The sequence below is a fragment of the Aminivibrio pyruvatiphilus genome, from assembly GCF_004366815.1.
Classification (GTDB): domain Bacteria; phylum Synergistota; class Synergistia; order Synergistales; family Aminobacteriaceae; genus Aminivibrio; species Aminivibrio pyruvatiphilus.
On the sequence record NZ_SORI01000017.1, the window covers coordinates 1 to 53,732 of the forward strand.

The window sequence follows — 53,732 nt, forward strand, 5'->3', positions numbered from 1 at the left end:
TCGTGCCCATCGCCATGGATCCGGGTCTTCGTTTTGCGGTGCGCGAGGGCGGCCATACGGTCGGCGCCGGCGTCGTCACCGAGATTCTTGAATAATTAAACTTCGAGGAGGCAACCATTTATGGCGGATATCGTCGGCCTCTCCTGCACCGAGTGCAAGAGGCGGAACTACACCACGACTGTAAATAAGAAGAAGCAGTCGAAGAAACTGGAGCTCAATAAATTCTGCAAGTGGTGCGGTAAGCACACCTTGCACAAAGAAGGCAAGTAGTGTAAAATACACTCTGCTCGCAGGTCCGTAGCTCAATTGGCAGAGCACTGGTCTCCAAAACCGGGGGTTGCAGGTTCGAGTCCTGCCGGGCCTGCCATTTTTTATTGTCAATGAAAAAAGATAGGAGGCCGAGGTTGTGGAAAATATCCTCACCTTCGTAAGAGAAGCCCGAGCCGAACTGAAAAAGGTAACATGGCCAGGAAAAAAGCAGGTGTGGTATTCCACGCTGGTGGTAATCGCTTTCACCCTTTTTGTTTCCGCCTACCTTGGACTCGTGGACATGCTTTTAACGGGAGTTTTATCGCGTCTTATCAGATAATGTACGCTGCCGGTCCAGGCAGTTGCGTTCCAGGATCACTTCAGAGATCGGCAGGGAGGTGAGGGGGCCGCGAGACCCCCTTCATGTATGGATAGCATCGAAGAACGCCGCTGGTATATAGTACAGACATACGCAGGATACGAGAACCGCGTAAAGGCGAATCTCGAGCAGAGAATTGCCACCATGGGCATGGAGGACAGGATTTTCTCCGTTCTTGTGCCTGTGGAAGAGCGTGTATCCGTTAAAGACGGAAAAAGCAAAAAGGTTACCCGCAAGCTTTTTCCCAGCTATGTTCTCGTGGAAATGCGCCTTAATGACCAGTCATGGTACGTGGTGCGCCATACACCCGGTGTCACGGGTTTCGTCGGTTCCGGAAACCACCCTATTCCTCTCACTGAGAAGGAAGTCCGGGAGATTATGGGCAAGGTGGGTAAGGAGCAGGCAAAGCCCAAAATCGAACTGAACCTTCGCATCGGCGACGTCATCAAGGTCAAGAGCGGTCCCTTCGAGGGGCAGGTCGGGCCTGTGGTCGAGGTGCTTCCCGAAAAGGGCAAGGTGAAGTTCGCCGTCACTGTCTTCGGACGGGAGACGGCCGTGGAAACGGACTATACGGAGCTTGAGAAGCTCTAGCTATATATTCAACGCGAAAGAGGCGCTTGACTGGGAGGCAAGAGAGTTCTTGGCTCCTCTTTTTCCCTGTTCGGATGCCGCTTTCAGTAACGAGAGGAGATCTTGAGGAATGGCGAAAAAAGTAATTGGGCAGATCAAGCTGCAGTTGCCTGCAGGAAAGGCTACACCGGCTCCTCCTGTGGGACCTGCACTTGGTCAGCACGGAGTGAATATTATGGAGTTCGTGAAGCAGTTCAACGCTAAGACCGCTGATCAGGCAGGCCTTATTATTCCTGCAGTCATCACGGTTTATGCGGACAGAAGCTTCACCTTCATATTGAAGACTCCCCCGGCGAGCGTGCTTCTGAAGAAGGCAGCCGGACTCGAGGCTGCATCTGGTGAACCGAACAAGAAGAAGGTGGCGACACTCAACCGGGCCAAGGTCCGGGAGATAGCCGAGCTCAAGAAAGAGGACCTCAACTCCTACGACGTGGAAGCAGCGATGCGCATGGTCGAAGGAACCGCACGGTCCATGGGAATCGACATCGTCGATTAGTTACGAAGAAATTCGTGGGAGGCCTTCGGGCCGTCTGACCACCGGGAGGGAAACGAAATGGCAAAGATTAGCAAGAGGATGAAAACAGCGGCGGAAAAGATCGAGAAGGGCAAGCTTTATTCCATGAAGGAAGCCATCGCTCTTTTCAAGGAAACCGCAACGGCGAAGTTTGACGAATCCATCGAGGTTCACATCCGCCTCGGAGTCGACCCCAGGCATGCGGACCAGCAGGTCCGGAGTACTGTCGTTCTCCCCCACGGCACGGGCATTACCAAGAGAGTGCTCGTTCTTGCCCAGGGTGAGAAGGTGAAAGAAGCAGAAGAGGCCGGTGCAGATTTCGTCGGCGGCGAAGACCTCGTTGCAAAGATTTCAGGCGGCTGGCTCGAATTTGACGCTGTCATCGCCACCCCTGACATGATGAAATCCGTGGGCCGCCTCGGAAAACTCCTCGGGCCCAGGGGCCTTATGCCCAGCGCCAAGACCGGCACGGTAACCTTCGAGCTCGGCGATGCGGTCAAGGAAATCAAGGCCGGGCGGGTTGAGTTCAGGGTCGACAAGTTCGGAATCGTCCACAACGGCGCAGGCAAGAAGAGCTTTACGGAAGAGCAGCTTTATGATAACGTCAAGACTATCTTCCAGGCGGTTTTGAAGGCTCGTCCCGCTTCCGTCAAGGGAACCTACGTCAAGAGCTTTTCAATAGCATCTTCCATGGGACCCGGAATCAAGATCGATCCCGCGGCTGCCCAGAAGGAAATGGCCGGCGAGTAGAGTTCGTTCCCGGCACCTGACAACAGAAATACCACGTGAACTGCAGACAGCGGGTCCCCTTCGGGGACAATGGATCCGTTCCGCCCGCCGAGGTTCCGGCTGAAATGCGGCTGTAAAGCTGTTTTTTATCCCGGGCCCGGTGTGCCCGGGATTTTTTTAATGCTATGAGGCAAGGAGGTGAGTACATGCCGGCACAAGTAAAATTTGAACAGGTAGAAGAACTTCGCGAAAGGCTGTCAAAGACCCAGGCGGTCTTTGTGGCCGAATACCGCGGAATGACAGTCGCACAGATCACTGCCCTGCGGGCCCAGGTCCGCGCAGCTGGCGGCGAAATGAAGGTGGCCAAGAACACCCTCATGAAGATCGCCATGGAGCAGGAAGGGCTTACCGCCTTCCCCGATGAGATGGCCTACGGTCCCAACGTTTTCGCCCTTGCCTACGGTGACCCCGTAGCGGTGGCCAAGGCACTCCGCGATTTTTCCAGGGAAAAGACCAACAAGGCCTTCCTTCTCAAGGGAGGTGCCCTGGGCCATTCCATTCTCGGCGTCGACCAGGTTAGCGCTCTTGCCGATCTTCCCAGCAAGGACGTCCTTATTGGACAGGTTGTCCGTACCATTGCAGCACCGATCTCCGGGTTCCTTTCCGTGCTCAACGGGCCCATCCGGGGACTGGCGACCTGCCTCAACCAGATCAAGGAAAAGAAAGAACAGGCTGCATAGCAGCGTAAGGCCGCGCTCAGGCGTACACAAATTGCTGATACATATCCAAGGAGGATAAATAGAATGACCCGTGATGAAATGATCCAGGCTATTGAAACCATGACTGTTCTCGAGCTTTCCGAGCTCGTGAAAGCCCTTGAGGACAAGTTTGGCGTGTCTGCTTCCGCTCCTGCAATGGCTATGCCCATGATGGCCATGGCCGGTGCTCCCGCAGCCGCAGCCGAAGAAGAGAAGACCGAGTTCGACGTGGTCTACAAGGCTCCCGGCGCCAACAAGATCAACGTGATCAAGGTTGTCCGCGAACTTACCGGCCTTGGTCTGAAGGAAGCCAAGGAACTCGTCGACAATCCCCCCAAGGCCGTCAAGGAAGGCGTCACCAAGGAAGAGGCCGAAGAAGTCAAGAAGAAGCTCGTCGAGGCCGGCGCCGAAGTCGAAGTCAAGTAGTTTCACTTTTCCTGTTTTCAGCTATACTGAAGGCGGCGCGTTCCAGGCGCCGTCTTCTTTTTTACCCATTTGACGGAGGTATGCCATGATCGTCGACTGCCATGTCCATGTGTACCCGCCCGAAGTCATCCGGGACGCGGAAAAAATAGCCCGGACGGAAGAACATTTTGCACTGCTCATCGGCGGGAAAGTCCATAAATGGGCTGCGGCCGAAGATCTGGTGGAGCAGATGGAAAGGGACGGGGTAGATGTTTCATGGATTTTCGGTTTTGCCTTCAAGGATCCGGGGCTGTGTGCACTGTGCAATGACTATGTCATCGACGCGGTACGCAGGTTCCCAGGCCGTTTCCGGGGCCTCGCGGTGGTTCCGCCCATGGCGAGGGGAAGTGACCGCGAGATCCTCCGGTGCAGGGAAGCCGGTCTTGTGGGCATAGGGGAGATTTTTCCCCAGGGACAAAACCTCGACATTGCGGACATAAGGCAAACCTGGCGGCTCGCGGGAGCAGCCCATGAGCTTGATATGTTCCTTTTGTTCCATTCTGCGGAGCCGGTAGGCCATGACTATGCCGGCAAAGGCAATGTCGGCCCCAGGGAGGCTGCGGAATTCTGTATCCACCATCCCGAGACCCGGGTGATCTTTGCCCATTTCGGCGGCGGGTTATGGATGTACGAGCTCATGCCCGAGATGAAGCTCTATCTCTCCAACGCCCGGTATGATTCCGCCGCGTGGCCCTGGCTCTACGAGCCGGCAGTTTTTTCCGCCATGGCTGCCGCCGGGGTGGGGGATAAGATTCTCTACGGTTCCGACTTTCCCATTCTCTCCTTTCCCCGATACAAAAAACTCCTTGATGCTTCCGGCGCCTCCGATGAGGCCGGAGCTCAATTTCTTTCCGGAAACGCCCTTTCTTTTCTCAGAGAAGACCACCCCCTTTCATAGGCTGATTCATGCCCTCATGCTTCTGCTGAATAGAAGACAGCTGCTCTGATCTCTTGTCCGGGCGGAGGAGGGCTATTTACGAAAATAAAGATGGATACTATACTGCAAATAATGAATATAGAATAAGGTGGGTCATTAGGGTTGTATCCAGAGAGTATTGTGAGCAGAGAGGGTGGGTAAAATGGCAACCAGAAAGGCATCAGGCGCTTTCCTGTCCCTTTTTATTCTCCTGGGCTTCCTTGTCCTTTCGCTTTTTTCACGGCACGCAGAAGGGGCGATCTTCCGTGTAACCCAGAACGGGGCCGGGCTGCGCGACGGCTCGTCGTGGACAAATGCATGTGACGCAGGGAGATTCCCGCAGCTTCTCTCAGGCGCAACCCCGGGAACGGAGATATGGATAGCCGAAGGGAGATACAGGCCGGGCAGTCCGAACCGCCCCTATTCAGCGTTCATACTTCCTCCGGGTGTATCCTTGTACGGAGGTTTTGCAGGAAATGAAGTTTCGGTGGAGCAGAGGGATCCCCTTGCTCACGTCTCAGTTCTTACCGGGGATCTGAGCCTTGATGACACTGTCAATTCCCATGGGGTGACGGAAAGGGTCGAAGATATAGTAGGTCAGAACAGCTATACGGTAATACGATGCGAGGGCGAACCGAGGGAAGGGGATGTTTCCATACCGGCTCCCGAAAGACCCCAGTCGGTCATCGACGGACTGGTTATTACCGGCGGGAATTCGGAGGTGATATGTTACGCATCCCTCCACGGAGAGTCCCCGATAAAAGCAGAGGATCCGGTAATCCAGACCGGGGGCCTTCACATAGAGAACGCACGGGTAGAAGTCCGGCAAACCTCCTTTACCGGGAACCAGGGGTTTAGGGGAGGAGCGGTATGGAACGCGTCAGGCGTAACCCGTATCCAGAAATGCACTTTTTCCGCGAACAGGGCCATTATGAGCGGTGGCAGCATCTATAACTGGACAAACGTCGGGGGAACTGGTGTTGCAGCTGAAAGTGAAATGACCATCACAGAAAGCCTTTTCTCTTCCAACAATGCCAGGGATGACGGAGGCGCCATTGACAACCATTTCAGTGAAGTTTCCGTCAGGAGGTGTACCTTTTCCGAAAATACCGCCGGAAACGGAGGCGGCATTCGTAATTACCAGGGAAAAATGACTGTAGAAGCCTGTACTTTCTCAGGCAATGCGGCAGTGGGCGACTTTTACAGAAGCGACATTCGCGGCGGAGGAATTTACAATCAGGGCTCCAATACAGACGCAGTGATTGTTAACTGCACATTCTATGGAAACAGCGCAGATTTCGGCGGAGGGGCGGCGAATTGGGGGAAGATGCTGCTGATAAACTCCACGCTTTCCGAAAACTCAGCAGCTCACGGAGAGGAACTGGCCGACGGAAAGGATTATCTCACGGAGGTTGTGAACTGCATCTTGTGGCACGGATATCCGGGAGATGAAATTTATACGGATCAATCATATCCCGTCGATGTGAGGTATTCCATTATTAAAGGAGGATACCCCGGAGAAGGCAACCTCGATGTATCCCCCCTTCTGGGAACACCTTCCTGGAACGGAGGCCCCACGAGGACCTGCGCACTTCTGCCCGGCAGCCCGGCCATCGACAGCGGAACATCTTCAGGAGCCCCGGTCACTGACCAGAGAGGTATCCAGCGTCCCCAGAAAAGCGGGTTCGACCGCGGAGCCTACGAGGTTTCGGTCCGGAAATTTCTCGTGATGAGAGCCCCCTTTCCCGGTGTGTTCAGATTCAGTACAGCCACCGAGCAATTCGAGAGCGGAGAGGGTACGGCATGGGGATTCCCGGAAGGGATTCCTGTCACGGTAACTTTCCTCCCCCAAGCGGGAAAAAGACTGAAGGATGTTCTGGTGGACAGGCGTTCAGTCGGAGCTGTTTCTTCCTATACATTTCCGAACCTGGACCGGGACCATGAGATTGAAACCGTGTTTATGGAAACCCTGTCCTCCTCCGGTGGGGGCGGGTGTTCCGCCGGCAGCGGATTCTTCTCTTTTCTGCTGCTGATTCCCCTGCTGCTCATCGGCAGGAGAAGGTGAACCGGGGGGCCTGTCCCGTCACCCTTTCATGACTGCAAGAGGCCGGAGACGGGCCACTTTCCGGGCGAGGCCCGCACCGTGGACAACTTCCACCACCGCGGAAACGTCCTTGTAGGCTTCCGGGGCTTCTTCTCCCAGTGTTCCGGCCTTTTCGGCCATGACGGATATGCCTTTGGCGGAGAGTTCCTTCGGTATATTCCTTCCTGAGGTTCTCCGTATGGCTTCGTTCCTCCCGAGCACCCTTCCTGCGCCGTGGCACGCCGACCCGAAGGTTTCCCTTTCCGCCCCCGGTGTCCCTTCCAGGACATAGCTTGCCGTGCCCATGCTTCCGGGGATCAGCACGGGAAGCCCGTTGAATGCCCTGGTGGCCCCTTTCCTGTGAACGCAGAGCTGTCTCTTTTTTCCTTCCCAGACATGGTTTTCCATGGATGCAAGGTTGTGGCTCACATCGTAGACGGTGGTGAGTTTTTCCCCTGGAAAGAACCCGGCAAAGACGTCCCGTACGGCTTCAGCAATAGCCTGGCGGTTGGCCGCGGCGAAATTCGCCGCGGCTTTCATGGCCCCGAGATATTGCCGCCCTTCCTGTGAGTCCACGGGGGCGCAGCAAAGCTGCCGGTCAGGCACGGCGATCCCGTACTTCGTCATGGCTCCCCGCATGACCTTCAGGTAATCATCGCATACCTGGTGCCCAAGCCCCCGGCTTCCGCAGTGGATCATCACGGCGATGCATCCTTTGGAAAGCCCCATGGAGGCTGCTTTTTCGGGGAGGAACAGTTCCTCCGTTTCCTGAACCTCGATAAAGTGATTGCCTGAACCCAGGGTGCCGAGCTGCCCTTTGCCCCGTTCCTTTGCCCGCGGAGAAACGGCGCCCGGCTCGGCCCCCACGAGGCATCCCCCTTCCTCCGTCCGCCGGATGTCGCCTTCCGTTCCCCTGCCGGAGCGGACGACTCTGACAGCTCCTTCCTCAAGGATCCTGTCCAGTTCCTTCACGCCGAGGGAATCCTTCACGGATCCGACGCCGCATGGGACGGCGGAGAAGAGGGCGGCCAGCACCCGATCAGCATTGGGACGGAATTCTTCCGCCGGAATTTTTGAGGCGAGGAGCCTGACGCCGCAGGAAATGTCGTACCCCACTCCTCCGGGGGATATGATCCCGCCGGAGACGTCGAAGGCCGCCACTCCGCCGATGGGGAAGCCATACCCCTGGTGGATGTCCGGCATGGCCATGCTGTACCCCACAATACCGGGCAGGCAGGCCACATTGGCCACCTGGGAGAGCACGTCTTCTCCCTTGAGAATGGATTCTATGTAGTCATCGGCGAAAATGAGCCCCGGAACGGCCATTCCCGGCACGGCGCCGGGGTCGAGAACAAGACGCCACTGGTCGATACGCCTGAGAAAACTGTTCAATTTGTTCACCTCGCTGTCAGAGATCGAGGATCATCCTCAGAAAAGGACGGGGAGAAGTACGGAGTACGAGCCCTCCGTACGTGGCGGCCTTGACGGAGAGAACCCGGCCGTTGAGGGGGACGGTTCTTCCCGAGGCAGCAATGGCTGGGGGGGAGAGGGACACAGTGACCTTCACGGGGAGAAAAAATACCGACCGCGTCTCCGCCAGGAAGAGCAGTTCGTTGAGCCAGGAGACTGCCAGTTCTTCTCCGTCTGGTGAGGAAAGAAAGAGTTCGCTTTTTTCCCCTGATCCGGGGAAATCCCCGGGTGTCAGTCCAGCGGCAAGGAAAAGGAACGCTTCGGCGGCGTCGAGGAAAACCTCGGCCAGGGTGTCAGCCTCCGCCTCGAATCCGGCATCCGCGGTATGTTCCAGCAGTCTCCAGGCCATGGCCTCCCCAGCCTCCTTTTCTACGGATATCCTTTGATCCTTAATGTTACCACGGAGAGGAACAGAGGACTTGACAAAGGTTAGATGTCGAACTATTATTATGTCCATGGAAAAAACACAACAGATTATCCGCCGCATAGGCGGAATTCACGATTCAATACACCGTTTTATCTCCGGATATATTGAGCAATGCGAGAAGGAATGCCTTGTTCCCTCCCACGGAGAACTTCTCACAGCCCTTTTTTCAGGGAGGGAATTCACCATGGGCGACCTCGCCCGGGAGATCCGGAAAACAAAGCCCACGGTGACGGTGCTTGTCGAGAAGCTTGTCCGCTGCGGGTACGTTATCAGGGAACGGGATGCCCGGGACGGGCGAATTTCCTATATCCGGCTCACCGAAAAAGGCTGGGGGCTGAAACCTGTTCTTGAGGATACTTTGAGTTCCCTTGAAATGAGACTTTTTTCAGGTTTTACTGTGCAGGAAAAAAACAATCTGGAGGAAATGCTGTTCCGGATTGAAGAAAATTCGAAGGAGGAGAAGAGAATATGAAGGATTTTTTTGCGGCGGTGAAGGACCGGAGGACCTACTACGGCATTTCCAAGGCGAGCCCCGTTTCTGACGACAGGATAAAGGAGATAGTTCATTTCGCGGTGAAGCATGTTCCCTCGGCGTTCAATTCCCAGAGCGGGAGAGCGGTGCTTCTCCTCGGAAAATCCAGCGACGATTTCTGGTCCATGGTGAAGGAGTCCCTCAGGAAGATCGTGCCTGCGGACAAGTTCGCCCCCACTGAGGAAAAGATCGACGGGTTCGGAAGCGGCTACGGTACAGTGCTCTTCTTCGAGGACTCACGGCCCGTAAAAAATCTCCAGGAGCAGTTCCCAGCCTATGCCGCTCATTTCCCCGTGTGGTCCGATCATTCGTCGGGAATGCTTCAGTATATTGTCTGGGCCGGGCTGGAGTCAGAGGGATTCGGTGCCTCGCTCCAGCATTACGCTCCAGTGGTGGAAGATGATGTCAGGAAGAAATGGGACATCCCCGCCCAGTGGAGGCTGATAGCCCAGATGCCCTTCGGCGTTCCCGTCGCCGGCCCCGGTGAAAAGGAGTTCCTCCCCCTGGAAGACCGGGTCTGGATCCGGGAGTGAAGGGACCGGAAATTTGAAAAGCCCCGCGTCTTCAAAGACGCGGGGCTTTCGCCATTCAGGCCCGGAAGACTTCTCCCAGGGCGGACTGAAGGGCTTCCCGCACATTTTTCTCGTTGCCCCTGAGGCTGAAGGTGAGCTTCTCTCCGGTGTGCTCCACTGCAAGGCTGCATTCGAACACATCCATCTCCTGATTTTTGTCATATACGAGTTTTTTGATTATCCGGACGGAGCGGAGCCGGCCGAGAGGTATGGCAATGCTCTCCTTTCCCCTGGCGGCTATTTCTTCCACCGGCATGTCCCAATAATTCCTGACATAGTCGTACCCCGAAGAAAGAACAGCTCCCCAGCGGCCGAAGAATCCCTTCCCTTCGGCTTTTGCCTTTGCCGCCGCTTCTTTCGCGAAGGCCGAGGCTTCCTTCGGGTCTTCGTGGACGAAGAGCATTCTTTCATCCGTAACGACGAGGGTGTAGGCGGTGTGGCTGAACCAGCCCGTTTTTCTGCTCAGCGACGGTATAACTGCCCGCACGTTCTCTTCGCTCATGGAGATCCCTCCCGGAAAAAATATTCTTTTACCTTACCCTAAAGTGCCTGAAACCGCCAGGGAATTCTTGACTTGGCGGCCGAAAGGCTCATAATGACGGGAAATCGTTGACGGCTGAGTTCGGGGCAGAGGAGGATGGGCATGGAACGGAACGGAGAAGCGAGAAGAATCACATTTCTGGGGCTTGTAATCAATGTTTTTCTGACAACCGCAAAATATCTCGCAGGAATTTTCGGCCGGAGCGCCGCCATGATCGCCGACGCAACCCACTCGCTGTCCGACCTGCTGACCGATCTCGTGGTGTTCTTCGGGCTCTCGGCGGCGGGAAAACCTGCCGATTCCCGCCATCCCTACGGCCACGGCAAGATTGAGGCCGTCCTTTCGGCCGTGTGCGGCATTTCCCTTCTCCTTGCGGCGGGAGGAATCTTCTTCTCGGGAGCGGCCCGGATATGGTCCCTCCTGTTCAGGGGCGCGGAAACAGCCGGTCCCGGCATAATCGCCCTGGCAGCCGCTGGAGTATCCGTGCTGCTGAAAGAATGGCTTTTTCGCTACACCATCGAGGGAGGGCGGCGTCTCCAGAGCAGTGCCCTGATCGCCAAGGCATGGGACCACCGCTCCGATGCCCTCTCTTCGGTGGGCACCCTTGCGGGAATTGCCGGGGCCTTTTTCGGCGGGGAACGGTGGCAAATTCTCGACCCCCTGGCTGCCCTGGTGGTGAGCGTCTTCATCGTGACTGCGGCCCTTCCCATCCTGAGGGACAGCCTTGACGAGCTCATCGAGGCTGCCCTTCCCGGGGAGCTGGAAAAAAAACTCCAGTCGGTCATCGTTTCCGTTCCGGGGGTTCGTTCTTTCCACAAGCTGAAGACCCGGAGGATTGGAAGCTCCATCGCCGTGGACGTACATATACAGATGAACGGGTCCCTGTCCCTGGACGAAGCCCATGAAATTTCCCGGAAGGTTGAGCGGGAGATCTGGGAGCTTTTCGGTCGCGACGCCCATATTTCCCTCCACATGGAACCCGTCTCGCCGGCGGCTGCCCGGTGAGTTTTACAATTCGCCTTCTCCGTGCAAAAATAGAACGGATCAACAGGTGTTCATTCCAATTACCGCCAAGCAAAGGAGCGTTTTGAATTGATGGAAAGCCAGTCCGCGAAAGGGCCTCATTTTATTGAACAGATTATCCTGGACGACCTGAAAAACGGTGTGGTGAAGGAAATCCGCACCCGTTTTCCTCCGGAGCCGAACGGATACCTCCACATCGGTCACGCCAAGTCCATCTGCCTGAACTTCGGCCTCGCGGAGCAGTTCGGGGGAACGTGCAATCTCCGCTTCGACGACACGAACCCGGCCAAGGAAGAGACGGAATACGTGGAGTCCATCATGCGTGACGTCCAGTGGCTCGGTTTCCGGTGGCACAGGCTGTGCTTCGCCTCCGATTACTTCCACCGGTTCTACGAGTGGGCCCTCGAGCTGATTCATGCCGGGAAGGCCTACGTGGACCACCAGTCCGCCGACGATATTCGTGAGACCCGGGGAACCCTCACGGCCCCCGGCAAAGAGTCTCCCTACAGGAACCGCACTGCGGACGAAAACCTCGCCCTTTTCGAAAGCATGAAAAGAGGAGAACTCGAGGACGGTACCTGCGTCCTCAGGGCGAAGATCGACATGGGGCACCCCAACCTCAACATGAGGGACCCGGTGCTGTACCGGATTCTTCACAGGCACCACTTCCGGTCCGGTGACGAGTGGTGCATCTACCCCATGTATGACTTTGCCCACGGCTACGAGGATGCCATCGAGGGCGTAACCCATTCCATCTGCACCCTCGAGTTCGAGGATCACAGGCCCCTTTACGAGTGGCTGCTGGACAATGTTTCCGTTCCATGCAAGCCGAGGCAGTTCGAGTTCGCCCGGCTGAACCTCACCTATACGGTGATGAGCAAGCGCCTCCTGCTCACCCTGGTCAACGAGAAGATAGTCTCCGGCTGGGATGATCCGAGGATGCCCACCATCAGCGGAATTCGCAGGAGAGGATACACTCCCTCGGCTCTCCGCAGGTTCTGCCAGGAAATCGGCGTTTCAAAGTCCAACAGCATGGTGGATATCGAGTTTCTTCAGTACATCATCCGGGAGGAGCTGAACCTGGAGGCCCGGCGGGCCATGGCGGTCCTCGATCCCCTGAAGGTGGTCATAGAAAACTACCCTGAAGGACAGACCGAGATGCTCGACGCGGAGAACAACCCGGAAAGGCCGGAGGACGGAACACGGCAGATTCCCTTCTCCCGGGAGATTTACATTGAACGGGACGATTTCATGGAAAACCCGCCGAAGAAATTTTTCCGTCTTTCTCCGGGCATGGAAGTGCGGCTGAAGCATGCCTACCTGATCACCTGCACCGAAGTTGTCAGGAACGGGGATGGAGAGATCACAGAACTTCGCTGCACCTACGATCCTTTGAGCCGCGGAGGGGAGGCTCCCGACGGAAGGCGGGTTAAAGGCACCCTTCACTGGGTTTCGGTTCCTCACGCCGTGAAGGCCGAAGTGCGCCTGTACGACAACCTGTTCACCCTGCGGGATATGTCCGCCATGGAGGAGGGCAAGACCTTCAGGGATTACCTGAATCCCGGTTCCCTGAAAGTGCTGGAGAACTGCTTCGTCGAGCCCGGGCTCGCGGAGACGGGACCGCTGGAGAAGTTTCAGTTTCTGCGGCAGGGATATTTTTGTGCTGACCCGGATTCCACCCCGGAAAGGCCCGTGTTCAACCGGACCGTCGCCCTGAAGGATTCCTGGGCGAAGGAAGTCCGGAAGGAACAGGCAAACTGACCGCGGGGAGGGGAGAACCCCCTCCCTTTTTTCTTTCCCGCCGTTTCCCTGCACTGTTCCGCTCCAATTCCCTTTTTCCTGGTTCTTCTTCATTACTTTATTTGTCCCGGGGAATATTCCCTTTTCTTTGTCCTTTTTTACCGAGAAGTGCTGAGAAGTTGAAGGAAGGGAAGTGCTACAATAAAAAAAGGTTTTCTATGCGGTTCCCTATGGGAAATCTTCGGAAATGCGCAGAGGAGGTTCGCCCGATATGGTTGATTACGACGAAAAGGGTTTTTCCCCCAGCGGAGGGAATAATGGAAGAAAATGCCCCGAGTGCGGCGAAGAGGTGAGCGGAAGGTTTCGCTTTTGCCCGGCCTGCGGAACGGCGATCCCTGAGGTGCCTGCCAATGTTCCCCTTCGCCCCCGGGCGGCAGTGTCCCGGCAGGAGCCGGTTTCCAGGGAACAGTTCGTCCCGAGGCATGGCGGTGCCAGGTTCGCGGAGAATGGAAGCGAACCGGAGCAGGGGAGACGGTTCCGGACTAATGCCGACAAGACGGAGGCAAGCTTCCGGGAGTTCAACGCCGTGGCCAGTTCGAGGCGCAGGAAGGACGACCGGAAGAGTGCCCTCCCCCTTATCATGATCCTTCTTGTCTTTTTGGTTTCCATCGGCGGTGGGGTGTACTGGTTCCTGCGGCAGGCGGAGGATTTGCCCTGGGACAGTGCCGTAGTGCAGAAGCCGGAGAAAACTCCCCCCGCGTCAGGCCCGGCCCCGGAGCAGCTTTCACCTGCCGGCGCTCCCACGGCTGAAAATCCCGGGGGCACTGCCGCGGTCCCGGGAGAGGCAGCGCAGCCGGCTGTCCCGGCAACTTCCACTCCTGTGCCTGTCGCATCTGCCGTTCCCGGTGAAATTCCCGAGGTCACCGGGCCTACCCGGGGAATTGTCATCGGCTCCAGCGTCAATCTCCGCGGTTCCCACACCATCGAAAGCCCTGTGGTGGGGAGGGTTTCCGCCGGAAACCGGCTGGAGGTTGCCGAATCCTGGACTCCTGACGACAGTGCCGAAGCGGTAACTCTCGCGGACGTGGAGTTGACCGCACCGGACGGAAAGAAAGTCAAGGTTGCACGGGGGAAAGGCGTTACAGTGACCGGTCTTCCCGACGCTTCAGGGATGGTGAACGTCATCCTGCCCGAGGACAGGAACAAGGTGGTCTACAGTGTATCCTCCAAGTCATTGAGCGATCCCCAGGCTTGGCCCTGGTACAGGGTGAAGCCCCAGGGAGGCGGAAAGGAAGGCTGGATTTTCGGCAAATTCCTGACCGTGCTGGATACCCGGGAAGAATCGCTGTCCGTGCTGTACCTTGACAGCGCCCTCACCTCCTATGGCACCACGAAGGAGCAGGTCCAGGAGGTACTGGGAAAACCCCAGAAAACTTCATCCCGCAAGGTAAAGGCTTCCGGGGGCGAGGGCACCGAAACAACCCTCACCTTCAGCGGGGGAACCTTTGTGGTCTACGAAGGCCCGGGCGGTCCCGAAGTGAAGAAGATCACCCTTACCTCGGCGAAGCATCCCCTTGACGGGGGCCTTGCTGTGGGAATGGAGAGGCGGCAGGTCCTCTCGCTCCTGGGCCACCCCAACGATCTCGAAAAGGGAGAAGAAATCTACAGGGCAAACAAGACCGCCGGCATAAGGATCAAGTACGAAAACTACAGGGTGAAATCTGTGACCGCCGGGGTGCTCAATTGACAGACCTTTCGACAATGTCGGTCCCGCCCGTTCCCGGAACTTCCTTCTTTCCCGTGAGCAGGGAAGAAATGGAGGCAAGAGGATGGGCGGGGCTTGATTTCCTTCTGATCAGCGGAGATGCTTACGTGGACCACCCGAGCTTCGGCCCGGCTGTCATCGCCAGGGTTCTCGAGAGCAGGGGATTCAGGGTGGGCATTCTCCCCCAGCCTGACTGGAGAAGCAGGGATTCCTTCCTCGCCATGGGCAGGCCCCGGCTTGCCGCCCTGGTAACCGCCGGAAACCTGGATTCCATGCTCAACAGGTTTACCGCTTCGAAAAAAAGCCGGAGCAGCGACAGCTATTCCCCGGGAGGGAAGGCCGGGCTGCGTCCCGACAGGGCCACCATTGTCTACGGCAGCCGGGTGCGGGAATGCTGGAAGGATCTCCCCCTGATCATCGGCGGAGTGGAAGCGAGCCTCCGACGGTTTGCCCATTACGATTACTGGTCCGATGAAGTCCGCCGCTCCATACTGGTGGACAGCGGGGCGGACCTCCTGGTCTATGGAATGGGCGAGAAGCAGATCGCTGAGATAGCCGCCCTGCTGGAACGGGGAGTACCTGTGGAAAAGATCCGCTCCGTCCGGGGAACCATGTACCGGACCGCCGCGCTTCCCGAAGATGGGAGGACGGTGGAGGTGCCTTCATGGGAGGATGTCTCCGCTGACAAAAGGAAATTCGCCGAGGCCTTCAGGCTCCAGTATCCTGAGCAGGATCCCTTCCACGGGAGAGCGGTCGCCCAGCGCTTCGGGACCGTCTGGACCATCCAGAACCCTCCTCCCCGTCCTCTGACAATGGATGAAATGGACGGGATTTACGGCTATCCCTATACCAGGACCTACCATCCCATGTACGAGAAGGACGGAGGCGTGCCCGCCATCGAGGAAGTCCGCTTCAGTCTCACCAGCCACAGGGGGTGTTTCGGGAGCTGTTCGTTCTGCGCCATCCACTACCACCAGGGAAGAATCATCCAGGCCAGAAGCCACGGTTCCCTGGTGGAAGAAGCCCGGCTCCTCACCACGCTGCCCGATTTCAAGGGGTATATTCATGACGTGGGAGGCCCCACGGCAAACTTCCGGATTCCTTCCTGCGACGACCAGCTTGTCCGGGGCACCTGCAGGGGTCGCCAGTGCCTGTTCCCCACTCCTTGCCCGAAACTCCGGGCGGATCACAGCGACTACCTTGAACTGCTCGGAAAGCTCAGGGCCCTCCCGGGAGTGAAGAAGGTCTTCATCAGGTCGGGAATCCGCTTTGACTACCTCATGGCGGACAAAAAAACGCCGTTCCTGGAAGAGCTCTGCGCCCATCACGTGAGCGGACAGCTCAAGGTGGCGCCGGAGCACGTGTCGCCGGGCGTCCTGTCCGTCATGGGAAAGCCCGGATGCGAAGTGTACGGGAAGTTCATGGAGGCGTACGCCGAGGTGAACAGGAAGCTGGGGAAGAAGCAGTATCTTGTCCCCTACTTCATTTCTTCCCACCCGGGAGCGGATCTGAAGGATGCTGTGCAACTCGCGGAGTTTCTGCGGGACATCAGGTTCCAGCCCGAACAGGTCCAGGATTTCATTCCCACGCCCGGAAGCCTGTCCACATGCATTTATTACACGGGAATCGACCCGTTTTCAGGGAAGAAGGTCCACGTACCGAAGGACAGAAATGAACGCAAAATGCAGCGGGCTCTCCTGCAGTACCGGGAGCCGAAAAACAGGGAGACCGTCATCAGTGCCCTGAAGGCTGCCGGGAGGCCGGACCTCGTCGGTGAAGGGCCCCGCTGCCTTGTTCGGGAGCAGCATAAAGAAACCCGCCGGGGAAGGGAATCCTCTCCGGCGGACAGCTCTGGAAAAAGGAAACGGGGGGGAAAGTCTACGGCTTCTCCCCGGCAGGGAGGCGGCCGGAAAGAGCCCTCGCGAGGGCCGGGCCGGTCTCCGTCAGAAGGACGGCGGCCAGGATAAGGGCGCAGCCCGCAGCCATCCTCGAGGTGAATATCTCTCCCATGAAATAGATTCCCGCAAAGGCGCCGAAGACCGACTCCAGGCTCAGTATTATCGCCGTGTGGGTTGAGGGTGTGAATTTCTGGGCCACGTTCTGTACGGCGAAGGCGAAAACGGTGCAGAAGAGCACTGTGAAGGCGATGCTCCACAGGCCGGACCCGCCGTTGAAGCCGGGCCATGTCTCGAAGGCCAGGGCGAAGGGAAGGCTGAGGAGCCCCACCATGAAGATCTGGATAATGGCCAGGATTACGGGGTCGGTCTTTGCGGCGAAGTGTTCAATTGCCAGTATGTGGCAGGCGAAGAAGACAGCGCAGACCAGCGTAAGGGTGTCTCCGGCGCCGACGGCAAGTCCCTCCTGAAGGGTGAGCATTGCCATGCCCGAAAGGCAGACGGCCGACGCGACGAAGGAGAGCAGACCGGGAAACCGCTTCCTGAAGACCCATGAGAGCAGTGGAACGATGACCACGTAGGTGGCTGTGAGAAAGGCCTGCTTTCCCGGCGTTGTGTAGTTGAGGCCGAGAGTCTGGGTGGAAAACCCGAGAAAGAGAAAGACCCCGATGAGCACTCCCGCCTTGATGTCCGCGGTGGATACTCCGGCGAGCCTCTTCCGGAACAGTGCAGCCATGAGGGCCGCCCCGGAACCGAAGCGGAGCACGAGCAGCCAGAAGGTCGGGTAGCTTTCGAGAGCATCCTTCATAGCCACGAAGCCGAGCCCCCAGAAGAGGGCGACGAGCATCAGGGAAAAATCCGCGAGAAACGTTTTCAAACCTGCAGAAAAAACCATGTTTTTCACTCCCGTTGGAAATAGCTCGGGAGAGTATACCACTTTCCGGGCCTGTTTATAAGGAAGTTTTTCAATTCGTTTACATTTTGTGAGGATATTAACTTTCATTTACAATGGATCGAACCGTAGTATAATGTATCCGATGTTTTTTCACTCTCCGGATTTCCGGAATTCCATTCGGAATGTTCAAAATTCAAGGCGGGAGGTGGAGTATGTGTTCATTTTCGTAGTCTCCTTTCTGATGTACCTTCTCCTTGTCTGGTCGGGAGGGGCCATACCCATGATCGAAGTGCTTATCGCACTGATCCTGGCGTCTGTCATCACTGTGGCCTTCCGTTCCTGGCACAAGGGAAGGAAAATCAGCATGAGGGGACTGGACCCAAAAAGGTGGTTCGGATTTTTCCACTACCTGTTCGGGCCCTTTGCGGTCGGGTTGGCCAAGGCCAACATCGACGTGGCGAAAAGGGTCATAACGGGGGATATCCGGCCCGGAATCGTCAAGGTGAACCCCGGCCTGACGACCGATGTCGCCAGGACCATGCTGGCGGATTCCATAACCCTTACCCCGGGAACACTCACCGTGGACGTTGACGAGGAGGGAGCTTTCTACATCCACTGGATCTATGTGGAGGATGAAAATCCCACCGAAGAGCAGCTCTACGGAACATTTGGCCATTGGGCGAGGAGGTTGGCGGAGTGACAAACCTGATCTTTATGTTCGCTGCGGCGTTCAGCGGCCTTCTGGCCGTAGCGGTGCTGGGGCGTCTCGTAGCCGGTCCCACCGTTGCCGACAGGGCAGTGGCCCTGGATACCATGAACACCCTGGTGGTCGGGCTGATGATGATCCTCGCGGCGGTCTACGATTCGGTAGTAATGGTTGACGTGGCCATAGTCTATGCCGGGCTTTCCTTTGTCGGGACCATGTTCATCGCCCGGTTCATCGAAGGGGAGGTGTGAGGGGATGTTTCTTATCGTTGGAATCCTCATCCTCATCGGCCTTGGCTTCAATGCGCTGGGAGCTTTTTCCCTCTACAGGTTCCCCGATGTCTACACGAGACTTCACGGCGCCACGAAGTGTACCACCTTCGGGACGCTTTTCACCATGTTCGCGGTGGTTGCGTACTCTCTCGGCAAGCTTGTCTCCACGGGGGAGGCCCGTTTCGGAGTCTTTATCATTCACGGCGCCGTGGCAGCCCTTGTCCTTCTTATTACCAATGCCACCGGTGCCCACGCTATAGCCCGCGCCGCCCACAGGAGCGGTATTTTCCCTGCCCTTGCAGTGGTTGACCGCCTGGAAGAAAAAGAAGAAGCGAAAGGAGGCTCGTCCAGATGAACAACATGCTGCACCTGCTGGTACTGACTCTCCTGGTGCTGTCCGCCTTCTTTGCCCTCTGGTTCAAGGACCTCATTTCATCGGTGATTGCCCTTGCTGTGTTCAGCGTTATGACCGCCCTGGAATTCTATATCCTCCAGGCTCCTGACGTAGCCATTGCCGAGGCCGCCATCGGAGCCGGCCTGAGCACCGCCATCTTCATCATCGCCATCAGGGCCTGCGGAAAGGTCAAGAAGAGCGACGGAGGTGACGGAAGATGAAGAAGATCATTTTCATCGTCTCGGCGATTATCCTCGGAGCCCTGGTGGTGGGAGCGGTGGACAACATACGCCCCTTCGGGGAGCCCGGCGCGGCGCCCATGGACGACCATTTCATCGCCAGGGCACTTACGGAAAGATCATCGGAAAACGTGGTGACCTCCATCGTTTTCGACTACAGGGGTTTTGACACCATAGGAGAAGCGGCGGTTCTCTTCACGGCCCTTTGCGCCATTACCGCCCTCTTCCGTGAAGGGAGGAAAAAGCAGTGAGGCCGCTTTCTGTCGTCGTCAGAACCGGCTGCGACCTTTTCGCCTGGTTCCTGATCGTCTTCGGCGCGAGCGTTATCATCCACGGTGACGTCACCCCCGGGGGAGGATTCCAGGGAGGAGCCGTGGCAGCCACCTTTATCACCCTGCTCCTTGTCGCCTACGGCGGAAAGAAGGTTTTTTCGTGGGTCAGGATGGGGATCTTCAACGGCATGCTCCTTTTCGGCCTCATGGCCTTTTTCCTTCTCGGCCTCATGGGGTTCCCCAATGCCTTCCTCTACAACTTCCTGGCCATTCCCCACGAAGTAGTCCAGGCTACCGGACACGGTGTGATTCCCCCGTCGGGCACCATCGCCCTCATGGACATTGCCGTCGGTATCGAGGTGGCGGGAGCTCTTTCCATTATCGTGCTTTCCATGTTCAGAGGCATCCGGCTTTTCCGTGAGGGGCCTATGGAGGAGGAATCAGGCCATGATCGGTAACGCACCGTTTTTCGTCGTCGGAGTTCTTTTCCTTATGGGACTCGTGGGCATTTTTATGTCGAAGAATCTCATCAAGATCGCCATCGCCGTGAGCATCCTCGGAAGCGCCGTCAACATCTTCCTGGTCGCTCTCGGGTATCGCGCGGGAGGGACGATCCCCGTCCATTTCCTGGCCGGAGAGGGTACCACCATGGTCCTCCCCACGCCCCAGGCAATGACCCTGACCGCCATCGTCATCGCCCTTGCGACCACGGCCCTTCTGCTGTCGCTAATCATGCTCGTCTGGCGCCATTACGGAACCCTTGACGTGGACGAGATCCGGAGGTTGAGAGGATGAACTGGAACGAACATCTTCCTGCGCTGCTTCTGATTATTCCTCTCTTCGGCGCCTTCCTCGCGCCGGTCTGCTCCATGGGAGGAAAACTGGCCCGGAACATCCTGCTTGTGGCAGCGACCTTCCTCACGCTGCTGGTAGCCTTCCTGCTCTGGAGGAGCGTCCTCGCCAGCGGGATTCAGTATTATGTCATGGGCGGCGAGAGCTTCAGGCTCGCCCTTCCGTCGGGAATGGCCCTTCCGGTGAGAATCATTCTCGAAGTTGACGCCTTCAGCGCTTTCATGGTTCTGTGCGGCGCCATCGCATCATTTGCAGGAGCACTCTTCTCGGTGAACTACATGAGCAGGTTCTCCGGTCTGAGCCGTTTCGCATCTCTTTACCTTCTGCTCACCACGGGCATGCTGGGAATGATGGTGACGGGCGACATGTTCAACTTCTTCATCTTCATCGAGATTTCGTCCATAGCCTCCTTCGGACTGATCGCCTTCTGGAGGGACAAGCCGTCGGCCATCGAGGCGAGTTTCAAGTACGCCCTGATCTCCCAGGTCGGGTCCATGATGATCCTCATCGCCGCCGGTTCCCTCTACGGGAAGTACAATGCCCTGAACATGGCGGCCCTGGGAAGCGTCCTGACCATGGGGACCATGGAAAAGCTCGCCCTTGTTTTCCTGGTGGGATCCCTTGCCATGAAGTGCGGCACCTTCCCCATGCATATGTGGCTTCCCGATGCCTATGCGGAAGCTCCCACGGGTGTGACATGCCTGCTGGTGGCGGTGAGCCAGGCATCGCTCTACGGCCTGATGAGAGTCTGCTTCTCCATCTACGGAGTGGCCATGGGCAGCACCTTCGTTCCCTGGATGATCATCATCTTCGGCCTCGCGTCCATGTTCTTCGGCGTCACCATGGCGGTGGTGCAGCATGAGATCAAGAGGCTGATAGGCTACCATTCCGTCTCCCAGGTCGGCTACATGCTCCTCGGCCTCGGAGTGGGCATGCTCGTCCTCGGCGACCCCCGCGGCATGGCAGACTTCGGCTTCACCGCCATCAAGGGCGGCGTGTTCCATATCTTCAACTACACCATGTACAAGGCCCTGCTGTTCCTCGCTGCAGGCGCGGTCTATTACGCCACCGGCAAGAGAGACCTCAACGATCTCGGTGGTCTTGCCAGAAAGATGCCCTATACGACCTTCATGTTCGTCATAGCCGCGGCGGCCATCTCCGGACTTCCCCCCTTCAACGGGTTCGTGTCCAAGCTGCTCATCTACGAGTCTTCCTTCGCCGTGCATCCTTCACTCGCAGTGGTGGCTCTCGTGACCTCCGTCCTTACCCTGGCATCCTTCGTCAAGGTCTTCCAGACGGCGTTCCTCGGTCCCGAGAAGAACAGCCTGCTCCACGTCCGGGAAGTTCCTCCCGCCATGCTCGCAGGAATGGCGGTTCTTACGGTCGCCGTTCTCGGTGCCACTCTGTTCCCCTCCTGGACTCTATCCAACCTTGTGGAGCCTGCGGCCAGGGCCCTTGTTGACCAGAGCGGATACATCGGCGCCATCATGGGAGGTGGAATGTGATGGGAAAGGTCTATACCGGATTCGGCTACTGGGACGTAGGGGCGTGGATTCTCTTCTTCGCCGTGGCGGCCTTCTACATTCTCTGGCTGCGCGCCCAGGGCAGGTCCGATTTTAAAAAAGGCACCGACCAGGATGAAATCTACTGGTCAGGAAACGAGGTCCCCGAGGACGGAGCGGAACTATCCGTTCCTGCTTCCTCCGCATACTGGGGCTTCAGGAAGGCCCTTGAGCCGTTTTACAAAGGGCTTCTCGGAATGCACACAGGCATAGCGACTGACATGGTTGGGTATTACGTCCTTTCCGTCGCGTTCATGGCCGTGTTCATTCTGCTGGTGTAGGAGGTCGGCCCATGTTGAAACTTGAAAAATACCTGGAAATCCTGCCGAAATCTCTGTGGGTGACCACCTGCAATTCCGGTTCGTGCAACGGGTGTGACATCGAAATTGTTGCCACCATCAGCCCGCGGTACGACATCGAACGGCTGGGCATGAAGCTGGTGGGAACGCCCCGCCACGCGGACGTGCTGATCGTCACGGGCCCCGTGACGAAGTTCATGAAGGAAAAGCTTCTCAGAATCTACAACCAGATGCCCGACCCGAAGGCGGTCGTGGTGGTGGGAAACTGCGGAGCCTCCGGCGACGTGTTCTACAAATCCTATAATCTCGAAGGTCCGGTGGACAGGATCATTCCGGTGGATGTTTTCGTCCACGGATGTCCCCCCCGGCCCGAAGCGATCATCGAAGGGGTAGCCAAGGCAGTGCTGAAGCTCGAACGCCTCAGGGGCGACCTTCAGAAAGCGGGTGAGGGTCAATAATGAGTTTCCCGATGAATTCCGTGGACAACGTCACGGTCGCAAAATCTCCGGCTGAAGTGGCGGACCGCATCCGTTCCGTCTTCGGCCAGGGAGCGGTGCTCGAAGTCCGTGAGAGGAAAGCCGGAAAGGACGATACCGTGGGCCATCACGACATCTGGGCGAAGGTTGAGAGAGACCGTTTCCTTGATTTCGTTGACACTCTGGCCGAGTTCGATTTCCCCCAGTTTCATATTATTTCCGGAAACGACGACGGGGGCGTGGTGACTCTGTACTATCACTTCACCCTCTTCCAGGTTGCCGGCAGACGGAACCGCATCGGCGTGGCCGTTGCCGTTCCGGTGGATAAAAAAGACCTCGTCATGCCGTCTCTTTTCTCCCGGATTCCCGGGGTGGAGTACAGCGAGCGGGAGACCCGCGAAATGTTCGGCGTGGATTTTGACGGCCTGCCGAACAAGGCTCTCGTCTTCCTTCCCGAGGAATGGGACGAGTCCATCAAGCCATGGCGCAGGGACGAGGCCGGGCCTTCCGCGAACGACGTGCGGGAGCTTTCCTAGGAGGGTAAGTCATGGAGAAAAAATATAAAGTTCCCATAGGTCCGGTGCATGTCGGCCTGAAAGAACCCATTACCGCCTGGCTGGACCTCGAGGGCGAAAAGATCGTGGGAGCCACGGTCCGCCCCGGAGCCATCCACAGGGGAATCGAATTCATGGCCAGGGACCGGAATCCGATCCAGGTTATCTATCTTTCGGAGCGCATCTGCGGCATCTGCTCCTTCAGCCACGTCATCGCGTTCCTGCGGGCCGTGGAGGACGCAGCCTCCGTCCCGGTGCCGCCGAGGGCCCAGTACATCCGCTCCCTTGTTCTTGAGCTCGAGCGGCTTCACTCCCATATGCTATGGGCCGGCGTCGCGTGCTATACCATCGGGTTCGATTCCGCCTTCCACCTGGGTATGGCACTGCGGGAAAAGGTCATGGACGTTCTCGAAGTCCTGTCCGGAAACCGAGTGAACTACGGTGTGGCCACGGTAGGCGGGGTCAGGTGGGATGTCACCCCCGAGCTTGCGAAGACGGTAAAGCAGATGGTGAAGTACTACAAGCAGGAATTCGCTCCTTTCTACGACGTGGTTACAGCCGACCCCATCGCCAAGGCCAGGCTGCGGGACGTGGGCGTCCTTACCTACGAAGAGGCTATCCGATACAGCGCCGTGGGGCCCACGGCAAGGGCGAGCGGAGTGAGGTGCGACCTCAGGGAGAGTTCTCCCTACGAAGCATACGGAGACATAGGCGTCCGGGCAGTGGTCCCTCAGGACTACTACGGAAAGGCCTACGGCGACGTGTTTGACCGCTTCCTTGTCCGGGTCCACGAGGTGTACCAGTCCCTCGACATCATCGACAAGATCATGGCCGGTCTTCCAGAAGGGGACATCATGTGGGAGAAGAACCTGAACAAGGTCCTCGCCTTCCTCAAGAAAGCCGAGGGCACAGGCTGGGCATCCATCGAGGCACCCCGGGGAGACGACACTCACGTGGTTCACCTCAAGGGCGGAGACGAGAACGTGACCTGGTGGAAGGTCCGTGCCCCTACATACGCCAACGCCGTTTCCTGGCCCCTCATGTTCCGGAACAACGAGCTTGCGGACGCACCGCTCATCATCAACAGCATCGACCCCTGCATCTCATGCATGGAGCGCATGCTGGCCACGGACAGCTCGACGGGAGCCCGGAAAGTGGTCACCCGGGCCGAACTGCTGGAGAAGTGCAGAGAGAAAACAAGGAGGCTGATGCAGAATGGTGGTCGTTAGCCTTATTATGCGCCTTATTGCGGGCGCGGCGCTTATGCTCCTCGTGGCTGCCCTTGCCTTCCTCTTCGAGGGAGTGGACCGGGTGGTTCATGCAAGGATGCAGCGGAGGATCGGCCCCCCCGTCTTCCAGCCCTTTCTGGATCTGGTAAAGCTGCTGGGCAAGGAAAACATCGTTCCCCGGCGGGCGGTGGCGTGGGCCTTCAACGGCGCCCCCTGGGTAGCCGCTGCCACCATGCTGCTCGTGTTCCTCTATATACCCATCGGTTCTCTCCCTCCCATCCTGGGCGGTGAAGGGGACATGATCCTCATCATCTACCTCCTTGGCCTCTCCGGCGTCGCCATGGCCGTGGGCGGCTTCGCCAGCGGCAACCCCATCGCCAACGTGGGCGCACAGCGGGAAATGATCCTGATGATGAGCTACGAGCTTCCCCTGGCGGTAGTGGTCAGCACCCTGGCCTACGTCGCCTACAAGACCGGCATGCCGGGCGAGCCCTTCAGCCTGGAGACTTTCTCCGGAATGTCAGTGTGGGGCGTTGTCGGCAAAGTGGGTTTCCTGGGCATTCTCTGCCTCTTCCTCGCCCTTGTCCTTGTGGTCCCCGGCGAGACCGGCAAGGGGCCCATGGACATCCCCGAGGCGAAAACGGAAATACTGGAAGGACTCATCATCGAGTATTCCGGCACAAACCTCGCCATGTTCAAGATAACCTTCGCCCTGAGAGCAACGGCCATGGCCGCCATCATCACGGCCATTTTCTTCCCGTGGTCTCTCGGCTCCTTCCTCGGCTTCGGGAGCATTTTCCTCTATGCCCTGGATTTCCTCTGGTTCTGGGTGAAGGTCTTCGTGGTGCAGATCATATTCGTCACCTTCATGCGGACCGCCTTCGGCCGGTTTAAGATCTGGCAGGCGTCCGAATTTTACCTGATCAAGGTTGCGGGTCTTTCCATCGCCGGAATGATCCTTGCATCTGTCGGTCTGGTGATCTAGAAAGGGGGAGGAAAGAATGCTGAACCGGATGGCAATGCTTCTGCTCCGGCAGGTCGCTGAAAAAACGGTAACCAACCCCTTCCCCGTGCAGGCTATGCCCGATTCGCTTTCGGACGCTCTTCAGGCCGCCCAGGACGGGGAGATTGAACTCAACCCGCCCGTGGAAACGACGGAAAGGTTCCGCGGAAGGCTGAACTACGACAAGTCTGCCTGCATCGGCTGTAAGCTCTGCATCAAGGTCTGCCCCGCGAACGCGACGGTCTTTCTTCCCGAAGAGAAGAAGATCCAGATCCATAATGACCGCTGCTGTTTCTGCGCCCAGTGTACCGAGATCTGCCCGGTGAAGTGCCTCACCATGTCGTCCGAATACCTTATCTCCTCCTACGACAGGAAGGCCCAGATCACCACCGACACCGGCAAACCCCAGCCCGGGGAGGGCCCGCAGAAAAAAACGGTCTACCGGGTTATGTCCGACAAATGCATAGGATGCACGAAATGTGCCAGGAACTGCCCCGTGGGCTGCATTTCCGGAAAGGTCAAAGAACCCCACGTCATTGACGAATCGGCCTGCATCGGCTGTGGAAAATGCGCCGAAGTCTGCCCGAAGGATGCCGTGGAGGCTGTGGAGATCGACGTTCCGGCGGACGGAAAGTAAAACGCCTGCCGGGACGGAAGCTAAAAGCGGACGGACCGGGTAGATTTCCGGTCCGTCCGCTTTTTGTCTGTTCGGGAGTTTCTCTAGCCTTCCGATCCGACGAAGCCGAAATGGGCAAGGCGTCTCCGGCTTTCATCCCGCCCGAGGTGTTCCGCCACCTCGAAGACTCCGGGGCTGACCTTCATGCCGGTGAGGGCCATCCTCAGGGGCATGGCGATGTCCTTCATTTTGACGGAATGGTTTTCGCTCCACGTGCGGGTGAATTCTTCCAGCGGGTGGGCTTTCCATTCGGGAAGTGCGAGGAGTTCCCCGTAGAATTTCCGGAGGATCCCCCTTCCCGCGTCGTCCACGTCCGAACCGTCGTACCTGGCCTTTACAGCGTCAAAGGTGACAAAATAATCCGAGTACCCCGCAGCCTCCTTCGCCGTCTGTCCCCTTCCGCAGAGGACCACGAGTGACTGGGCGAGGTATTCCCGTGAATGATCGTCCACGGGAAGCCCCATTTCCCTCCAGAAGGGTTCCACGAGCTCGAGCCTCGTGTAGGGATCGAGGCGCTTCAGGTGCTCCTGGTTGATGAAGTTGAGTTTTTCCATGTCGAACACGGCGGCCCGCTTCGTCACCCTTGAAAGCTCGAAAAGGGCCACGGCTTCGTCCCGGCTGAAAATCTCGTTGTTCTCTCCGGCGGACCAGCCGAGCAGGGCGAGGAAATTGAAGACCGAGTCCGGCATGTAGCCCATGTCACGGAACTCGTAGACGCTGGTAGCCCCATGGCGCTTGGAGAGTTTTTTCTTGTCCTTCCCGAGGATCATGGGAAGATGCCCGAAAGCGGGGTAGTCCCATCCGAGAGCGTCATAGATGAGGAGTTGCTTGGGCGTGTTGGAAATATGGTCCTCGCCCCGGATGACGTGGGTGATTCCCATGCAGTGGTCGTCGATGACGACGGCGTAGTTGTAGGTCGGCATGCCGTCGCTCTTTATGAGCACCGTATCCTTCAGGGTTTCGCTCATGACCTCGATATGGCCGTAGACCACGTCGTCGAAGGCAAGTTTCACGCCTTCGGGGTTTTTGAAGATGACGGCATCTCCTTCCCTGTAGGCTTTTCCTTCGGCAACGAGCTGGTCTGCATACTTGTGGTACAGGGGAAGCCGCTCGGACTGCCTGTAGGGGCCGTAATCGCCCCCCGCGTCGGGGCCTTCGTCCCAGTCGAGGCCGAGCCAGCGCATGCCCGACATGATGGTTTCCTCATATTCCTTGGTGGACCGCTCCCGGTCGGTGTCCTCGATCCTGAGAATGAACCTTCCGCCCATGTGGCGGGCCCAGAGCCAGTTGAACAGGGCGGTGTGCCCTCCGCCGATGTGGAGCGCTCCCGTAGGGCTCGGAGCGAATCTTACCCTTACCGTATCCGTCATTTTCGTTCCTCCCTGACGTTGGATAGTGCAGAACTCTTTTGTGCATGAATCCCGACAATGGGTTATTATAACCCAGTCAGGCCGAAAAGGACCAAAAAGAAAAAGGATGTGATCCCCATGAAGGGGAAGAAGCTGCTTCTCGTCGACGGGCACGGGCTTGCTTTCCGTGCCTTCTACGCCCTCCCGGAGCTTACCGCCCCGGACGGCACGCCCACGAACGCCGTGGTCGGCTTTTTCAACATGTTCCAGAAAGTACGGGAAGACTGGAAACCCGACCTGTGCGGCGTGATATTCGACGCCCCCGGGCCCACGTTCCGCCACGAAGCCTACGAAGAATACAAAGCCGGCAGGAAGCCTACGCCACCGGAGTTCAAGGTCCAGGTTCCCCTCATTTCCGAGCTTCTTTCCCTCATGGGCATACCGGTGGTCATGCGGCAGGGAGTGGAGGCGGACGACGTTCTTGCTTCCGTGGCCTGCACGGCCGCCGGGGAGCAGCTTGAAACTCTGATTCTTTCCTCCGACAAGGACATACTCCAGATACTGGGGCCGGGGCTTTCCGTACTCCGTCCCGGCAAGGGGATTACTTCCTTCAAACTCATGGATGAAGGGAGCTTTGTGGAGGAATACGGTTTCCTCCCGTCGGCCATGACCGACTATCTTGCTCTTCTCGGCGACGCCGCGGACAATGTGCCGGGCGTTCCTGGCGTGGGAGAGAAAACCGCAAAGGCCCTTCTCGCAGAGTACGGGAGCCTTGACGCCATCTATGACCGGCTTGAATCCCTCAAACCGGGGCTGAGGAAAAAGTTCGAGGAAAACCGGGAACAGGCCTACAGGAGCAGAGAACTGGTGACCCTTCTCTGCCATACCAGGGAAAATCTCGGGGATTTCCTTCCCGGAGAGCCTGACCGGGAAGGCTTCCTTGAAAGATGCAGATCCCTCGGGCTGCAGAAGATGGCCGGAAAGATGGTTCCCGGAGAAGGGCGAGGGCAGGCACCGGCGCCTGTCGCTGAACTGCTTCCGAAGGGAAGCCGCGGCGAAAAAAGCTCCCTGCCTTCCGGGGTATTTGTTCCCGTCATCAGCGGAAAATACCCCGTCAGCCTTACCATGGAGGAGTTCTGCCTTACGGGGCCTGACGGAGACAGGGCAGGAAAAACCAGGGATGAAGCTCTTTCCGCCCTCGCCGGACGGGGAAACGGAAAGGTTCTGCTGCCGGACTACAAGGAGGCCGCGGCCTGCCTTGGAAGCTCCTTCCTTCCCCCTTCAGCCGTACTGGATTTCAAGACTGCCCATTACCTTCTTCATCCGGACGGCGGCGTCCACCACCCCGAAGGGCTGTTCACGGAATATGCCTCCCTTTCCCCAGCGGAAAAGGGAGGGTTTCTCGCCGCCAGGTTCGGGGAACTCGCGGGGGAGATGGGGGACCACGAGGGCCTCTCCATCCTCATGGAGCAGACGGATCTTCCCCTCGTTCCTGTCCTCGTGGACATGGAAAAGCACGGCATCGGCTGCAGCATCCCCGCCTTCGGCGCCCTGGAGGCGGACCTCTCTTCCAGGTTGAAGGGCATCGAGGAGGAGATCACCGCCAGGGGAGGGGAGAAGATCAACCTCAATTCCCCGAAGCAGGTGGCGTGGCTTCTCTTTGAAAAACTTGGCCTCCCGGCAGGAAAGACCACCAAGACAGGCTACTCCACGGACATCTCCGTCCTCGAAGGGCTTTCCGCCATGGGAAGACCCTATGACGAGGTGCCCAACCTTCTCATCGAGTACCGGGAGCTCTCGAAGATGCTCTCCGGCTTCGTCCAGCCCCTCGTGAAGGCGGCCCGGGACGGGGACGGAATCATCCACGGCGTTTTCGAGCCGGCGGTGACCGGCACGGGGCGGCTCAGCAGCAGGGACCCCAACCTTCAGAACCTGCCCTCCTTCGGCGAGTGGTCCGGGAGGATAAAGAAGGGGCTCCTCCCCACCGGCGAGGGGAATGTTTTCGTGGCGGCGGACTATTCCCAGATCGAACTCCGGGTGCTGGCCCATCTCTGCGGCGACAGGAGACTGCTGGACGCCTTCGCCCAGGGAAGGGACATCCATACGGAGACGGCGTCCTGGGTCTTCTCCATGGAGACAGCCCTCGTCACGCCGGAGCTCCGCCGGGTAGCGAAGATGATCAACTTCGGGCTCCTCTACGGCATGAGCTCCTTCGGCCTTGCCCAGAGACTGGGCATAGGCCGCCAGGAGGCCTCTGACATCATCCGCAGGTATTTCGAAGCCCTGCCGGGGGTGAAAGACTACCTGGAGAAGAGCTACGACGATGCCCGGAAGAGGGGATTCACCCTGACCCTGGCAGGGAGGATACGCCCCCTGGCCGAAGTGTCAGTGAGCCCCAGGGACAGGGACGCCCTGCGGAGGGTGGCTGTGAACACACCCATCCAGGGAACGGCGGCCGATATTGCCAGGAAGGCCATGGTGGACTTCGCGGGGGCCTTCCCGTCCTCCGGAACGGTCAGTCTTGTCCTCCAGGTTCACGACTCCCTGGTCTGCGAATGCCACGCAGAGGACGCGGAAGATGTGAAGCGGTCCCTCGAGGGGATCATGGAGCGGGCGGCGGACCTTGCCGTGCCACTGAAGGTGGAGTCGAAAACGGGGAGCAGCCTCGCCGAAGTCTAACGCCTCATTTGAACCATACTATGGTAAAATACCCCATTGGAATCCGGAAATCAGAAAGAGAGGAAGATGTCCCTTGTTGATGAGAACCCTGAGGTCTCAGGTCCGCTGGATTATGATCGCCATCGTCGTCCTTTTTGTCCTGTCCATTTTTGGAATGTACGGCTTTGACAGTGGTCCCCGAAGAGGATCATCCGGCGGCGAAGACTACATCGTTGCAGAAATAGACGGCAAGGCCGTAATGCGCTCCATGCTCGACGAACAGCTCCGCAACTACGTGGAGAGGGCTAACATCAGGGATATTGCCTCCGGCGACGTGCCCCGCCTCTACCAGGCCGCCCTGGAGAACATCGCCCTTGTCTCCCGGCTCGCCAAGGAAGCCGAGGAATCCGGGCTGAAGGCGACGGAAGAGGAGATCAACGCCGCCGTGAAGGAAGTCAGCGAACAGTTCCCCACAAAGGAAGCCTTCATGCAGTACCTCGACCGTTCAGGGATCAAGATGAGCGCCTTCCGGGAGAGCATGGCCCAGCAGGTCGTCCAGATGAAGCTCATGGAAAAGGCCGTCGGCACCACTGATGTCAAGGAAGAGGAAGTGAAGGAGTTTTACGAGAAGCTGAAGCTCCTCTTCTTCCATTCTCCCGCCGGGTACTCCATGGATTTCATCCGCCTGAAGACGAAGGATGAGGCCGACAGGCTTCTTGCCGTTCTCGCCGAAGGGAAGGACTGGAAAGAGGCCGTGGAGGCCGTGACATCAGGGGACGTGATCGAGAAGACACCGGAGAGCGGGCCAGTCTTCATCCCCGAGTCCAGCTTCAGGGACGCCCTGGCCCCCCTTGCGGATCTTGCCGTCGGCGAAGTGAGCCCCGCGGTGGAGATCGCGAGCAACGACATCCTCATCGCCGTGAAACGCGGGAAGGTGGAAGAGAAGACCGCCCCCTTCGAGGAAGTCAGCGGCGACGTGAAGGCTCTCCTTACGGAAGAAAAGAGCAGGGAAGCCCAGTCCAATTTCTTCAGGGAACTCAGGGAAAGGACCAGCATTGTAATCCACGACCATGACCTTTTCCCCAAGCCCGAGGCAAAGACGGAAGCCCCCGCCCCCTCATCTGAGAAGAGCGGCGATGTGCAGACTCCCGCAGGCGGAGAAGAGAAGAAGTAAGCTGACAGACATTTTTGAGGCTATTGACATAAGTTCCGTACCTTACTAGAATAGACTCCGCGATTGTGGTGGGTTGGCCGAGTAGGCTGAAGGCACTCGCCTGCTAAGCGAGTAGGGGGGCTTAAACCTCCCTCGAGGGTTCGAATCCCTCACCCACCGCCATCAACAACCGACAGGCGCCGGTAGCTCAGATGGATAGAGCGGCGGTCTACGGAACCGCAGGTCACGAGTTCGAATCTTGTCCGGCGCGCCACTGACAGCACAACCCCCGCAATATCTGCGGGGGTTTTTCTTTTTCCGCATACGGCACGTTCACGGCAGGAATTTCGTGCTCCGGCGGACAGGAATGCAAACGGAGCGTATTTACGCAATCCGCCTTTTTCCGTATACCCTCCGCTTCCGGTGTCTGTTATACTTCCCTGCGAATCCGGCTGAAATGAACCCGTCCGAAACGAGCAGTTCATTCAAGGAGAATGCCCATGACCCTCAGAAATACCCCTTGTTCCGACTTCCGTTCCTATTCGCCCCGCACTCTGAAGAAGAGTTCCCTTGTATTGCTCCTTCTCCTGGTTCTTCTGTCCGCCGGGGAAGCTTTTGGAGCCCAAACCGTACGAAAGGATGCATTCATAGCCCAGCTTTTCCAGGCCAGAGGTTTTGCCGCTCCCTCGGGGGAAAAAGACCTGGTAAGGGCCGCCCTCGAACTCGATGTGATCCCTGTTCCGGAGGGAAGGCTCGATGCCCCGATCACCATGAAGGAAGCCATCGTGTTTGCCGTCCACAGCCTGGGCCTTGCCTCCGTGGCGGATGTTCTCTCGGGGGCGCCTCTGCCCTTCCGGGATGTGGGAAGCCTGAAGCCCCTCGAAAGGGGATACCTGGCGGCAGCCCTGAACATGAATCCCCCCCTGCTGAAAAAAAACGTCACCTCCTTCGGCCCTGCGAAAAAGGTAACCCCTAAGGAGGCGCAGAATATCGCCGCCATCGTCCGGGCTGCCCGGAAGGGGCTGTCCCTCTCCGCGAAGTATTCTCCGGTAAAGGGAATGACGGTGCAGGTGCACAGGGAGGGCCTCCAAGACAGGCCTCCGAAGTGGCGGGCGGCAGCCAACGGTTTTGAGTCCAGGGAGGAGGCGGAGCTGTTCCGGGATGCCCTGGCCGGCAAGGGGGTGGAGGGAACGGTGGACAGCCAGAACTATGACTGGCGGGTCAGGTCGGCTCTTTCCGATACCTACGGGCCCATTCGGGAATTCCTGGCCGCCTGCGAAAGCCTTGGCAGGAAAGGCGTGGTGTTTCCCTCGCCCGTAAGCTGGGACACTCCGGGAGCTCCCCGGTTCTGGATCATGGTCATACTGGATCCCGCCCGGTTCGACATCCGGCCCGTCTTCGCACCGGAGGGCCTGTACACCCTGGCTCCCCTCAGCTCCATGACCACGGGAGCCATGGCGGCCGTCAACGGCGGGTATTTCAGCATCAGCGGCAAGGAGCGGGGAGCGCCCATCGGCGCCATCATCGAGAGGGGCGTCATGGTGAACCCCCCCTATAAAGGGCGGACCATTCTCGGCTGGAACGGGAAGAACCAGGCGGCCTTCGGCCAGATGGAGTGGAGGGCCGAAGTACATTTCCCCGGCGGAGGCTTCATGGACGTCACCGGGCTGAACAGGACTGTTCGGGGAGACGGAGTGGTGATCTTCACCAGGCATTTCGGCGAATGTACTCCCCCGTTTTCCGGTCCCGTGGTGGAGGTTGTCCTCGACGGCGATACCTGCGTGGAGGTCCGGCGGGAGGGAGGGAATCCCATACCTCCGGGAAAAAGGGTCCTTGCCGTCTACGGCACCCCGGCCCGTTTTGCCGAATCAATCGTTCCGGGGGACCGTATCAGAATTGCCCAGACGGTGAACGACGGAGATCCCTACTGGACATCCATGACGAATGCCATCCAGGGGGGGCCGTTCCTGGTGCGAAAGGGCATCCTTTCCATGGAAACGGAAAATCTCAACGATTCCATAGTGAACAAGCGTCATCCGAGGTCGGTCATCGGCCTCACAGAAAAAGGCCAATGGTTTTTCTTCGTGGGTGACGGCCGCAACGCGGTCCACAGCGTGGGGTTCACCCTTGCGGAAACGGCGGAGATATTGAAGAAAAACGGGGTGTCCTACGCACTGAACCTCGACGGCGGCGGCTCTTCAACTCTCTTTGCGGGAGGGCGGATCATGAACGTTCTTTCCGATGGAAGGGAACGGCCTGTAAGCTACGGCGTCGGCGCTTTTCCGAAGGGAGGAAACTGACGGGAAAAACTGAAAATATGAATAATCCCGTGGAGAAGAACCGAATACGCCGTTTTATGATAGACTACACGACGCAAGAAAAAGAAAAAAATATGGAAGGAGTTGTACCAGTCAAATGAAAAAACAGTCCCGCCTTATCACCCTTTTTGTCCTCGCGCTTCTCGCCCTTGTCCTCTCGGTTTCCGCAGCCTTCGCATCGGCAGCCCCCCAGCCGGTGAACTTCGGCCAGGATGCAAACAAGATGCAGTGGTACCTTGTGAACTACGGCAAGAATGACGACGGCCACTTCGCCTGTACCAGGAAATATTACACCAACCCCGAAGAGAAGAAGAAGACCATCGATCTCATCGTCGAGAAGTTCGCTATCGACCAGGAGACCGCTTCCGGCCTGTACTTCACGGAATACGGCTACGTCTATTCCGCCGACGGAAAGGACTTTGCCGTCACGTACGTCAATCACTACGACATGGTGGGCAACGTGATCAAGTCCACCGAATACGATGCTGCCGGCAGGGAGTTCATAAAGATGTCCAAGGAAATGATCCCCTTCAAGGCTCATCCCTACGCCACCGGCAAGCTTCCCGCGAAGAAGCCCGCCCCGAAGAAGAAGTAGCATTCATGATGCGGAAGCCCGGCCCCGAGCCGGGCTTTTTTTTATGCCTTCCGTTGCGTTTCGCCCTGAAATACAGTAATCTTCATTAAAAGAAGAGGAGGCGGTTTCCATGCCCATAGTCAATATCTACATGTACGAAGGACGTTCACTGGATCAGAAAAGAAAACTCGCCGCAGAGGTGACCGAAGCGATCTGCAGGGCGCTTGACGTGGGGCCTGACGTGGTCAGGATCATGATCAACGACATGCCCAGGGAGAACATGGCGGTTGCCGGGGTGCTGAATATCGACAAGGGGAAATAGCCCCCTTCCGGGACGGAATTCCATGGATAAATTTCTGAAAGCGCTCCGTACGGGGTGGGAGTTTTTCGTCCTCTTCCACCATGGTACCTTTGTTGATAAAAATATGGCCGTGGTCCGGAAAGAGGCCTTCGACATCAACGACAACCTCATGCTGCTTCTTTTCGGTGATTATCTCGGCATCCCGAATCCCATGTCCTATTACATGCTCGAGCTTCTTCCCTACGTGGCGGACGACCTTGAACCCTGGGAGCGGAGGATCCAGAACAGGAAGTTCATTATCGCCGAAAAGGCCGCTCAATATGATTTCGACTGAGGTGACGCGGACAATGAAACAATTTACGTTCTTTGGAGGAAAAGGCGGTACCGGCAAGACCTCCTGCGCCGCGTCCTACGCCCTCTCACTGGCGGCGCGGGGTGTGCGGACTCTCGTGGTTTCCACGGACCCGGCCCATTCTCTTGCCGATGCCTTCGATAAGCCCATCGGCTTCCAGACGGTTCCCCTGTGCCCGAACCTCTGGGGCCTGGAGATCGATGCCGAGGTAGAAGCAAAAAAGTACATGAAATCGATACAGGACAAAATGCTCGACCTGGTGAGCGCCACCATCGTGGACGAGATAAAGCGGCAGATCGAGATCGCCTACATGTCTCCGGGGGCAGAAGAGGCGGCCATCTTCGACAAGTTCATAGAGCTCATGGAATCGGTGGGCAGGGACTATGACGTCATAGTCTTCGATACCGCTCCCACCGGACATACTCTCAGGCTTTTGACCCTTCCCGAAATTCTCGGAGCCTGGATCGAACATCTCATCGAGAAGCGGCAGAAGGCCATGAACCTGATGAAGATGGCTGCCAGGTACGACAAGCCCCTGGCCGAGCGGATAGCCAACGATCCCATCATCCAGACCCTTACCGCCCGGAGGGACAAGTTCGCCCTGGCGAGAAAATACCTCACCGACCGGGAAGCATCGGTATTCTATTTCGTGCTGAACCCGGAGAAGCTCCCCATCCTGGAAACGGCCAGGGCGGTGGATCTGCTTTCAAGGCACGGCATCGCCGTGGGGGGCGTGGTGGTGAACAAGGTAATTCCTCCTGATGCAGGGCCTTTTCTCGAGAAAAAGCGGCTTTCCCAGGAAGGATATCTCCGGGAGATCCGCAGCCGGTTTTCCCCCATGCCCATCATCGAACTTCCCATGCTTGACGATGATATCCAGGGAATGGATCAGCTTCAGACGATTTCCGCCCTTATGGGGGGACTGGATTCATGATCACCGACACCCTGGACAGGCTCGGCGCCTATTATTGCCTCGGCGGCAGCCTCGGCAGGGCCCTTGAGTTTCTTGCGTCCCGGCCCCTGGATGCCCTTCCGGAAGGCCGGACGGACATCGACGGGGACGATGCCTTTTTGCTCGTCCAGTCGAGAGAAACCCGGCCCTCCTCCGAGGAACCCTTCGAGACCCACAGGAAGTATGCCGACATCCATATCACCCTGGAGGGAGAGGAGTGGATGGGCTATGCCCCTGAAGCGGACCTCGAACCTCTGTCCGGGTATTCCTCGGAAAAGGACTGCCGGACTTATTCCGGAGACGGCGTTTTCTTTCGGGGAGGGCCCGACAGGTTTTTTCTCTTCTTTCCCTGGGACGGTCATAAGGGCTGCATCTCCATGGGGGCCGGCGGCCGGGTTCGGAAAATAGTGGTCAAGGCGGCCCTTGAAGGAAGGTGAAAGCCCTGAAGATCGGGTGTGTTCAGCCCCGCGCCCTTGACGTGCCGGAGTGGAAAGAAGCCCTTGAACGGGCTCTGGAACTGGCGGACGAGGCCGTTGCGGGGGGCGCGGAACTCGTCCTTCTGCCGGAGGCCCTTTTCCCGGCCTATTACCTCGGCGGCGGTGAGAAATCCGCGGCATCGTGGCGGAAGGCAGACCCCCGGGCGCTTTTCTCCGGCTTTGCCGCAGAACGGCGAATTTATCTCGCGGCAGGGCTCGTTCTGCAGGAAAGGGAAGCCCTGTACAACGGGGCGATCCTCTGGGGACCGGACGGACGGGAACTGCTGCGGACCTTCAAGTCGAACCTCTGGCATTTCGACGGACGGTATGTCCTGCCGGGAAGCTCCTTTCCCGTGGCGGAAACGGAATTCGGCCCGGTGGGCATGATGGTGTGCGCTGACGGGCGGATTCCCGAAATCAGCCGTATCCTCGCCCTGAAGGGGGCGAAAATGATCCTTGACCTGACAAACCTGACTTCCACGGGACGAAACAGGGATACCCTGTCCAATCCCCAGCTCGAGTACATGCTGCCCGCCAGGGCGGCGGAGAACGGGGTCTGGATCGCCGTGGCCGACAAGGTGGGCCTCGAGGCTGAAACCGTGCTGAACTGCGGCGGCAGCCGCCTGATCGATCCGCTGGGAAACGTGGTGGCGTCCCTTGGTTCGTCAGAGGAAGGGGTTCTGGTGGCCGAGGCCGGCCTTGAAGCGCCCCGCCCGCCGATGCCCGGACGGACACCGAAACTCTATTCCATTCTCACGGCGGACACGGTTTCCACCGGAGCCTACCTCGCCCAGTTCGACCCCCTGTCCGCTTCCGATGACGAGGTTTTTGCCGCCCTGTGCCGTTTTCGAGCTGCCGGCATGGAGGAATATCTCGAAAAGGCGTCCCGTTTTCTTGTGAGGGCGGCGGACCAGGGCAACAGGCTGGTCTGTCTCCCTCCCATGGAGGAGGAAGGCTGCAGCCGGGCTGCGGAAAAGCTGTCGGGCTTCCTGTCGGGAAGCGGTGTGGTCGCCGTCCTGAACGGTCCGGCGGGGAAGGGGAGGGAAACCGTCGTCTTTTCCTCCGATGGTATCATCGGCAGGTTTCGGGGGGAAGGTTTTGAGCCCCTGGATACACCTGCCGGAAGAATCGGGGCTGTATGGGGGGACGACGGCTGGAACCCCGAACCTGCCCGCTGCATGATGCTCGGAGGAGCCGAAGTGGTGGTATGGTACGGGGACGGGAAGCGTCCCCGGGAGATATCCGTAAGAGTTGCCCGCACCAGGGCCGCGGAGAACAGGATTTTCCTGCTGTATTTCCACGGCTGGGGGGATGCCCTTGCCGCGGGGCCTTCCGGTGCGGTGCTGGCGGAGGCCCTTGATAAAGGAGACCAGGCTGTGTCCGCCATGATCCGGAGATCGGAAAGCCGCGGAAAAACAGTGGTGCCCGGGACGAACATTGTTTCCGGCAGGCTGCCCTCCGTCTATGGAGACCTTGTCTCCGCTGACGGTGATACCGGCTCTCATGAATGACAGGGATGAACGGTTCATGGCCCTGGCCCTTGAAGAAGCGCGCGTCGCGGCCCGGCGGGGAGACGTTCCCATCGCGGCCTTGGTGGTGCGGGACGGAGAGGTGCTTTCCACGGGAAGCAACCGGAAAGAAAAGGATCCGACCGCCCATGCGGAAATCCTGGCCCTTCGGGGAGCTGCGGAGGCCGTGGGGACATGGAACCTCCGGGGGTGCACCCTCTACGTCACCGTGGAACCATGCCCCATGTGCGCAGGTGCGCTCGTTCTTGCCAGGGTGGACCGTCTCGTCTACGGATGCGCCGATCCCAGGGCCGGGGCGTGCGGCACCCTGTACGACATCGTCAGGGATTCGAGGCTCAATCACCGGTGCGCTGTCCGGAGCGGGGTTCTTGAGAGGGAGTGTGCCCGGCTCCTCACGGACTATTTCCTTGAACGCAGAAAGAGCCGCCTTGCACGCGGCGGGGAAGAAAGGGTGAAGGAAATGAAATTTCTGTCCTACGGCCATCAGTATATCGATGAGGAAGATATCCGGGCCGTCGCGGAGGTGCTCAGGGGTGACTGGCTCACCCAGGGGCCGTCGGTGGACGCTTTTGAGAAAGCCTTCGCGGAGTATGTGGGGACCCGCCATGCGGTGGCCTTCGCCAACGGTACGGCGGCCCTCCACGGGGCCTATTTCGCGGCGGGAGTGGGGCCGGGAGACGAAGTGGTCACTTCTCCCATGACCTTTGCTGCCACCAGCAACGCCGCCCTCTATCTCGGGGGATCCGTGCGCTTTGCGGACATGGACCCGGCTACCCTCTGCCTTGACCCCGGGAAGGCAAAGGAAAAGATTACTTCCAGGACAAAAGTGATCGCCCCCGTGAGTTTCGCGGGATATCCGGCCGATATGGCCGCCTTCCGGGAAGCGGCGGCAGAGTGCGGCGCCGTCCTTGTGGAGGACGCCTGCCACGCCCTCGGAGCGAAGAGGGGAAGGACCCCCGTGGGAAAGGAAGCTGACCTGACCGCCTTCAGCTTCCACCCGGTGAAGCACATCACCACCGGCGAGGGCGGCATGGTCACCACCGACTCGGACGAATATGCCGAACGGCTGCGGCTTTTCCGCACCCACGGCATCACGAAGGACCCGTCGAAAATGGAAGGGGAGCCCGACGGGCCGTGGTCTACGGAGATGCAGGCCCTCGGCTTCAACTACAGGCTGAGCGACATCCACGCAGCCCTCGGGCTGAGCCAGATGAAGAAGCTCGACCGGTTCGTGAGCCGGAGAAAGGAGATCGCATCCCTGTATGACGGCCTTTTCTCTTCGGTACGGGGCCTGGAAATCCCTCCCCGCCACGAGGGGCATGCCTACCACCTCTATCCCCTCCGGGTACCTGCGGAACGGCGGAAGGAATTTATCCTGAAGCTGAAGGAGAGAGGCATCGGGGGAATGGTTCACTACCCGCCGGTGCACCTGCATCCCTACTACAGGAAGAATTTCGGCTGGAAGCAGGGTGATTTTCCCGCCGCGGAGACCTTCTATTCCAGGGAGATAAGCCTTCCCATGTTTTACGGGCTGTCCGACGACGACGTCGCACGAGTGGCGGAGGAAATCCGCCGCATCGCCGACGCCGGGTGATTTACCCGTAAATTTACCTGGACTTTCGTGCGGTTTACCGCTACAATCTCAACCGTGTCCGATATTTCAGCGACGTATCGAGGGGGTAGTTGTATGTTTTCTGTTAAGCGTTTGGGCGTTCTTCTTTCTGTAGCGTTTCTGTTCGTCGTTTTCACTTCCGTTATGGCCGCAGCCAACGAGAAGATCGGAGTGATCGACTCCCAGAAGATCATTTTCCAGCATCCGAAATTCGAGGCCGTGACGAAGCAGCTCCAGCAGATCAGCAGGACGAAGGAAAACGAGATGAAACTCGCCGTTGACAAGGAACCCGACCAGAACAAGAAGGCCCAGATCTTCAACACGAAGAGGAACGAGCTTGCCCAGGAAGAGCAGAGGCTTATGCAGCCCATCTTCAAGGAGGCCGAGCTTGCTGTCCGGACCGTTGCAAAGGTTAAGGCAGTGACAGTGGTCATCGAGAAGTCGGCGGTCTATTTCGGCGGCATCGACATCACCGACGACGTGATCCAGGAGCTCAAGAAGAACGCGGCGAAGAAATAGAGTTCAGCCTCGCGCCGCTCCGGCGGTCATGAGGAGGAAGAGAACCACGGAGGCCCGCCTCCCCCCTGTGAACGGGGGGTCGTCCCGGCCTCCTTTTTTTCTTTTGGAGAGTGAGAAAATGGCGATGAAACTGCTAGTGACCGATATTGACGAAACCCTTTCCCGGGGCGAGTCCGTGTCCCCGGAGGTGGAGCGTGCCTGCGCCCGCCTGAGGGAGAACGGCTGGAGCCTCATGGTGGCCACAGGAAGAATTCTTGCGACGGCAATTTCCCATATCAGGGGGATAGGCTCTTCCCTTCCCGCCATAGTGTATGACGGGGGCAGAGTGATGGACCCCTCCAGCGGGAAGTCTCTCTGCGAGACTCCCATGGATCCTTCCCTTGCTCTGGAAATTGTCGGCGCAGGGTGGCATCATCCCGTGGAACTTCAGATCATCGGGGACGAGAAGGCCTATTGCCGCTACAGCGACGTGATGACAAGGGACTTTTTCTCCGCCTCCGGCGTGCCCGTGGATGACTCCATGGAAAGTCCTTCTTCTCCCGCGACAGTGTACAGGGTGATTTTCCACGGTGTTCCCGGCTGCATCAGGACCCTCCAGCACGAACTCAAGAGCCGGTTCTCCGGCAGGGCGGAGGTCGTTCAGGCAGGGGAAGGCTTTCTTGACATCCTGCCCCCGGGAGTGTCCAAGGGAGCGGCCCTTGCGGCATGGATCGATACCCTTCCCGAGAGGCCGGAGCTGGTGGTGGCGGCGGGAGACCATCACAACGACCTGGAACTTCTCGCAGCGGCCCATATCGCCGCCGCCCCTGAAGACGCAGCGGGTGACGTGCTGAAAATCGCCCGTGTCATCATGCCGTCGGCGGACAGGCACGGGTTCGCGGCCCTGGCGGACTGGCTGCTGGAGTGGGAAGGAAGCCGTTACGAAATCGCCTCCCCTGTTGTATTATTATAGAGATTCCTTTCCCTTTTCAGGAAAAGAAAACACGCTCCTGTCAAAAACAAGTTTCGTAAATCAGCGATTCATTACACGAGGAGGAAAATAGCCATGCCGGAAATCACAAGGTGGTCCCTTGTGCAGCTGGAGTTCCCCGAGGACTGCAATATCATCCTGGGGCAGAGCCACTTTATCAAGACGGTGGAGGATCTTTTCGAGGCCCTCGTAACCTCTTCGCCATCCCTCCGTTTCGGAATCGCCTTCTGCGAAGCTTCGGGAGACTGCCTCATCCGGAGGGACGGAAACGATGAAGATCTGGTGGCAGCGGCCACTGCGAACGCGGAAAAAATAGCCTGCGGGCATTCATTCTTGGTGGTTCTCCGGAACGGCTATCCCATCAATGTCCTCAACAGGATCAAGGACTGCCAGGAGGTTTGCCGGATTTTCGCCGCCACCGCGAACCCGATACAGGCTATCGTGTGCGAGAGCGCCCAGGGGAGAGGTATCGCCGGTGTTATCGACGGCTTTGTTCCCAGGGGCGTGGAAACCGGTGAAGATGAGGAGAAAAGAAAATTTCTCCTCCGCTCGATCATCGGTTACAAAAGGTGACCCTTCCCTGCTCCGGCTGATGTACTTAAAAAGAATTTTTCTTCTTCTGGTTCTGCCGTTCCTGCTTTTCCCCCGCCCGGTTTTCGCGGGGGATCTTGCCATAGGGGTGGAGGACGGATGGATCTGGCAGGTGGCGGTGCTGCCTCCTCCGGAAGGCTGGGAGAGCGAGAGAGGAAAGTCTGCTCTCGGGGCTGTCCGCTATGCAGAGTGGAAGGTGAAGGACAGTGCCGACGGCGTGGCCGGCCGGGACATCCGTTTTTTGAAGGAGGAACCCCTTTCCCGGGGTGACGCTGAGGAGCGTGTAGCCCGCTGGAGGGAAAATGGGATCGCCGCTGTGCTTTCCCTGGGTGGAACCGAAGACGTTTCTGTCCTTCGCCCCCTTCTCGGCAGGTCGGGGCCCGTTTTTCTGTCCGCCTACGGCGAGGGAAGCGACATCGGCGAAGGAGGGGTTCCCCTTCCCATGATGTTTGCCCTGGATCTCTACAGGGACTTCCGGATCGCGGCTTTTGCTGAATATGCAAAGAGGACTCTGGGCCCGGCATCCGGGGTGGCAATCCTCGGAGACCGTTTCGACCCCTCCCTGGAACGTTTTGCCAGAAACCTGGGTGACATGCTGTCCTCTTCCGGCTATTCCGTCAGCCACTTCTGGCTGCCGGGAGCGGGGCCTGATTCTTTCCGGATGATCGAAGCCGAGGCCATATCGGAAGGTGCGTCCGTTCTTGTGTCCTGGGCAGGTTCCATGGTCGTCCGGGATATCTGGAGAGCAGTCCGGAGAAAAGAAGGAGCATTTCGGATATGGTACGGAGGGGAACCCGGGCGGATCCTTCTTTCCTTTAACGGCATCATCGCAGCAGACCAGAACGTTCCCCTCGTGCGTGACCGGACTTTCGTCACCCTTGGGCGGGAAATTTGGAGGCGAACCAGGACGGTTGTCAAGGATGAGAGCGCCGCCGGCAGGGCCTACGCTGCATGCGATTGGATCTTCGAGGGTTTCCGAAGGGCAGGATCCAAGGATCCGGGACCCCTTGCGAGAGCCATGGAGTCCGTTTCGGGCATAGCTCTCGGTTCTTCAACCCTTTCGGTCAATCCTGCAACCCACCGTCCCTTTGCCAGGGAAGCCGCCATTCTTGAGGTGGACAACCGGGCGTTCCGGCTGGTTGATTTTTTCCAGGTCACCGGCCCGGAATATTTACCATGAGGAAATGTCGCTGTTTTCAACCATTGAGGAGGATGACAATATGAAATTGCGGGACGTGGTACAGAACATACGGGCAGAAGTGCTGTACGGAGAGGAACTGCTCGACTCCATCGATATCGAGTGCGCCTACGGCGCCGACCTCATGAGCGACGTGCTGGCCTTCGCCCGTCCGGGATCCCTTCTCCTCACCGGATTGACGAACATCCAGATTGTCAGGACCGCCCAGATGCTCGACCTCCCCGCGGTGGTTTTCGTCCGCGGTAAGAAACCCCAGGAGGCGGCAGTGAAGCTTGCGTCTCAGATCAAGATGCCGGTGCTTCTGTGCCAGATGAGCATGTTCGAGACGTGCGGCCTTCTCTTCGCAAAAGGAATTCTGCCCTGTCATATACCTGACAGAGGGGTGTAGAGCGTGGGGCAGGAGCCGTACGTCGAAGAGTACACCATCCAGGCGGGGGATTTTACCGCTATCGGCGAAGCCTCCACGAAATTCCGGGCGACCCTCAAGATGCTCGGAATTCCCTCGGAAGTTGTCCGGAGGGCGGCGGTGGTGGCCTATGAAGCTGAGATGAACGCCATGATCCATGCAGGTGGCGGGACTCTCCGAATGACGGTGGCATCGGATCATCTGGAGATCATGGCTGCGGACCAGGGGCCGGGCATTCCCGACGTGGCCCTGGCCATGCAGGAAGGATATTCCACCGCTTCGGACGAGATCCGGGAACTTGGGTTCGGGGCGGGCATGGGATTGCCCAATATCGAACGGAATTCCGACGGGATGAACATCGAGACGGAAGTGGGGATCGGAACGATCCTGACAGCGAGAATCAACTTTCCGGGACAGTGAGCTTTCCACCCGTCATGAACGGCATTCAGTACTGGAATGACACGAAGGAGTGGTGAAGGTGTCCGGAGGAATTAGGGTTCGTGAGGCCCGGTGCCGAGGGTGCGCCAACTGCATAAAATCGTGTCCCACCGAAGCGATCCGGGTGATCGACGGGCTGATACGCATTATCCCCGACCTCTGCATTGACTGCGGGGAATGCATACGAAGCTGCAGGGACAAGGCCATCACCGTGAACGAGGATGAATGGGATCTCCTCCGGTCCAGGGAAGGACTGATTCTCATGGCCGACCCGACCTTTTACGTGCAGGTGGGCGCTTATTCCCGCCCGCGGCTGATGAAAGAGGCCCTGGAATTTCACGGGCTCAGGGACATTGCCGAGTTTGCATCAATAGCGTTTGACCTTGCGGCATATGCTTCGGCTGCCATTATCAGGGAAGGGGGAGACAATCTTCCCTACATCTCCACCTACTGTCCTGCCGTCATCAGGCTCATCCAGATCAACTTTCCCGAACTCGTGGGGAGGATCCTCCCGGTGGAATCTCCCCTGGAGACTGCGGTCACCATCTGGAGGAACGCCACGGGCGGAAAGGAAAAAGTGACCCTCGTCGCACCCTGTCCCGCAAAGGCGACTCTCGTCCGGAATCCCGTGGGGAGAGGGAAAAGCTCTCTTGAGTACGTGGTGAGCGTAAAAAAGGTCATCCGCGACCTTCTCGCCTACAACGTCAAGGTCACGGGTACGAAGACCAGGGCTATCAGCAGGCGGTGGCTGCTCTGGTCCATTACCGGCGGGGAGGCCAGGCACATTTCGTCCTTCTCCGACAAGGGGCTGACTTCCGTCGCCGTTTCGGGCCTGCGGAATACCATGGACCTGCTCAACGAGCTGGAGCTCGGTCGGCTCGGGGGAGTGGACTTTATCGAGTGCAGGGCCTGTGACCTCGGGTGCATTGGTGGAACGGGAACCTACGAGTCCCGGTTCCTTTCCCAGCTCCGCCTGGAGAACATCGAGACGGAGTGGCTTCCCTCCCACGAGGAGATGGAAGAAATCCGCTCCTGGTACGACAAGGGAATATGGCGCCTGGATAATCCCATCCAGGTTAAGGAGCGGCTGCCCCTTTCCCAGGACCTGGGAGAGGCCATGGCCAAACTCCGGGAGATGGACGCCATCTATGCCGGGTTACCCCACATCGACTGCGGTTCCTGCGGACGCCCCTCCTGCCGGGCCCTGGCGGAGGATATTGTCCGCGGGCAGGGAGACGAGACGGACTGCATCTTCAAGCTGAGGGAGCGGATTACCGCCCTCAGCGGGGAGATACGGTCCCTTTCCTCCAAGCTTCCCCACACCCTTCACCCCTCGGGAAAAAGGAGGCAGGGAACATGAAGATTTCCGACATTACAGAGCTTCTCGGTCTCACGGTCTATTCCACCGGAGATCCGGCCAGGGAGCTCGGAGGCGTCATTACAGGAGACCTGCTGAGCTTCATCATGGCGGAGGCCAGGGAAGGATGGCTCTGGATAACCATACAGGTTCATCTCAACGTGGCGGCGGTAGCGGTGCTGAAAGAAGTTCCCTTCGTTCTCACCGCGTCAGGGAGAAAGCCCGAAAAAGACCTTGTGGACCGCTGTCTTGCGGAAGGCATCACCCTGGCAGGCACTGACCTGTCATCCTTCGAGGCCGCCGGGCGGCTCTGGGAGGCCGGCCTGGGAAGGCCGTCATGAGTCTTTCCCCCTTCTGGGTGGACCTTCATCTTCACACAGTCCTCTCTCCCTGCGGAGAGCTGGAAATGGGGGCTCCGGAGATCGTGGCGGCCTACAGGAAGGCGGATATCGCCCTCTGCGCGGTTACCGACCATAATGCGTCGGATAACGCGGAAGCCGTGGCCGGCGCCGCAGGAGTCAGCCCGGTCGTTCTCCCGGGGATGGAAGTCCAGACTGCCGAAGATATTCATATCGTCGTGATATTCCCCGGTCTTTCTGAGGCCGGGGATTTTCAGGCGTGGCTTTGGAAGAAAATGCCGCCTGTGGCAAACCGTCCGGAAATTTTCGGAGACCAGCTGATCATCAACAAGGACAACGGCATTACCGGAGAGCAGGATATTCTACTTGTCCAGGGAGCGGGATATTCCGCCGACGAGACGGCGGAAGAGGTCCGGAGCAGGGGAGGCCTTGTCATCCTCGCCCACCTGGACAGGCCGTCCTTTTCCTACGAGGCGGTTCTCGGTCCTGTGCCGGACGATTTTCCCTGCCACGCCCTGGAACTTTCCCCCGCCGTTTCCCACCGCGAATTCGCCCGATGGAGAGAGCGATATCCGGACCGGGTCTTCATCCGTTCTTCAGATTCCCACAGGCTTACCACCATCTCCCGGGACAGATGCACCGCCATGATGCTCGAATCTCCATGCTTCCGGGAAATTGAACTGGCTCTCTGCGGTCAGGAGGGACGCTCTGTAGTCTGCCCCTGGGGTGACGGTTTGTCGTGGCGCCGTTCCAGTTCGGCGTAGATTTCCCTGGGGCTCACGCCTGAAGCAAGCAGGGCCGCCTCGAGGTGGTAGAGGAGGTCCGCCGCCTCGCATATGGTCTCCTTCCTGTCTCCGGCCGCCACGGCGAGGGCGGTCTCAACCCCTTCCTCACCGACCTTCTGTGCCACCCTCCGCAGTCCCTTTGAAAGGAGCCGGGCGGTGTAGCTTTCAGCCGGGTCGTCGAGACGCCGTTTCTCCAGGTATCTCCAGAGAACCCCCGGAAAGGTGCCCCTCCCTTCGCAGGGGGGTGTGAGGAGCTTGTGGAAACACGACCGCTCTCCCGTATGGCAGGCGGGCCCGGCCGGTTCAACCATGGCGAGAAGAGCATCCCCGTCGCAGTCCAGCCGGAGTTCCTGGAGGGCGAGGGTGTTGCCGCTTGTTTCCCCCTTCTTCCATATCTCATTCCGTGACCTGCTCCAGAAGGTCATCATGCCCGAGGAAAGGGTGGTTTCCAGGGATTCCCTGTTCGCCCAGGCCATCATGAGTACCTCACCTGAAAGCACGTCCTGCACGATGACGGGAACCAGACCGTCGCTGCCGAATTTCACATCGTCCAATGAGAATGCCACGTCCTATCACCTCGACGGGCGGACGGGAACGCCCCGTTCCGCAAGATAGCGTTTCAGATCCGGGATGCGTATCTCCCCGAAATGAAAGATGGATGCCGCCAGGGCGGCGTCGCTTCCTGCCCGGAATGTGTCCAGGATGTGCTCCATGGATCCCGCTCCGCCTGAGGCGATGAGGGGAACGGAGACCATTCCCGAAACGAGGGCGTTGAGCTCGTCGTCGTAGCCTGTTTTTACACCGTCCCTGTCCATGGAGGTCAGCAGAATTTCCCCGCACCCCCTGCGGACGCCTTCGCTGATCCACTCCAGGGCATCCAGACCTGCAGCGGTTCTTCCTCCGTCAATAAAGACCTCCCACTTTCCATTTCCGCATCGCCTTGCGTCCACCGCCAGGACTACTGCCTGCTTTCCGAGCAGGGCGGCGCATTCTCCGATAAGGGAAGGATTGCGGACCGCGGCAGAGTTCAGCGAGATTTTGTCCGCCCCGAGGGTGATAATGTCCCTTGCCTGTTCCACCGAGGAAATTCCGCCTCCCACGGTGAAGGGGATGAACAGAGCGTCGGCCACCGCCGAAACCCAGGCGGTCATTGTTTTCCTGCGTTCCGCCGAGGCCGTGATGTCGAGGAAAACCAGTTCATCGGCTCCTTCCGCCATGTAGGCCGCAGCCATCCGGGCAGGATCGCCGGCGTCCCTGAGGTTCACAAAGTTCACTCCCTTGACCACTCTTCCCTCCTTGACGTCCAGGCAGGGGATGATTCTTTTCGTCAGCATGCCGAAGCCTCCTTCAGGGCGTCCTCGAGCCGCATCGTTCCATCGTACAGTGCCCTGCCCAGAACGGCGCCGGCCATCCCGTCCCGGGCAAGGGCGTGGATGTCCTTCAGGGACGAAATGCCCCCGGCGGCGATAACGGAAATGCCGGGGAAAGAGGTGCTCAGCCTCCGGTACATTTCCCGGTCAGGCCCCGTTCCCGTTCCATCCCTATGGACGGCGGTGACAAGAAAGAGGGAAAAACCCGAAGCTGTCAATCCTTCCACGAGCCGTTCCGGGGAGAAGTTCGCCGTTTCCTGCCAGCCGGAGACGGCAACCCGGCCGTTCCGGATGTCTACCGCAGGGATGACTCTGGCCCCGTACCGGCTGAAGAATGCTTCCGCCCCGGCGGGGTCAGAAGCGAACAGGCTCCCTGAGTAAACTCTTTCTGCCCCCGCTGAAAAGGCTGCGTCAAGGTTTTCCGTCGTCCGGAGACCTCCGCCGTATTGGACCCTGAGTCCTGCGTCCAGCAGCGTTCCGATGACGGAAAGGTGGCAGGGGAATCCCTTCTTCGCCCCCTCGAGGTCGATGACGTGGATCCACTCCGCTCCCGCTTCCCGGAAAGAGCGGGCCGTTCCCGCGATGTCGGAGCCGAACACCGTCCGTTCCTCGAAACGCCCTTCCCGGAGGCGGACGATCTCTCCTTCGAAAAGGTCCATGGCCGGGTAAATTTCCATCACGGGACCTCCTTCGCAATATGGGCGGCAACTCCGGAAAGAAGAGCCAGGCCCGCCCGGCCGCTTCGTTCCGGGTGGAACTGGAACCCGGCGATCCTTCCCCTGAGAACCATGGAGGTGAAGGATACTCCTCCGAGGGAGGTGTGCCCCGCGGCAAAGGCGGAATCAAACAGGGCGTAGCTGTGAACGAAGTAAAAATATTCTCCGGAGGAAACCGCAGGGGAGAATTCCGGAGGATTTCCCGTCCATTCCACCGAGTTCCACCCCATGTGGGGGATTTTCTCCGCTTCAAGAATGCGGATTTCTCCCGGTATGAGTCCCAGCCCGGGATGGATGCCTTCCTCGAGGCCCCGTTCGCAGAGGAGCTGCATGCCGAGGCAGATGCCGAGAAGAGGTTTTTCTTCCGCGGCCCAGGCGATGAGGCGGTCCGCCCAGCCGGACGCCCTGAGTCTTGCCGATGCGGGGCCGAAGGCCCCCACTCCGGGAAGAACGGCCAGTGAGAATTCCGGCGTGAGTTCCGCCGGGGAGGATAGAAGCCTGGCTTCCTCCCCGAGGGAGCTGAAAGCCCGGCGGACGTTGCCTGTGTTGCCCACCTGGTAGTCGACGATGGCGATCATGCAAAGGTACCCTTTGTGCTTTGTAGGTTCTCCGCCGGGAGGAACGCTTCTCTCAGGGCCCTTCCCGCACCCTTGAAAAGGGCCTCGGCGAGATGGTGGGCGTTGTCGCATGCGAGGGCCTGGGCGTGGAGGGTGATCCTGCTCTCCCTGCAGAAGGCCTTCCAGAATTCCGGGATGAGTTCCAGGTCAAAGTCGCCGCACTTTTCTGCCGGGAAAGTACCCTTCCACTCAAACTGCCCCCTGCCGCCCAGATCCGCCGCGGCCAGCACGAGGGAGCCGTCCATGGGGAGGGCGCACCATCCGTAACGCTTTCTCGGTGCTACCGCCGCCGCCATGCCGAAGGCCCGTCCCAGGACGATGCCCAGGTCCTCGGTGAGGTGATGCCAGTCTACCTCCTCATCTCCGCTCGCCTCCGCCACCAGCCCCATGCCTGCATGGAAGGCGAACAGCTCCACCATGTGGCGGAGAAAACCGCAGGAAACCGTAACCCTGACTTCCCCTCCCTCGGGGAGAAGTTCCAGGGAAATCACCGTTTCTTTCGTTGTCCGCTCCAGCTTCACTGTCATGGTCGTTTCTCCTTCACAAGGGAGGCTATTTTGTTCATTACCGACTGTATCTCCTTCCACCTCAGCGCCGTACTTTTCCTGCTTGCCACGAGCCTCAGGGAAACGTCGCACACGTGCTCCAGGACTTCCAGGCTGTTTGCCCTGAGGGTGCTGCCCGTCTGGACGATGTCCAGGATGCAGTCGCTCAGGCCGAGCTTGGGGGCCAGCTCGATGGAGCCGTGGAGGTGGATGATGTCCACCTGCGCTCCCCGGGCGGAGAAGTGCCCGTCCGCGATGCGGGGGTATTTCGTGGCAACCTTCAGTCCCATGAGTTCAGAGGCGTGTCCCCGGAATCGTTCCGCCTGGCTCCTTGGTCCGGCCACCACCACGGAACACCTGCCGGACCCCGTGTCCAGCAGCTCCACCACAGGCATGGCGCTTTCAAGGAGGACGTCTCCCCCGGCAAAGGCCAGATCCGCCGTTCCATAGCTCACGTACAGGGGAACGTCGGAAGGCTTGGCGAGGATATACCGGAAATCGCCCGATTCGATGACGAGTTTTCTTCCCGGGGAGGCGAGCCCGTCGCAGGGCAGTCCGGCTCCGGAGATCATTTCCACGGCATCGGAAAATACCCGGCCCGTGGGAAGGGCTATGGTGAGCATCACAATGCTCCTCCCTTTCCGGCAGGGGAGAGAGTATAGGCCGTCCCCGAGGCAAGGTCGATCCATGAGCGGCATCCCCGTTTTTCCGCTGCCTGGAGGGATGCGCTCCTGTCGCTGTTCCAGTTCATTTCAAGCCTGGTTCCGTCGGAAGAAAGATCTGCAGCCCTCCGGAGGGCTTCCTCGGGGGAAAGGCCGCCCGCCCACGCCATTACCGGAGAACGGCGGGACCTGAAGCTGGAGAGTGACGCCGCCTGCTCCAGGTCGAGCGCGAACCCCATGGCCTGCCCTCTCAGGCCGCAGGACGAAAGAAGCCTGTCGTATCGCCCCCCGCCGCCGAGAGACCGGCCGGACTCCCATGAATAGACCTCGAAAAGGGGACCGCTGTAATAGCCCGGATCCCTGACAAGGGAAAGGTCGATGGAGATCCTGTCTCCGAAGCCCTGGCTCTCCAGGGTCGCCGCAGTGGTTTTGAGGGCCGAGAGGGGCGCTCCCCTGCCCCAGAGTTTTTCCGCCTCGGCCAATACCGAGATGTCCCCCCGGAGGCGGGGGATGGCCGAGAGGATCGTCCGGTAAAAGTCGGGGATGTTTCCTCTCTCGAGTACGGCGAAATAGTCGGGAAGGCTTCCTTTCCTGAGAGCGTCGGCTAGTCCCTCCGCAGAGGCGGATTCCGCCGATGCAAGGGCCCTCTGGAGAAATGTAGTGTCGCCGAGGGCGATGGTCGTCCGTTCGAGCCCCAGGGCGTCGAGAACCCGGAGGAGCAGGGAGAGCATTTCGGCATCGGCGCCTTCTCCTTCCCAGCCGAGGAGTTCCGCCCCGATCTGGAAAGATTCGATGGACGTTCTCGGGGGAGCGGACTTCATATACACCCGGTCGCAGTAGCAGATGCGCAGGGGGCGTTCTTCCGGAGCGTAATGGGACGCAAGGTAGGCGACCGCCGCAAGGGTGATGTCTCCCCTCAGGCAGCACGGTTCGCCGTAGGGCGTGGTCAGGGCGACGAGCCTCGACCTTACCTGGGACGGCAGCTTGTCCCAGGCCGATTCAAGGAGCTGGAGGCCTGACGGAAGAAAGGGGGAGTACCCCCAGTTTTCGAAGAAGGAGAGAAATATCCTTCTGCACTCCTCCATGGCGGAAGCGAGCTCCCCGCCTACGTTGACGCAGCCTCTGGGCAGTCTGTTCACCATGATCCGGCTCCCGGCAGGATTGTCTTCATGAGCTTTTCCTCGCTTTATTAAAGTGATGTATTAGAGTGTTGAGATGATGACCTCAAGGATGGTATCATTATATCCACCGGGTGTAAAGCTGCAGAAAAATCATTCTTCTGCAGCCCGGGGGGAAGGGAGGATAATCCGTGGCGAAGGGAGAAAAGGGGAGATACGTTTGTTCAGCCTGCGGAGCGGCTGCCGTCCTCTGGACGGGGAAATGTCCCTCCTGCGGCGAATGGGGGGCCCTGGAGAAGGAACCTGACGCTCCCGTTCCCGGGGCGCCTCTCCGCTCTTCCCGGGCGTCCAGGGTGGACGTTGCCTCCGTGGTTCCCCCGGAAAGGATACCTGCCGGACTGGAGGAATTGGACCGGGTTCTCGGCGGGGGATGGGTCCCGGGTGGTGTTTTTCTCCTTGGAGGAAAGCCGGGGATCGGGAAATCCACCCTGCTTCTCCAAACCTGCGGGATGATGGCATCGGCCGGAAACAGGGTTCTCTATATTTCCGGAGAAGAATCGGAATCCCAGGTGGCCCTGAGGGCCCGACGGCTTGGCTCGGCATCGGGGGGCCTGGACCTTTTCTGCGACAGTGACCTGTCTGCCGCCCTTTTCTGCCTGGACGGCCATCGCTTTTTCGTGGTGGACAGCGTCCAGGCCATGAGGGCCGACGGAGCGGAAGGGTGGGCGGGAAGTCCCGGCCAGGTCCGGGCATCGGCCCAGATGTGCATCGCCGCCGCCAAGGACCGGGGCATCCCTGCCGTCCTGGTGGGCCACATCACCAAGGAAGGCAGGATTGCGGGCCCCATGCTCCTGGAGCACATGGTGGACGGTGTACTGACCTTCTCGGGGGACGACTATTCTCCGTACAGGATGCTCCGGGCGAGCAAGAACCGTTTCGGAAGCACCGACGAACTCGGGGTCTTCGAGATGGGGGAGAACGGCCTTTTTCCGGTGAAGGACGTGAGCGGCCTGTACTGGAACAAGGCGGAGGAGTCGGTTCCCGGTGTGGCCATGACGGTGGTCCTGGAGGGTACTCAGCCCCTGGTGGCGGAAATTCAGTCTTTGGCGGCCGCAACGGCTTTTCCCTACCCGAAGAGGACGGGGAGGGGAATCGACCTGAACAAGATACAGCTCTTCACCGCCGTGCTGGAAAAGCGGTGCGGAACAGGATGCGGCCTTTTCGACATTTACGTGAACGTGGCGGGAGGGCTCGCCCTCCGGGAGCCCGGGGCCGACCTTGCGCTCTGTGCGGCCCTCGCTTCGGCGGTACGTGATGTTTCCCTCCCTGAAAAATGCGTTTTTCTCGGGGAGGTGGGTCTGGCGGGAGAAGTACGGCCGGTGGTGCGGCTTGCCAGAAGGCTCCATGAAGCGGCACGGCTGGGTTTCACCAGGGCTGTGGTCAGCTCCAGGGAGGAACTGGCGGCGAAGAAAGCCCCCATAGACATTGTGAGGGCGGCAACACTGAATGATGCCCTGAAGGCGGTGATGAGATGAACAGGAAGATTCGGACATGCTGGGGCGCCTTTTTTGCGGCTTTCCTGCTTTTTCTCCTTCCGGTGCCGGCGGCGGCTTTTGTGCTTGCCGCATCCCTGGAAGGAACGGTGGGCATCTCCATGGAAAAGTTCGCGGGAGACGTTCTGGACAGGGCTGCCAGGGAGGAGGCGGCAATGGTGGTCTTTCGGCTGGACACTCCGGGGGGCCTGGTGAGTTCCATGAGAGGGATCACCGCGGCGATACTGGAGTCAAAAGTTCCGGTGGTGGTATGGGTTTCGCCGAGCGGTGCGAGAGCGGCCTCTGCAGGAGCCTTCATACTCCAGGCGGCCCATGTGGCGGCCATGGCGCCGGGCACCAACGTGGGCGCGGCCCAGCCTGTGATGGCATCCGGGAAGGACGCTCCCGACACGGACATGAAAAAGAAAATAACCAACGATCTCGCCGCCCAAATCAGGTCTCTTGCCCAGCTGAAAAAGCGGAACGCTGACGTGGCTGAGAAGATGGTCACCGAGAGCCTCTCCATTACGGCCGAGGAGGCCCTTTCTCTCGGAGTGGTGGACCTCGTGGCATCCGACGTGGAATCCCTTCTGCTCGGCCTTCGGGGAAGGGAGGTTGCGGTGGGCACCCGGACGGTGTACCTCGATCCCCCTTCCGGCCCGCCCGTCGAGGTGTCCATGAGCCTGAGGGAGAGAATTCTCCAGTTTATCTCCAGCCCGGACATCGCGTACCTCCTCCTGACCGCGGGGGTGCTGGCGATTATTTTCGAGGTCATGTCGCCGGGGGGCTTTGTCCTCGGAACGGCGGGAGCCGTCATGGTCCTTCTTGGGGCCTTCGGCCTCCGGATGCTTCCTTTCAACTGGGCGGGCATCATCCTTCTTGTTGCAGGCGTGGGCGTTCTGGTTCTCGACCTGCTGGTGGGAGGAATCGGTGTGCTCAGCCTGTTCGGCCTCGCGGCCCTTGTCACCGGGGGGCTCATTCTTTTCCGTGCTCCGGGAGGTGAACTGTTGAACGTGTCCATGAGCTTCATCGCAGGAATGTCCATTGCCCTGGGGCTTTTCTTTTTTGCCGCTCTCTACCTGGTTCTGCGGTCCCTGAAACGGAAAACCTCTTCCGGCAGGGAGGGGATGATCGGCATGGAAGCGGAAGTGGTGGAGG

At 58.9% G+C, this 53,732-nt stretch carries 63 protein-coding genes, 3 tRNA genes and 1 other annotated feature (1 of these 67 running past the window's edge); of the genes, 54 read left to right on the forward strand and 12 right to left on the reverse strand.

Annotated features, from left to right (window positions below; genetic code table 11):
- The 11 genes from C8D99_RS11320 to C8D99_RS11370 all read left to right on the forward strand — a co-directional run.
- The coding region (locus tag C8D99_RS11320; protein ID WP_133958124.1) for an EF-Tu C-terminal domain-related protein at positions 1-95 on the forward strand (95 nt) is incomplete at its 5' end.
- 25 nt (positions 96-120) lie between these two features.
- Positions 121-270 (forward strand): 50S ribosomal protein L33, encoded by a 150-nt coding sequence (rpmG, locus tag C8D99_RS11325; RefSeq protein ID WP_133958365.1) that lies wholly within the window; start codon positions 121-123, stop codon positions 268-270.
- Between the two features lie 21 nt (positions 271-291).
- Positions 292-367 (forward strand) — tRNA-Trp (locus tag C8D99_RS11330).
- A gap of 39 nt (positions 368-406) precedes the next feature.
- A complete protein-coding gene (gene secE, locus C8D99_RS11335; protein ID WP_133958367.1) occupies positions 407-589 on the forward strand; it encodes a preprotein translocase subunit SecE in 183 nt (60 codons plus the stop codon).
- Between the two features lie 87 nt (positions 590-676).
- Positions 677-1,219, forward strand: coding sequence for a transcription termination/antitermination protein NusG (gene nusG / locus C8D99_RS11340; protein ID WP_133958369.1), 543 nt, complete (start codon positions 677-679; stop codon positions 1,217-1,219).
- Positions 1,220-1,328: 109 nt separating this feature from the next.
- On the forward strand, positions 1,329-1,754 hold the full coding sequence (gene rplK / locus C8D99_RS11345) for a 50S ribosomal protein L11 (RefSeq protein WP_133958371.1): 426 nt from the start codon (positions 1,329-1,331) through the stop codon (positions 1,752-1,754).
- A 57-nt stretch (positions 1,755-1,811) separates the two neighbouring features.
- Entirely contained in the window at positions 1,812-2,522 is a 711-nt protein-coding gene (gene rplA / locus C8D99_RS11350) for a 50S ribosomal protein L1 (RefSeq protein ID WP_133958373.1), read from the forward strand.
- Positions 2,523-2,544: 22 nt separating this feature from the next.
- Positions 2,545-2,688: a sequence feature (ribosomal protein L10 leader region), on the forward strand.
- 19 nt (positions 2,689-2,707) lie between these two features.
- The gene (gene rplJ, locus C8D99_RS11355; protein ID WP_133958375.1) at positions 2,708-3,241 is read left to right on the forward strand and encodes a 50S ribosomal protein L10; all 534 of its coding nucleotides are present in this window, start codon (positions 2,708-2,710) and stop codon (positions 3,239-3,241) included.
- A 63-nt stretch (positions 3,242-3,304) separates the two neighbouring features.
- Positions 3,305-3,685 carry a 50S ribosomal protein L7/L12 gene (gene rplL, locus C8D99_RS11360; protein ID WP_133958377.1) on the forward strand — a complete coding sequence of 127 codons (381 nt, stop codon included), beginning with the start codon at positions 3,305-3,307 and terminating at the stop codon, positions 3,683-3,685.
- Between the two features lie 85 nt (positions 3,686-3,770).
- A complete protein-coding gene (locus C8D99_RS11365) occupies positions 3,771-4,622 on the forward strand; it encodes an amidohydrolase family protein (RefSeq protein ID WP_133958379.1) in 852 nt (283 codons plus the stop codon).
- A 181-nt stretch (positions 4,623-4,803) separates the two neighbouring features.
- On the forward strand, positions 4,804-6,705 hold the full coding sequence (locus C8D99_RS11370) for a right-handed parallel beta-helix repeat-containing protein (protein ID WP_133958381.1): 1,902 nt from the start codon (positions 4,804-4,806) through the stop codon (positions 6,703-6,705).
- Between the two features lie 18 nt (positions 6,706-6,723).
- Here C8D99_RS11370 and C8D99_RS11375 read toward each other — a convergent pair whose 3' ends face one another.
- Complete coding sequence (locus C8D99_RS11375; RefSeq protein ID WP_243833907.1) at positions 6,724-8,115, reverse strand: RtcB family protein; 1,392 nt, start codon at positions 8,113-8,115, stop codon at positions 6,724-6,726.
- A gap of 16 nt (positions 8,116-8,131) precedes the next feature.
- A complete protein-coding gene (locus C8D99_RS11380; RefSeq protein ID WP_166670154.1) occupies positions 8,132-8,542 on the reverse strand; it encodes an archease in 411 nt (136 codons plus the stop codon).
- 106 nt (positions 8,543-8,648) lie between these two features.
- On the opposite strand from C8D99_RS11380, the gene C8D99_RS15690 reads away from it, so the two are divergent.
- Together C8D99_RS15690 and C8D99_RS11390 are read left to right on the forward strand one after the other, a co-directional pair.
- On the forward strand, positions 8,649-9,092 hold the full coding sequence (locus C8D99_RS15690; RefSeq protein ID WP_274542682.1) for a MarR family winged helix-turn-helix transcriptional regulator: 444 nt from the start codon (positions 8,649-8,651) through the stop codon (positions 9,090-9,092).
- Positions 9,089-9,685, forward strand: a complete 597-nt coding sequence (locus C8D99_RS11390; protein WP_133958387.1) for a nitroreductase family protein — start codon at positions 9,089-9,091, stop codon at positions 9,683-9,685. The genes C8D99_RS15690 and C8D99_RS11390 overlap by 4 nt, the downstream gene beginning before the upstream one ends.
- Positions 9,686-9,740: 55 nt before the next feature.
- On the opposite strand, the gene C8D99_RS11395 is transcribed toward C8D99_RS11390, so the two are convergent.
- Positions 9,741-10,226, reverse strand: a complete 486-nt coding sequence (locus C8D99_RS11395; RefSeq protein ID WP_133958389.1) for a hypothetical protein — start codon at positions 10,224-10,226, stop codon at positions 9,741-9,743.
- A 141-nt stretch (positions 10,227-10,367) separates the two neighbouring features.
- Between C8D99_RS11395 and C8D99_RS11400 the strand changes: the two genes are divergently transcribed.
- The 4 genes from C8D99_RS11400 to C8D99_RS11415 all read left to right on the forward strand — a co-directional run bounded on the left by C8D99_RS11400 (position 10,368) and on the right by C8D99_RS11415 (position 16,760).
- Positions 10,368-11,270, forward strand: coding sequence for a cation diffusion facilitator family transporter (locus C8D99_RS11400; RefSeq protein ID WP_243833908.1), 903 nt, complete (start codon positions 10,368-10,370; stop codon positions 11,268-11,270).
- Between the two features lie 90 nt (positions 11,271-11,360).
- Positions 11,361-13,049 (forward strand): glutamine--tRNA ligase/YqeY domain fusion protein, encoded by a 1,689-nt coding sequence (locus C8D99_RS11405; protein ID WP_133958393.1) that lies wholly within the window; start codon positions 11,361-11,363, stop codon positions 13,047-13,049.
- A 250-nt stretch (positions 13,050-13,299) separates the two neighbouring features.
- A complete protein-coding gene (locus tag C8D99_RS11410; RefSeq protein WP_166670156.1) occupies positions 13,300-14,775 on the forward strand; it encodes a zinc-ribbon domain-containing protein in 1,476 nt (491 codons plus the stop codon).
- A gap of 14 nt (positions 14,776-14,789) precedes the next feature.
- Positions 14,790-16,760: a YgiQ family radical SAM protein gene (locus C8D99_RS11415; RefSeq protein WP_133958510.1), complete on the forward strand. Its 1,971-nt coding sequence runs from the start codon at positions 14,790-14,792 to the stop codon at positions 16,758-16,760.
- On the opposite strand, the gene C8D99_RS11420 is transcribed toward C8D99_RS11415, so the two are convergent.
- Positions 16,672-17,583, reverse strand: a complete 912-nt coding sequence (locus C8D99_RS11420) for a DMT family transporter (protein ID WP_133958397.1) — start codon at positions 17,581-17,583, stop codon at positions 16,672-16,674. The two genes, C8D99_RS11415 and C8D99_RS11420, sit on opposite strands and share 89 nt — an antisense overlap.
- Positions 17,584-17,797: 214 nt before the next feature.
- On the opposite strand from C8D99_RS11420, the gene C8D99_RS11425 reads away from it, so the two are divergent.
- Genes C8D99_RS11425 through C8D99_RS11490 form a run of 14 tightly spaced genes read left to right on the forward strand, consistent with a single transcriptional unit; the run spans position 17,798 to position 26,078 of the window.
- Positions 17,798-18,283 (forward strand): Na+/H+ antiporter subunit E, encoded by a 486-nt coding sequence (locus C8D99_RS11425; RefSeq protein ID WP_133958399.1) that lies wholly within the window; start codon positions 17,798-17,800, stop codon positions 18,281-18,283.
- A gap of 14 nt (positions 18,284-18,297) precedes the next feature.
- Positions 18,298-18,540, forward strand: a complete 243-nt coding sequence (locus C8D99_RS11430) for a monovalent cation/H+ antiporter complex subunit F (protein ID WP_133958512.1) — start codon at positions 18,298-18,300, stop codon at positions 18,538-18,540.
- A gap of 4 nt (positions 18,541-18,544) precedes the next feature.
- Positions 18,545-18,916 (forward strand): monovalent cation/H(+) antiporter subunit G, encoded by a 372-nt coding sequence (gene mnhG / locus C8D99_RS11435; protein WP_133958401.1) that lies wholly within the window; start codon positions 18,545-18,547, stop codon positions 18,914-18,916.
- On the forward strand, positions 18,913-19,176 hold the full coding sequence (locus C8D99_RS11440) for a Na(+)/H(+) antiporter subunit B (RefSeq protein WP_133958403.1): 264 nt from the start codon (positions 18,913-18,915) through the stop codon (positions 19,174-19,176). The genes mnhG and C8D99_RS11440 overlap by 4 nt, the downstream gene beginning before the upstream one ends.
- Complete coding sequence (gene mbhE, locus C8D99_RS11445; protein WP_133958405.1) at positions 19,173-19,445, forward strand: hydrogen gas-evolving membrane-bound hydrogenase subunit E; 273 nt, start codon at positions 19,173-19,175, stop codon at positions 19,443-19,445. The genes C8D99_RS11440 and mbhE overlap by 4 nt, the downstream gene beginning before the upstream one ends.
- On the forward strand, positions 19,442-19,924 hold the full coding sequence (locus C8D99_RS11450) for an MnhB domain-containing protein (RefSeq protein ID WP_133958407.1): 483 nt from the start codon (positions 19,442-19,444) through the stop codon (positions 19,922-19,924). The genes mbhE and C8D99_RS11450 overlap by 4 nt, the downstream gene beginning before the upstream one ends.
- A complete protein-coding gene (locus C8D99_RS11455; RefSeq protein WP_133958409.1) occupies positions 19,914-20,261 on the forward strand; it encodes a sodium:proton antiporter in 348 nt (115 codons plus the stop codon). The genes C8D99_RS11450 and C8D99_RS11455 overlap by 11 nt, the downstream gene beginning before the upstream one ends.
- Positions 20,258-21,823 (forward strand): proton-conducting transporter transmembrane domain-containing protein, encoded by a 1,566-nt coding sequence (locus tag C8D99_RS11460; RefSeq protein WP_133958411.1) that lies wholly within the window; start codon positions 20,258-20,260, stop codon positions 21,821-21,823. The genes C8D99_RS11455 and C8D99_RS11460 overlap by 4 nt, the downstream gene beginning before the upstream one ends.
- Positions 21,823-22,161: a membrane-bound hydrogenase complex subunit MbhI gene (gene mbhI / locus C8D99_RS11465; RefSeq protein ID WP_133958413.1), complete on the forward strand. Its 339-nt coding sequence runs from the start codon at positions 21,823-21,825 to the stop codon at positions 22,159-22,161. The genes C8D99_RS11460 and mbhI overlap by 1 nt, the downstream gene beginning before the upstream one ends.
- Positions 22,162-22,175: 14 nt before the next feature.
- Positions 22,176-22,637, forward strand: a complete 462-nt coding sequence (locus C8D99_RS11470; protein ID WP_420808816.1) for an NADH-quinone oxidoreductase subunit B family protein — start codon at positions 22,176-22,178, stop codon at positions 22,635-22,637.
- Positions 22,637-23,191, forward strand: coding sequence for an NADH-quinone oxidoreductase subunit C (locus C8D99_RS11475; RefSeq protein ID WP_243833911.1), 555 nt, complete (start codon positions 22,637-22,639; stop codon positions 23,189-23,191). Before C8D99_RS11470 ends, C8D99_RS11475 begins: the two co-directional genes overlap by 1 nt.
- An 11-nt stretch (positions 23,192-23,202) precedes the next feature.
- Entirely contained in the window at positions 23,203-24,438 is a 1,236-nt protein-coding gene (locus tag C8D99_RS11480) for a hydrogenase large subunit (RefSeq protein WP_133958417.1), read from the forward strand.
- Entirely contained in the window at positions 24,425-25,423 is a 999-nt protein-coding gene (locus C8D99_RS11485; protein WP_166670158.1) for a respiratory chain complex I subunit 1 family protein, read from the forward strand. Before C8D99_RS11480 ends, C8D99_RS11485 begins: the two co-directional genes overlap by 14 nt.
- A gap of 16 nt (positions 25,424-25,439) precedes the next feature.
- Positions 25,440-26,078 (forward strand): 4Fe-4S binding protein, encoded by a 639-nt coding sequence (locus tag C8D99_RS11490; protein ID WP_133958419.1) that lies wholly within the window; start codon positions 25,440-25,442, stop codon positions 26,076-26,078.
- 83 nt (positions 26,079-26,161) lie between these two features.
- On the opposite strand, the gene gltX is transcribed toward C8D99_RS11490, so the two are convergent.
- On the reverse strand, positions 26,162-27,487 hold the full coding sequence (gltX, locus tag C8D99_RS11495; RefSeq protein ID WP_133958421.1) for a glutamate--tRNA ligase: 1,326 nt from the start codon (positions 27,485-27,487) through the stop codon (positions 26,162-26,164).
- A gap of 117 nt (positions 27,488-27,604) precedes the next feature.
- On the opposite strand from gltX, the gene C8D99_RS11500 reads away from it, so the two are divergent.
- The 21 genes from C8D99_RS11500 to C8D99_RS11600 all read left to right on the forward strand — a co-directional run bounded on the left by C8D99_RS11500 (position 27,605) and on the right by C8D99_RS11600 (position 45,993).
- A complete protein-coding gene (locus tag C8D99_RS11500; protein ID WP_133958423.1) occupies positions 27,605-30,145 on the forward strand; it encodes a DNA polymerase in 2,541 nt (846 codons plus the stop codon).
- 79 nt (positions 30,146-30,224) lie between these two features.
- Positions 30,225-31,298, forward strand: coding sequence for a SurA N-terminal domain-containing protein (locus tag C8D99_RS11505; RefSeq protein WP_133958425.1), 1,074 nt, complete (start codon positions 30,225-30,227; stop codon positions 31,296-31,298).
- A 67-nt stretch (positions 31,299-31,365) separates the two neighbouring features.
- Positions 31,366-31,460: transfer RNA gene (locus tag C8D99_RS11510), tRNA-Ser, on the forward strand.
- A gap of 14 nt (positions 31,461-31,474) precedes the next feature.
- Positions 31,475-31,551 (forward strand) — tRNA-Arg (locus tag C8D99_RS11515).
- Between the two features lie 226 nt (positions 31,552-31,777).
- On the forward strand, positions 31,778-33,577 hold the full coding sequence (locus C8D99_RS11520; protein WP_166670159.1) for a phosphodiester glycosidase family protein: 1,800 nt from the start codon (positions 31,778-31,780) through the stop codon (positions 33,575-33,577).
- A 115-nt stretch (positions 33,578-33,692) separates the two neighbouring features.
- Positions 33,693-34,190, forward strand: a complete 498-nt coding sequence (locus C8D99_RS11525; RefSeq protein WP_133958429.1) for a hypothetical protein — start codon at positions 33,693-33,695, stop codon at positions 34,188-34,190.
- A gap of 109 nt (positions 34,191-34,299) precedes the next feature.
- Positions 34,300-34,491, forward strand: a complete 192-nt coding sequence (locus tag C8D99_RS11530) for a tautomerase family protein (protein ID WP_133958431.1) — start codon at positions 34,300-34,302, stop codon at positions 34,489-34,491.
- Between the two features lie 22 nt (positions 34,492-34,513).
- Positions 34,514-34,804, forward strand: coding sequence for a DUF7990 family protein (locus tag C8D99_RS11535; protein ID WP_133958433.1), 291 nt, complete (start codon positions 34,514-34,516; stop codon positions 34,802-34,804).
- A gap of 13 nt (positions 34,805-34,817) precedes the next feature.
- Positions 34,818-35,756 carry an ArsA family ATPase gene (locus C8D99_RS11540; protein ID WP_243833912.1) on the forward strand — a complete coding sequence of 313 codons (939 nt, stop codon included), beginning with the start codon at positions 34,818-34,820 and terminating at the stop codon, positions 35,754-35,756.
- Entirely contained in the window at positions 35,753-36,211 is a 459-nt protein-coding gene (locus C8D99_RS11545; RefSeq protein ID WP_133958437.1) for a NanQ anomerase/TabA/YiaL family protein, read from the forward strand. The genes C8D99_RS11540 and C8D99_RS11545 overlap by 4 nt, the downstream gene beginning before the upstream one ends.
- A complete protein-coding gene (locus C8D99_RS11550; protein WP_133958439.1) occupies positions 36,208-37,761 on the forward strand; it encodes a carbon-nitrogen hydrolase family protein in 1,554 nt (517 codons plus the stop codon). The genes C8D99_RS11545 and C8D99_RS11550 overlap by 4 nt, the downstream gene beginning before the upstream one ends.
- A complete protein-coding gene (gene pseC, locus C8D99_RS11555; RefSeq protein WP_166670160.1) occupies positions 37,754-39,373 on the forward strand; it encodes a UDP-4-amino-4,6-dideoxy-N-acetyl-beta-L-altrosamine transaminase in 1,620 nt (539 codons plus the stop codon). The genes C8D99_RS11550 and pseC overlap by 8 nt, the downstream gene beginning before the upstream one ends.
- A 93-nt stretch (positions 39,374-39,466) precedes the next feature.
- Positions 39,467-39,910 carry an OmpH/Skp family outer membrane protein gene (locus C8D99_RS11560; protein WP_133958443.1) on the forward strand — a complete coding sequence of 148 codons (444 nt, stop codon included), beginning with the start codon at positions 39,467-39,469 and terminating at the stop codon, positions 39,908-39,910.
- 118 nt (positions 39,911-40,028) lie between these two features.
- Entirely contained in the window at positions 40,029-40,862 is an 834-nt protein-coding gene (locus C8D99_RS11565; RefSeq protein WP_166670161.1) for an HAD hydrolase family protein, read from the forward strand.
- 93 nt (positions 40,863-40,955) lie between these two features.
- Positions 40,956-41,453 (forward strand): adenosine-specific kinase, encoded by a 498-nt coding sequence (locus C8D99_RS11570; RefSeq protein WP_133958447.1) that lies wholly within the window; start codon positions 40,956-40,958, stop codon positions 41,451-41,453.
- Between the two features lie 19 nt (positions 41,454-41,472).
- Positions 41,473-42,651 carry an ABC transporter substrate-binding protein gene (locus C8D99_RS11575; RefSeq protein WP_166670162.1) on the forward strand — a complete coding sequence of 393 codons (1,179 nt, stop codon included), beginning with the start codon at positions 41,473-41,475 and terminating at the stop codon, positions 42,649-42,651.
- A 40-nt stretch (positions 42,652-42,691) separates the two neighbouring features.
- The gene (locus C8D99_RS11580; RefSeq protein WP_133958451.1) at positions 42,692-43,057 is read left to right on the forward strand and encodes a DRTGG domain-containing protein; all 366 of its coding nucleotides are present in this window, start codon (positions 42,692-42,694) and stop codon (positions 43,055-43,057) included.
- A 3-nt stretch (positions 43,058-43,060) separates the two neighbouring features.
- Positions 43,061-43,495: an ATP-binding protein gene (locus tag C8D99_RS11585; RefSeq protein ID WP_133958453.1), complete on the forward strand. Its 435-nt coding sequence runs from the start codon at positions 43,061-43,063 to the stop codon at positions 43,493-43,495.
- Between the two features lie 58 nt (positions 43,496-43,553).
- Positions 43,554-44,873, forward strand: coding sequence for a [Fe-Fe] hydrogenase large subunit C-terminal domain-containing protein (locus tag C8D99_RS11590; protein ID WP_133958455.1), 1,320 nt, complete (start codon positions 43,554-43,556; stop codon positions 44,871-44,873).
- Positions 44,870-45,211 carry a serine kinase gene (locus tag C8D99_RS11595; protein WP_133958457.1) on the forward strand — a complete coding sequence of 114 codons (342 nt, stop codon included), beginning with the start codon at positions 44,870-44,872 and terminating at the stop codon, positions 45,209-45,211. The genes C8D99_RS11590 and C8D99_RS11595 overlap by 4 nt, the downstream gene beginning before the upstream one ends.
- Positions 45,208-45,993, forward strand: coding sequence for a PHP domain-containing protein (locus C8D99_RS11600; RefSeq protein WP_133958459.1), 786 nt, complete (start codon positions 45,208-45,210; stop codon positions 45,991-45,993). Before C8D99_RS11595 ends, C8D99_RS11600 begins: the two co-directional genes overlap by 4 nt.
- Here the strand turns inward: C8D99_RS11600 and hisIE are convergent.
- From hisIE to C8D99_RS11635, 7 genes are read right to left on the reverse strand one after another with little or no spacing between them, the layout of a single operon-like run.
- The gene (hisIE, locus tag C8D99_RS11605; RefSeq protein ID WP_133958460.1) at positions 45,924-46,580 is read right to left on the reverse strand and encodes a bifunctional phosphoribosyl-AMP cyclohydrolase/phosphoribosyl-ATP diphosphatase HisIE; all 657 of its coding nucleotides are present in this window, start codon (positions 46,578-46,580) and stop codon (positions 45,924-45,926) included. The genes C8D99_RS11600 and hisIE overlap by 70 nt on opposite strands.
- A gap of 6 nt (positions 46,581-46,586) precedes the next feature.
- On the reverse strand, positions 46,587-47,348 hold the full coding sequence (hisF, locus tag C8D99_RS11610) for an imidazole glycerol phosphate synthase subunit HisF (RefSeq protein ID WP_133958461.1): 762 nt from the start codon (positions 47,346-47,348) through the stop codon (positions 46,587-46,589).
- Positions 47,342-48,061 carry a 1-(5-phosphoribosyl)-5-[(5-phosphoribosylamino)methylideneamino]imidazole-4-carboxamide isomerase gene (locus C8D99_RS11615; protein ID WP_133958462.1) on the reverse strand — a complete coding sequence of 240 codons (720 nt, stop codon included), beginning with the start codon at positions 48,059-48,061 and terminating at the stop codon, positions 47,342-47,344. The genes hisF and C8D99_RS11615 overlap by 7 nt, the downstream gene beginning before the upstream one ends.
- Complete coding sequence (gene hisH, locus C8D99_RS11620; protein WP_133958463.1) at positions 48,061-48,678, reverse strand: imidazole glycerol phosphate synthase subunit HisH; 618 nt, start codon at positions 48,676-48,678, stop codon at positions 48,061-48,063. Before hisH ends, C8D99_RS11615 begins: the two co-directional genes overlap by 1 nt.
- Positions 48,675-49,244: an imidazoleglycerol-phosphate dehydratase gene (locus C8D99_RS11625; RefSeq protein WP_133958464.1), complete on the reverse strand. Its 570-nt coding sequence runs from the start codon at positions 49,242-49,244 to the stop codon at positions 48,675-48,677. Before C8D99_RS11625 ends, hisH begins: the two co-directional genes overlap by 4 nt.
- Entirely contained in the window at positions 49,241-49,885 is a 645-nt protein-coding gene (hisG, locus tag C8D99_RS11630) for an ATP phosphoribosyltransferase (protein ID WP_133958465.1), read from the reverse strand. The genes C8D99_RS11625 and hisG overlap by 4 nt, the downstream gene beginning before the upstream one ends.
- Entirely contained in the window at positions 49,885-51,066 is a 1,182-nt protein-coding gene (locus C8D99_RS11635; protein WP_133958466.1) for an ATP phosphoribosyltransferase regulatory subunit, read from the reverse strand. Before C8D99_RS11635 ends, hisG begins: the two co-directional genes overlap by 1 nt.
- Positions 51,067-51,233: 167 nt before the next feature.
- Here C8D99_RS11635 and radA point away from each other — a divergent pair, with 167 nt between their 5' ends.
- Both radA and C8D99_RS11645 read left to right on the forward strand, forming a co-directional pair.
- Positions 51,234-52,577 carry a DNA repair protein RadA gene (radA, locus tag C8D99_RS11640; protein WP_133958468.1) on the forward strand — a complete coding sequence of 448 codons (1,344 nt, stop codon included), beginning with the start codon at positions 51,234-51,236 and terminating at the stop codon, positions 52,575-52,577.
- Positions 52,574-53,732: the 5' portion of an NfeD family protein gene (locus C8D99_RS11645; protein WP_133958470.1), read on the forward strand. It continues 188 nt past the right edge of the window; the window shows 1,159 of its 1,347 coding nt (coding positions 1-1,159); the start codon lies at positions 52,574-52,576; the stop codon falls past the right edge of the window. Before radA ends, C8D99_RS11645 begins: the two co-directional genes overlap by 4 nt.

What these genes read in the sequence shown, in the direction of transcription:
- rpmG (WP_133958365.1), top strand. Translation starts at nt 121, where the DNA reads ATGGCGGATATCGTCGGCCTCTCCTGCACCGAGTGCAAGAGGCGGAAC.
- nusG (WP_133958369.1), top strand. Translation starts at nt 677, where the DNA reads ATGGATAGCATCGAAGAACGCCGCTGGTATATAGTACAGACATACGCA.
- rplK (WP_133958371.1), top strand. Translation starts at nt 1,329, where the DNA reads ATGGCGAAAAAAGTAATTGGGCAGATCAAGCTGCAGTTGCCTGCAGGA.
- rplA (WP_133958373.1), top strand. Translation starts at nt 1,812, where the DNA reads ATGGCAAAGATTAGCAAGAGGATGAAAACAGCGGCGGAAAAGATCGAG.
- rplJ (WP_133958375.1), top strand. Translation starts at nt 2,708, where the DNA reads ATGCCGGCACAAGTAAAATTTGAACAGGTAGAAGAACTTCGCGAAAGG.
- rplL (WP_133958377.1), top strand. Translation starts at nt 3,305, where the DNA reads ATGACCCGTGATGAAATGATCCAGGCTATTGAAACCATGACTGTTCTC.
- C8D99_RS11365 (WP_133958379.1), top strand. Translation starts at nt 3,771, where the DNA reads ATGATCGTCGACTGCCATGTCCATGTGTACCCGCCCGAAGTCATCCGG.
- C8D99_RS11370 (WP_133958381.1), top strand. Translation starts at nt 4,804, where the DNA reads ATGGCAACCAGAAAGGCATCAGGCGCTTTCCTGTCCCTTTTTATTCTC.
- C8D99_RS11380 (WP_166670154.1), bottom strand. Translation starts at nt 8,542, where the DNA reads ATGGCCTGGAGACTGCTGGAACATACCGCGGATGCCGGATTCGAGGCG.
- C8D99_RS15690 (WP_274542682.1), top strand. Translation starts at nt 8,649, where the DNA reads ATGGAAAAAACACAACAGATTATCCGCCGCATAGGCGGAATTCACGAT.
- C8D99_RS11390 (WP_133958387.1), top strand. Translation starts at nt 9,089, where the DNA reads ATGAAGGATTTTTTTGCGGCGGTGAAGGACCGGAGGACCTACTACGGC.
- C8D99_RS11395 (WP_133958389.1), bottom strand. Translation starts at nt 10,226, where the DNA reads ATGAGCGAAGAGAACGTGCGGGCAGTTATACCGTCGCTGAGCAGAAAA.
- C8D99_RS11400 (WP_243833908.1), top strand. Translation starts at nt 10,368, where the DNA reads ATGGAACGGAACGGAGAAGCGAGAAGAATCACATTTCTGGGGCTTGTA.
- C8D99_RS11405 (WP_133958393.1), top strand. Translation starts at nt 11,361, where the DNA reads ATGGAAAGCCAGTCCGCGAAAGGGCCTCATTTTATTGAACAGATTATC.
- C8D99_RS11410 (WP_166670156.1), top strand. Translation starts at nt 13,300, where the DNA reads ATGGTTGATTACGACGAAAAGGGTTTTTCCCCCAGCGGAGGGAATAAT.
- C8D99_RS11415 (WP_133958510.1), top strand. Translation starts at nt 14,790, where the DNA reads ATGTCGGTCCCGCCCGTTCCCGGAACTTCCTTCTTTCCCGTGAGCAGG.
- C8D99_RS11420 (WP_133958397.1), bottom strand. Translation starts at nt 17,583, where the DNA reads ATGGTTTTTTCTGCAGGTTTGAAAACGTTTCTCGCGGATTTTTCCCTG.
- C8D99_RS11430 (WP_133958512.1), top strand. Translation starts at nt 18,298, where the DNA reads ATGTTCGCTGCGGCGTTCAGCGGCCTTCTGGCCGTAGCGGTGCTGGGG.
- mnhG (WP_133958401.1), top strand. Translation starts at nt 18,545, where the DNA reads ATGTTTCTTATCGTTGGAATCCTCATCCTCATCGGCCTTGGCTTCAAT.
- C8D99_RS11440 (WP_133958403.1), top strand. Translation starts at nt 18,913, where the DNA reads ATGAACAACATGCTGCACCTGCTGGTACTGACTCTCCTGGTGCTGTCC.
- mbhE (WP_133958405.1), top strand. Translation starts at nt 19,173, where the DNA reads ATGAAGAAGATCATTTTCATCGTCTCGGCGATTATCCTCGGAGCCCTG.
- C8D99_RS11455 (WP_133958409.1), top strand. Translation starts at nt 19,914, where the DNA reads ATGATCGGTAACGCACCGTTTTTCGTCGTCGGAGTTCTTTTCCTTATG.
- C8D99_RS11460 (WP_133958411.1), top strand. Translation starts at nt 20,258, where the DNA reads ATGAACTGGAACGAACATCTTCCTGCGCTGCTTCTGATTATTCCTCTC.
- mbhI (WP_133958413.1), top strand. Translation starts at nt 21,823, where the DNA reads ATGGGAAAGGTCTATACCGGATTCGGCTACTGGGACGTAGGGGCGTGG.
- C8D99_RS11475 (WP_243833911.1), top strand. Translation starts at nt 22,637, where the DNA reads ATGAGTTTCCCGATGAATTCCGTGGACAACGTCACGGTCGCAAAATCT.
- C8D99_RS11480 (WP_133958417.1), top strand. Translation starts at nt 23,203, where the DNA reads ATGGAGAAAAAATATAAAGTTCCCATAGGTCCGGTGCATGTCGGCCTG.
- C8D99_RS11485 (WP_166670158.1), top strand. Translation starts at nt 24,425, where the DNA reads ATGGTGGTCGTTAGCCTTATTATGCGCCTTATTGCGGGCGCGGCGCTT.
- C8D99_RS11490 (WP_133958419.1), top strand. Translation starts at nt 25,440, where the DNA reads ATGCTGAACCGGATGGCAATGCTTCTGCTCCGGCAGGTCGCTGAAAAA.
- gltX (WP_133958421.1), bottom strand. Translation starts at nt 27,487, where the DNA reads ATGACGGATACGGTAAGGGTAAGATTCGCTCCGAGCCCTACGGGAGCG.
- C8D99_RS11500 (WP_133958423.1), top strand. Translation starts at nt 27,605, where the DNA reads ATGAAGGGGAAGAAGCTGCTTCTCGTCGACGGGCACGGGCTTGCTTTC.
- C8D99_RS11505 (WP_133958425.1), top strand. Translation starts at nt 30,225, where the DNA reads ATGAGAACCCTGAGGTCTCAGGTCCGCTGGATTATGATCGCCATCGTC.
- C8D99_RS11520 (WP_166670159.1), top strand. Translation starts at nt 31,778, where the DNA reads ATGACCCTCAGAAATACCCCTTGTTCCGACTTCCGTTCCTATTCGCCC.
- C8D99_RS11525 (WP_133958429.1), top strand. Translation starts at nt 33,693, where the DNA reads ATGAAAAAACAGTCCCGCCTTATCACCCTTTTTGTCCTCGCGCTTCTC.
- C8D99_RS11530 (WP_133958431.1), top strand. Translation starts at nt 34,300, where the DNA reads ATGCCCATAGTCAATATCTACATGTACGAAGGACGTTCACTGGATCAG.
- C8D99_RS11535 (WP_133958433.1), top strand. Translation starts at nt 34,514, where the DNA reads ATGGATAAATTTCTGAAAGCGCTCCGTACGGGGTGGGAGTTTTTCGTC.
- C8D99_RS11540 (WP_243833912.1), top strand. Translation starts at nt 34,818, where the DNA reads ATGAAACAATTTACGTTCTTTGGAGGAAAAGGCGGTACCGGCAAGACC.
- C8D99_RS11545 (WP_133958437.1), top strand. Translation starts at nt 35,753, where the DNA reads ATGATCACCGACACCCTGGACAGGCTCGGCGCCTATTATTGCCTCGGC.
- pseC (WP_166670160.1), top strand. Translation starts at nt 37,754, where the DNA reads ATGAATGACAGGGATGAACGGTTCATGGCCCTGGCCCTTGAAGAAGCG.
- C8D99_RS11560 (WP_133958443.1), top strand. Translation starts at nt 39,467, where the DNA reads ATGTTTTCTGTTAAGCGTTTGGGCGTTCTTCTTTCTGTAGCGTTTCTG.
- C8D99_RS11565 (WP_166670161.1), top strand. Translation starts at nt 40,029, where the DNA reads ATGGCGATGAAACTGCTAGTGACCGATATTGACGAAACCCTTTCCCGG.
- C8D99_RS11570 (WP_133958447.1), top strand. Translation starts at nt 40,956, where the DNA reads ATGCCGGAAATCACAAGGTGGTCCCTTGTGCAGCTGGAGTTCCCCGAG.
- C8D99_RS11575 (WP_166670162.1), top strand. Translation starts at nt 41,473, where the DNA reads ATGTACTTAAAAAGAATTTTTCTTCTTCTGGTTCTGCCGTTCCTGCTT.
- C8D99_RS11580 (WP_133958451.1), top strand. Translation starts at nt 42,692, where the DNA reads ATGAAATTGCGGGACGTGGTACAGAACATACGGGCAGAAGTGCTGTAC.
- C8D99_RS11595 (WP_133958457.1), top strand. Translation starts at nt 44,870, where the DNA reads ATGAAGATTTCCGACATTACAGAGCTTCTCGGTCTCACGGTCTATTCC.
- C8D99_RS11600 (WP_133958459.1), top strand. Translation starts at nt 45,208, where the DNA reads ATGAGTCTTTCCCCCTTCTGGGTGGACCTTCATCTTCACACAGTCCTC.
- hisF (WP_133958461.1), bottom strand. Translation starts at nt 47,348, where the DNA reads ATGCTGACGAAAAGAATCATCCCCTGCCTGGACGTCAAGGAGGGAAGA.
- C8D99_RS11615 (WP_133958462.1), bottom strand. Translation starts at nt 48,061, where the DNA reads ATGGAAATTTACCCGGCCATGGACCTTTTCGAAGGAGAGATCGTCCGC.
- hisH (WP_133958463.1), bottom strand. Translation starts at nt 48,678, where the DNA reads ATGATCGCCATCGTCGACTACCAGGTGGGCAACACAGGCAACGTCCGC.
- C8D99_RS11625 (WP_133958464.1), bottom strand. Translation starts at nt 49,244, where the DNA reads ATGACAGTGAAGCTGGAGCGGACAACGAAAGAAACGGTGATTTCCCTG.
- hisG (WP_133958465.1), bottom strand. Translation starts at nt 49,885, where the DNA reads ATGCTCACCATAGCCCTTCCCACGGGCCGGGTATTTTCCGATGCCGTG.
- C8D99_RS11635 (WP_133958466.1), bottom strand. Translation starts at nt 51,066, where the DNA reads ATGGTGAACAGACTGCCCAGAGGCTGCGTCAACGTAGGCGGGGAGCTC.